Origin of the sequence: Methanobrevibacter arboriphilus JCM 13429 = DSM 1125 (assembly GCF_002072215.1) — an archaeon.
In the GTDB taxonomy this organism is placed as follows: domain Archaea; phylum Methanobacteriota; class Methanobacteria; order Methanobacteriales; family Methanobacteriaceae; genus Methanobinarius; species Methanobinarius arboriphilicus.
Map to the genome: position 1 here is coordinate 1 of NZ_JXMW01000003.1, position 57,671 is coordinate 57,671.

Annotated in this window: 43 protein-coding genes and 1 pseudogene (1 of these 44 running past the window's edge); 24 read left to right on the plus strand and 20 right to left on the minus strand. The window is 24.4% G+C overall.

Going from position 1 to position 57,671, the window contains the following annotated elements:
• The first annotated feature begins 790 nt into the window (after window positions 1-790).
• Window positions 791-1,942, plus strand: coding sequence for an orc1/cdc6 family replication initiation protein (locus MBBAR_RS01850; RefSeq protein ID WP_080459584.1), 1,152 nt, complete (start codon window positions 791-793; stop codon window positions 1,940-1,942).
• 239 nt (window positions 1,943-2,181) lie between these two features.
• A complete protein-coding gene (locus MBBAR_RS01855) occupies window positions 2,182-3,477 on the plus strand; it encodes a cobalt-precorrin 5A hydrolase (protein ID WP_080459585.1) in 1,296 nt (431 codons plus the stop codon).
• A 30-nt stretch (window positions 3,478-3,507) separates the two neighbouring features.
• Here MBBAR_RS01855 and MBBAR_RS01860 read toward each other — a convergent pair whose 3' ends face one another.
• The 7 genes from MBBAR_RS01860 to MBBAR_RS01890 form a co-directional block, all read right to left on the minus strand.
• Window positions 3,508-4,563, minus strand: a complete 1,056-nt coding sequence (locus MBBAR_RS01860) for a hypothetical protein (RefSeq protein ID WP_080459586.1) — start codon at window positions 4,561-4,563, stop codon at window positions 3,508-3,510.
• Between the two features lie 242 nt (window positions 4,564-4,805).
• The gene (locus MBBAR_RS01865; RefSeq protein WP_080459587.1) at window positions 4,806-5,336 is read right to left on the minus strand and encodes a hypothetical protein; all 531 of its coding nucleotides are present in this window, start codon (window positions 5,334-5,336) and stop codon (window positions 4,806-4,808) included.
• Window positions 5,282-5,689, minus strand: coding sequence for a hypothetical protein (locus MBBAR_RS01870; RefSeq protein WP_158082501.1), 408 nt, complete (start codon window positions 5,687-5,689; stop codon window positions 5,282-5,284). The genes MBBAR_RS01865 and MBBAR_RS01870 overlap by 55 nt, the downstream gene beginning before the upstream one ends.
• A gap of 363 nt (window positions 5,690-6,052) precedes the next feature.
• On the minus strand, window positions 6,053-7,237 hold the full coding sequence (locus MBBAR_RS10670) for a magnesium transporter (RefSeq protein WP_346218168.1): 1,185 nt from the start codon (window positions 7,235-7,237) through the stop codon (window positions 6,053-6,055).
• 433 nt (window positions 7,238-7,670) lie between these two features.
• Window positions 7,671-8,285 carry a potassium channel family protein gene (locus MBBAR_RS01880; RefSeq protein WP_080459590.1) on the minus strand — a complete coding sequence of 205 codons (615 nt, stop codon included), beginning with the start codon at window positions 8,283-8,285 and terminating at the stop codon, window positions 7,671-7,673.
• A gap of 13 nt (window positions 8,286-8,298) precedes the next feature.
• Entirely contained in the window at window positions 8,299-9,405 is a 1,107-nt protein-coding gene (cobJ, locus tag MBBAR_RS01885) for a precorrin-3B C(17)-methyltransferase (protein WP_080459591.1), read from the minus strand.
• 87 nt (window positions 9,406-9,492) lie between these two features.
• Window positions 9,493-10,047, minus strand: coding sequence for a hypothetical protein (locus tag MBBAR_RS01890; protein ID WP_080459592.1), 555 nt, complete (start codon window positions 10,045-10,047; stop codon window positions 9,493-9,495).
• An 884-nt stretch (window positions 10,048-10,931) separates the two neighbouring features.
• Here MBBAR_RS01890 and MBBAR_RS01895 point away from each other — a divergent pair.
• Together MBBAR_RS01895 and MBBAR_RS01900 are read left to right on the plus strand one after the other, a co-directional pair.
• Window positions 10,932-12,749: a DNA-directed DNA polymerase II small subunit gene (locus tag MBBAR_RS01895; RefSeq protein ID WP_080459593.1), complete on the plus strand. Its 1,818-nt coding sequence runs from the start codon at window positions 10,932-10,934 to the stop codon at window positions 12,747-12,749.
• Window positions 12,750-12,818: 69 nt separating this feature from the next.
• Entirely contained in the window at window positions 12,819-13,412 is a 594-nt protein-coding gene (locus MBBAR_RS01900) for a class II aldolase/adducin family protein (RefSeq protein ID WP_080459594.1), read from the plus strand.
• 245 nt (window positions 13,413-13,657) lie between these two features.
• Here the strand turns inward: MBBAR_RS01900 and MBBAR_RS01905 are convergent, their stop codons facing one another.
• A complete protein-coding gene (locus tag MBBAR_RS01905; RefSeq protein ID WP_042702709.1) occupies window positions 13,658-13,915 on the minus strand; it encodes a UPF0147 family protein in 258 nt (85 codons plus the stop codon).
• Between the two features lie 848 nt (window positions 13,916-14,763).
• Between MBBAR_RS01905 and MBBAR_RS01910 the strand changes: the two genes are divergently transcribed.
• The 7 genes from MBBAR_RS01910 (at window position 14,764) to rfbB (ending at window position 21,330) form a co-directional block, all read left to right on the plus strand.
• The gene (locus MBBAR_RS01910) at window positions 14,764-15,162 is read left to right on the plus strand and encodes a Zn-ribbon domain-containing OB-fold protein (protein ID WP_042702713.1); all 399 of its coding nucleotides are present in this window, start codon (window positions 14,764-14,766) and stop codon (window positions 15,160-15,162) included.
• The gene (gene cfbA, locus MBBAR_RS01915; RefSeq protein WP_080459595.1) at window positions 15,134-16,147 is read left to right on the plus strand and encodes a sirohydrochlorin nickelochelatase; all 1,014 of its coding nucleotides are present in this window, start codon (window positions 15,134-15,136) and stop codon (window positions 16,145-16,147) included. The genes MBBAR_RS01910 and cfbA (MBBAR_RS01915) overlap by 29 nt, the downstream gene beginning before the upstream one ends.
• A 289-nt stretch (window positions 16,148-16,436) precedes the next feature.
• Complete coding sequence (cfbA, locus tag MBBAR_RS01920) at window positions 16,437-16,943, plus strand: sirohydrochlorin nickelochelatase (RefSeq protein ID WP_080459596.1); 507 nt, start codon at window positions 16,437-16,439, stop codon at window positions 16,941-16,943.
• A 256-nt stretch (window positions 16,944-17,199) separates the two neighbouring features.
• Window positions 17,200-18,297, plus strand: coding sequence for a thiamine-phosphate kinase (thiL, locus tag MBBAR_RS01925; RefSeq protein WP_080459597.1), 1,098 nt, complete (start codon window positions 17,200-17,202; stop codon window positions 18,295-18,297).
• Between the two features lie 144 nt (window positions 18,298-18,441).
• Window positions 18,442-19,449: an AmmeMemoRadiSam system radical SAM enzyme gene (gene amrS, locus MBBAR_RS01930; RefSeq protein WP_080459598.1), complete on the plus strand. Its 1,008-nt coding sequence runs from the start codon at window positions 18,442-18,444 to the stop codon at window positions 19,447-19,449.
• Window positions 19,450-19,714: 265 nt separating this feature from the next.
• Window positions 19,715-20,269, plus strand: coding sequence for a dTDP-4-dehydrorhamnose 3,5-epimerase (rfbC, locus tag MBBAR_RS01935; protein WP_080459599.1), 555 nt, complete (start codon window positions 19,715-19,717; stop codon window positions 20,267-20,269).
• A gap of 35 nt (window positions 20,270-20,304) precedes the next feature.
• Entirely contained in the window at window positions 20,305-21,330 is a 1,026-nt protein-coding gene (rfbB, locus tag MBBAR_RS01940; protein ID WP_080459600.1) for a dTDP-glucose 4,6-dehydratase, read from the plus strand.
• A 65-nt stretch (window positions 21,331-21,395) separates the two neighbouring features.
• On the opposite strand, the gene MBBAR_RS01945 is transcribed toward rfbB, so the two are convergent.
• Window positions 21,396-22,679, minus strand: coding sequence for a UbiD family decarboxylase (locus MBBAR_RS01945; protein WP_080459601.1), 1,284 nt, complete (start codon window positions 22,677-22,679; stop codon window positions 21,396-21,398).
• A gap of 168 nt (window positions 22,680-22,847) precedes the next feature.
• Window positions 22,848-23,906: a 5-(carboxyamino)imidazole ribonucleotide mutase gene (gene purE / locus MBBAR_RS01950; protein ID WP_080459602.1), complete on the minus strand. Its 1,059-nt coding sequence runs from the start codon at window positions 23,904-23,906 to the stop codon at window positions 22,848-22,850.
• A gap of 739 nt (window positions 23,907-24,645) precedes the next feature.
• On the opposite strand from purE, the gene MBBAR_RS01955 reads away from it, so the two are divergent.
• Window positions 24,646-26,307, plus strand: coding sequence for a glycosyltransferase (locus MBBAR_RS01955; RefSeq protein ID WP_080459603.1), 1,662 nt, complete (start codon window positions 24,646-24,648; stop codon window positions 26,305-26,307).
• A gap of 246 nt (window positions 26,308-26,553) precedes the next feature.
• Here MBBAR_RS01955 and mmp11 read toward each other — a convergent pair whose 3' ends face one another.
• The 6 genes from mmp11 to hacA all read right to left on the minus strand — a co-directional run bounded on the left by mmp11 (window position 26,554) and on the right by hacA (window position 32,849).
• Window positions 26,554-27,492 carry a methanogenesis marker protein 11 gene (gene mmp11, locus MBBAR_RS01960; RefSeq protein ID WP_080459604.1) on the minus strand — a complete coding sequence of 313 codons (939 nt, stop codon included), beginning with the start codon at window positions 27,490-27,492 and terminating at the stop codon, window positions 26,554-26,556.
• Between the two features lie 121 nt (window positions 27,493-27,613).
• Window positions 27,614-28,030 (minus strand): 6,7-dimethyl-8-ribityllumazine synthase, encoded by a 417-nt coding sequence (gene ribH / locus MBBAR_RS01965; protein ID WP_080459605.1) that lies wholly within the window; start codon window positions 28,028-28,030, stop codon window positions 27,614-27,616.
• A gap of 576 nt (window positions 28,031-28,606) precedes the next feature.
• Window positions 28,607-29,809, minus strand: a complete 1,203-nt coding sequence (locus tag MBBAR_RS01970) for an aminotransferase class V-fold PLP-dependent enzyme (RefSeq protein WP_249025008.1) — start codon at window positions 29,807-29,809, stop codon at window positions 28,607-28,609.
• A 134-nt stretch (window positions 29,810-29,943) separates the two neighbouring features.
• On the minus strand, window positions 29,944-30,954 hold the full coding sequence (locus MBBAR_RS01975; protein WP_080459606.1) for an isocitrate/isopropylmalate family dehydrogenase: 1,011 nt from the start codon (window positions 30,952-30,954) through the stop codon (window positions 29,944-29,946).
• Between the two features lie 143 nt (window positions 30,955-31,097).
• Window positions 31,098-31,577 carry a 3-isopropylmalate dehydratase small subunit gene (locus tag MBBAR_RS01980; protein ID WP_080459607.1) on the minus strand — a complete coding sequence of 160 codons (480 nt, stop codon included), beginning with the start codon at window positions 31,575-31,577 and terminating at the stop codon, window positions 31,098-31,100.
• 24 nt (window positions 31,578-31,601) lie between these two features.
• The gene (hacA, locus tag MBBAR_RS01985) at window positions 31,602-32,849 is read right to left on the minus strand and encodes a homoaconitase large subunit (RefSeq protein ID WP_080459608.1); all 1,248 of its coding nucleotides are present in this window, start codon (window positions 32,847-32,849) and stop codon (window positions 31,602-31,604) included.
• 298 nt (window positions 32,850-33,147) lie between these two features.
• Here hacA and MBBAR_RS01990 point away from each other — a divergent pair, with 298 nt between their 5' ends.
• The 4 genes from MBBAR_RS01990 (at window position 33,148) to MBBAR_RS02005 (ending at window position 38,553) form a co-directional block, all read left to right on the plus strand.
• Window positions 33,148-34,389 (plus strand): hypothetical protein, encoded by a 1,242-nt coding sequence (locus MBBAR_RS01990; protein ID WP_080459609.1) that lies wholly within the window; start codon window positions 33,148-33,150, stop codon window positions 34,387-34,389.
• Between the two features lie 291 nt (window positions 34,390-34,680).
• On the plus strand, window positions 34,681-35,820 hold the full coding sequence (locus tag MBBAR_RS01995) for a polysaccharide pyruvyl transferase family protein (RefSeq protein WP_346218169.1): 1,140 nt from the start codon (window positions 34,681-34,683) through the stop codon (window positions 35,818-35,820).
• Window positions 35,821-35,840: 20 nt separating this feature from the next.
• Window positions 35,841-37,115, plus strand: a complete 1,275-nt coding sequence (locus MBBAR_RS02000) for a glycosyltransferase family 2 protein (protein WP_080459611.1) — start codon at window positions 35,841-35,843, stop codon at window positions 37,113-37,115.
• Between the two features lie 385 nt (window positions 37,116-37,500).
• Window positions 37,501-38,553: a transposase gene (locus MBBAR_RS02005; protein ID WP_080459612.1), complete on the plus strand. Its 1,053-nt coding sequence runs from the start codon at window positions 37,501-37,503 to the stop codon at window positions 38,551-38,553.
• A 120-nt stretch (window positions 38,554-38,673) separates the two neighbouring features.
• Here MBBAR_RS02005 and MBBAR_RS02010 read toward each other — a convergent pair whose 3' ends face one another.
• Window positions 38,674-40,428 (minus strand): hypothetical protein, encoded by a 1,755-nt coding sequence (locus MBBAR_RS02010; protein WP_080459613.1) that lies wholly within the window; start codon window positions 40,426-40,428, stop codon window positions 38,674-38,676.
• Window positions 40,429-40,950: 522 nt separating this feature from the next.
• Between MBBAR_RS02010 and MBBAR_RS09995 the strand changes: the two are divergent.
• Together MBBAR_RS09995 and MBBAR_RS02020 are read left to right on the plus strand one after the other, a co-directional pair.
• A pseudogene (locus MBBAR_RS09995) lies at window positions 40,951-41,732 on the plus strand (transposase).
• A 474-nt stretch (window positions 41,733-42,206) separates the two neighbouring features.
• The gene (locus tag MBBAR_RS02020) at window positions 42,207-45,302 is read left to right on the plus strand and encodes a glycosyltransferase family protein (RefSeq protein WP_080459615.1); all 3,096 of its coding nucleotides are present in this window, start codon (window positions 42,207-42,209) and stop codon (window positions 45,300-45,302) included.
• A gap of 79 nt (window positions 45,303-45,381) precedes the next feature.
• Here the strand turns inward: MBBAR_RS02020 and MBBAR_RS02025 are convergent, their stop codons facing one another.
• A complete protein-coding gene (locus tag MBBAR_RS02025) occupies window positions 45,382-46,650 on the minus strand; it encodes a nucleotide sugar dehydrogenase (RefSeq protein ID WP_080459616.1) in 1,269 nt (422 codons plus the stop codon).
• Between the two features lie 587 nt (window positions 46,651-47,237).
• Here MBBAR_RS02025 and MBBAR_RS02030 point away from each other — a divergent pair.
• The 3 genes from MBBAR_RS02030 (at window position 47,238) to rfbA (ending at window position 50,407) form a co-directional block, all read left to right on the plus strand.
• Window positions 47,238-48,557, plus strand: a complete 1,320-nt coding sequence (locus MBBAR_RS02030) for a UDP-glucose dehydrogenase family protein (protein ID WP_080459617.1) — start codon at window positions 47,238-47,240, stop codon at window positions 48,555-48,557.
• A gap of 80 nt (window positions 48,558-48,637) precedes the next feature.
• Entirely contained in the window at window positions 48,638-49,501 is an 864-nt protein-coding gene (rfbD, locus tag MBBAR_RS02035) for a dTDP-4-dehydrorhamnose reductase (RefSeq protein WP_080459618.1), read from the plus strand.
• Window positions 49,502-49,537: 36 nt separating this feature from the next.
• On the plus strand, window positions 49,538-50,407 hold the full coding sequence (rfbA, locus tag MBBAR_RS02040) for a glucose-1-phosphate thymidylyltransferase RfbA (RefSeq protein ID WP_080459619.1): 870 nt from the start codon (window positions 49,538-49,540) through the stop codon (window positions 50,405-50,407).
• Window positions 50,408-50,486: 79 nt separating this feature from the next.
• Here the strand turns inward: rfbA and MBBAR_RS02045 are convergent, their stop codons facing one another.
• Window positions 50,487-51,875 (minus strand): polysaccharide pyruvyl transferase family protein, encoded by a 1,389-nt coding sequence (locus MBBAR_RS02045; protein WP_080459620.1) that lies wholly within the window; start codon window positions 51,873-51,875, stop codon window positions 50,487-50,489.
• A 550-nt stretch (window positions 51,876-52,425) separates the two neighbouring features.
• Here MBBAR_RS02045 and MBBAR_RS02050 point away from each other — a divergent pair.
• The 3 genes from MBBAR_RS02050 (at window position 52,426) to MBBAR_RS02060 (ending at window position 57,078) form a co-directional block, all read left to right on the plus strand.
• Window positions 52,426-53,508: an acyltransferase family protein gene (locus MBBAR_RS02050; protein WP_143746098.1), complete on the plus strand. Its 1,083-nt coding sequence runs from the start codon at window positions 52,426-52,428 to the stop codon at window positions 53,506-53,508.
• Between the two features lie 443 nt (window positions 53,509-53,951).
• Complete coding sequence (locus MBBAR_RS02055) at window positions 53,952-55,061, plus strand: acyltransferase family protein (RefSeq protein ID WP_080459622.1); 1,110 nt, start codon at window positions 53,952-53,954, stop codon at window positions 55,059-55,061.
• Between the two features lie 229 nt (window positions 55,062-55,290).
• Window positions 55,291-57,078, plus strand: coding sequence for a CDP-glycerol glycerophosphotransferase family protein (locus MBBAR_RS02060; RefSeq protein ID WP_080459623.1), 1,788 nt, complete (start codon window positions 55,291-55,293; stop codon window positions 57,076-57,078).
• A gap of 83 nt (window positions 57,079-57,161) precedes the next feature.
• Here the strand turns inward: MBBAR_RS02060 and MBBAR_RS02065 are convergent, their stop codons facing one another.
• Window positions 57,162-57,671, minus strand: partial view of a polysaccharide pyruvyl transferase family protein gene (locus tag MBBAR_RS02065; protein ID WP_143746099.1) — the 3' end only. Its footprint extends 840 nt past the window's final position; 510 of the gene's 1,350 nt are visible here — the last part of the coding sequence; its start codon lies beyond the right edge, outside the window; its stop codon occupies window positions 57,162-57,164.

Below are 57,671 nucleotides of genomic sequence, written 5' to 3' on the forward strand. Positions count from 1 at the left end.
TATAAATATTTTTCAGAATTATAAAAAGTATTATTAATAAAAAATATTAATAAAAAATCTTAAAACCTATCTAAAATTAACTCTTTTAGATAAAATTAATATTTATTATTTTAAGGTGTATTTTTAGATTCATAAATAGCTATTAGATAAAAAATTATAATTTTAAACATATCTTTGCCTATTAAATTATAATATAAAAACTAAATAAAAATAATAAAATAATAAAAAATAATGTCTAGATTTAAACTTATTATATTTTTTTATCTATAATCTATTGATTTGAAGTTATACTTTTATTAAAATATGCATATTAAAATAATTTAAAATAAAATTTAGAATAATAAATTAATACATAAATTAAATATTTTCGTATATTTATTTTGTATATTTATTATTTTTATTTATTATTTTATAATGTTTTAAATATTGATATTCTTGATATTATATGCTATTTAGATAATATATTGATATTTAATTATTGATATTTAGTCAAAAGATAGCAATATTATTTTATTGATAGTACTTATAATTTGAGTTAATTATATAATAAATAGAGCATTATAAAATATGATATTGATATTTTAATTATTTATAGATCTTAAATTATATTCAATTGAATCAAAAGTCATATGTATTTTATTACTATACTAATATTAATAAATTTGAATTTAGTATTATGAAATATAATAACTTTTTGTAAAGTTAACACTAGTTGTAATTTTACTATATATTTACTATATATTATACATAAATTAAACATTAAGATCATAATTCAAACACTGGTGATGCAATGACTAATATTTTCGATAATTTGGCTGATAAAGGTTCCGTTTTTAAAGATAAACAATATTTAGACCATAGATTTTTACCTGATAATTTACCTCATAGAAAAGACCAAATTACGGGCATAGCTAAATACTGGATAGAAGCTTTAAACAATGTAACACCTTCTGATGTAACTATTTATGGAAAAACTGGGACTGGAAAAACTGCGGCAGCTAAATTCGCAATGAAACAATTAGAAGAAGCAGCTTCTAATAAAGAATTAAGAATTAGAACTGAATATATTAGATGCACAGATTATACAACAGAATATCAGGTTATAGCTAAACTTTGTCAACAAATGGGAAGAGATGTTCCTTATAGAGGATGGACTAAGGCAGAAGTTGTAAATACTTTTAGAGATATTCTTAAATCTAATTTATATGGAAATAAGATGATTTTGATTGTTGTTTTAGATGAAATAGATATTCTTCTTAAAAATGACGGAGATGGTATTCTTTATACACTAACAAGAACTGATAATGTGTCAATATTATCTATAAGTAATTATGTTGACTTTAAAAAATTTATTAAAAGCAGAGTTATGAGTAGTTTTAGAGATAGAGAAATTGTCTTTCCTCCATATGGAGCTCAACAATTAGTTGATATTTTAGAAGAAAGATCAAGACTATCTTTTAATCTAGAAACATTAACTAATGACGTTATTCCTCTTTGTGCAGCTATGGCTGCTAAAGAAGAAGGAGATGCAAGATATGCATTAGATCTTTTAAGAACAGCTGGTGAAATAGCGGATGAAAAAGAATCTAAACTTGTCCATGGTGAATATGTTAGAGAAGCAAAAGATAAGATTGAACATAATAAAATAACAGATCTTATTACCACACTACCTGCTCAACAGCAAAGAGTGTTAGAAGCAATTTTGAATTTAACTCAAGAAAAAGAAGAAATTACCTCTGGTAAACTTTATGATACATATAAAGAAGTTTCTAAAGGAGATACAGTTTCATATAGAAGAATTTTTGACTTTATCAATGAACTTGAAATGCTTGGAATTATTTCTACAAACACAATTTCAAGAGGACGTGGTAGAGGAAGGACTAATATAATTTCTTTGCAATGTGATAATGAAATATTAGAAGACGCACTATATTCTATTTGATAGTTTTTATTTAATACTTTTTATTTAAAATAATTTTTATTTAAAATAGTTTTTATATAAAATACTTTTTATTTAAAAAATACTATTATTAGGTTAATATTTAGATTATTATTCAAATTATAATTTAGAATATATTATTATTTCAATTATTATTCCAAAATTTATCATTTAACTTTTATTATTATTCCATTTATTATCAATTTTTATTTAAATAGAATTCTTTCCATGAAGGATTATATATGAATATTGCAATATTATCAGTTTCAAAAAAAGGAAAAATCCTTTCATCAAAGCTTAAATTGTTATTATCTCAAGATCCAACTATAATCAATGTTGATACATATCATAAAAATATTAAAAACAATATTGACAATATTTTTATCGCTAACGAGGATAACTTAAAATATGATGCTATTATTGGAATAATGGCTACAGGAATCCTTATAAGATCTATAGCTAAAAAAATTAAAAATAAAGCTATAGATCCTGCTATTTTAGCTATGGATGATAATGGAAAGTTTACTATTAGTTTACTTTCTGGTCATCTCGGCAGGGCAAATGAATTAACTTTAAAAATATCTAAATTAATTAATTCAGAACCAGTAATAACCACTGCCACAGATACTAATAATAAAATTGGCATTGATTCTCTTTCAAACAAATATTATTGGGAAATTATCAATAAAAATGAAATTTTAGAATTCAACAAAGCAATTTTAGATGAAAAAAATATTAGAATTTTTTTAAATAATAATAAAAATTCTAATGTAAGATATATCAATGATTTAGAGGATTTTTTAACTAATAAAAATAAAAATACACTTGAAATCATTGACCTAAAAGATAAGGAAATGTCAATAAAAAATATTGATAATATATTTATTTCATCTACAATTAGTAATTCAGTATATAATTCCAATAATAAATTTAGCCATGATGAATCTAGCTATAATCTCTCTAAAAATAATAAATTTGAATTAAATAATCTTATTAATGAAAAAAACAGTTTTAAAGATCTTGATTTTAATAATTCTTATTTTAAAGAAAATAATTTTAAACATAGTGATTTTAAACATACTGATTTTAAAGATAATTATTTTGATATTTTTGCTAATTTTAATAATAACTATATATTTTTTAAACAAAAAAAGTTGGTTGTTGGAATTGGGTCAAGAGCAAATATAAAGAAAGAAAACGTTTTAAATGCTATTAAAATAGCTATGCATAATTTAAAAATTCCAATTGGACGAATTGATGCAATTGCCACAGCTGAAATTAAAGCTAATGAGGAAGGAATTTTAAAAACAGCTAAACATCTTAAAATACCTTTGAAAATTGTATCTTTAAACGAAATAAGAAAGTTAAATAATAAAACTATATCTGATTCAGATTTTGTAAAAGACAAATTTAATATTCCAGGAGTTGCTGAACCATCAGCTCTTATAATAGCAAATAAAAATGAAAACAATTCAAAACTTATTCATAAAAAAATAGCTATTGATGGTGTTACAGTTGCAGTTGCAGTTTCTAATTAATTTAATACTTTAAATATTTATTTTTATATCCTAATTTTCATCATAATAACTTCTCATAATGAAATAACACTCCTGTTTTTTAAAATAATCAATGTTAAAACTGCTGATGTCTAAATCTTTTGGAACCCCTATTAATACATACTCATATTTATCTATATTATTTTTATTAATTTTTGAATGTAAATAGAATACCATTGAATTTTCATTTTCAAAAAACTGAATTAAATGATCATTTAAATTAATTTTATTACTATTAATTATTTTTTCATCGTTGGAATGATTTTTTATAGTGTCTAAAATCCAATAATTTTCTTTGTTCACACTATTTTCATTAAAAATAATATAATAGTTTTTTTCCTCAAAATCGTTTTTATTGAGCTTGAATCCTTTACAAATCCATTCATACTTTTCATCATCAACATGCTCATTTTTTTCAATATTTCGATGATTACATAAATCTAGGGTATTATATAAATTATTATTAATTTTAAAATTATTTTCAGAATTAGTTTCAGAACTAACTTTAGAATTAATCTTATCAATGTTTGAAACACTTATAATTGATAAATCACTATAAAAATCGCATCTAACAGTTCTATTTACAGCAATAATGTTTGATGAACTAGTTTCGTAATTATTAAAATCATCACTTATAATAATAGGGTCGATATTAGAGTTAATAGGATAAACACTAATAGAACTTTTCATTTTGTTTTTAAATAGTTTTTTTGTAATTAAATTTCCATATTCTCCATTTTTTAATATTTGAAGCTTTTTAAATGAAACTGTATTCAAGTAAAATTCTTCATCATTAACTTCACTACTATTTTCAATACTAAGCCCTGGATTAACAATATTAAAATTATATAAGTTTTCCCAGTGTTTTGGTGTTCCAGGATTATTTATTAAAATATCTACTATTTCATTTGTTATTCTTTCAATTTCTTCTACTTCTAGGGAATTCATTGTTTTTTCACTTGAAATGTCAATAATATTTACAATAGCCCCAAAAACTAAAATTAATATAAATAATATTATTAACATGTTTGTTGAGAATGTTAGTCCTCTTGAATCTTTTAAAAACATTTTATCATCATTAAAATTAACTACTTATTAACAATTTATTAGTTTATTTATTAGTTTATTTATTAATTATCCTTTGAAATTCATTTAAAACGATTTTTAAGTAATTTTTAATATTTATTAACAATTTATTAACAGATTTAATCAACCTAATCAATTTAACCAATTTTAACCAATTTTAACTAATTTTAACTAATTTTAATTAAAATTTAACTATTTTTAAATAGTTTTATCTAATCAAATGTTCATAAAATCCCATATTTAGCTCCATGAGAATCATCTATAACTAATATTTCGGATATATCATCTTTTTTAAAGAATTCAACAATGTTTCCAGGATAATGATCATTGAAAAGCACGTGGTCTGATCCAGAAATGGATTTTTCAGTTATATTTCCACTAATATTTTTTTTAGGTTGAGGAACAATAAAAACTTCCAACCCATAATGATAACAGCTTCCTTTACCTTCTAAACGGCATAAATAACAGCTACCATCTGCACTTTCATGAAAGTAACCATTATCAATGCAATTTTTCATGCAATATCCTTCACCATGGACTTTATAAGGATCATATATACACTTTCTTATTATCAAAGAACCAGTAGCATTTTCATAAATTTTTGGATTTAAAAGTCCATTTTTGACCATATAATATGATAATGCATCGTTATAATTTATTTTTGTGCCATTTTCAATTAGTGTGGGGTGATCTCTGCACATTAAAAAAGGTAAAGGATCTTTAAACCCTTTAATTGAAATAATACTTTCAACCACATTACTATATGATTTTTTCCTTTTTTTGCATTGACGAGAGTTTTCACATTAATATGAAATGGATCTTTTCCATTGTAAACAGATAAAACATCATTTTCAATAGTTATGCCATTTTTTAATTGGTAATATTCTTCTTGTTTTTCTAACTTCTTTTGTATTTCATCCTTAATTATTTCTCTACTATCATAAATTGGATTATGGTTTTTAATAACATCATCAGCTAATTTACTAATCACATCTTTACTAAGAACTGGAATATTCTTATTATGATTTTCAATTATATAATTAAAAGAATTTGAATCTTCAGAAGCACTAATTATTTCTTGATAAGACATTGAAAAGTTTAAAATCAATATAATGCTTATTATAAAACAAAAAATAAATAATAATGATAAACCTGTAAAAATACTACCTTTCTTTTCCTTAAATAGATTATTTTTACCTATTCTTTTTAAATCAAAACTTTTAAAATCAAAACTTTTAAAATTAATATTCTTTATAAAATTAATTTTTTTATAATATAAACTTATAATTTCTGATAATTTCATGAAAAATTATTTATAAATCTCTATATAAGTATATTACTTAATTTTAAACTTAATAATGCTTCTAAAAGTGATTATTGTATTAATTTTCAAAAATTTACTTTAAAACATAAAATAAACTAAAAAATAAAAAGTTTTCAAAGATTTAATAAAAAAAAGAAGAAAGTTTATTTATAAATTTAAAAGGCTTAAAATCATTATAGAAATTGAAATCAATGTTAAAGATGATAAAGAATCAGTAACACTTGTAGAAATTGGAATTACAATATTATCTGGATCTAAACCATTTTTATATGATAATGAAGATATTAAAAATACTATTAAAAGCATAACACTTATTAAAAGTATACCTGCAATCGTACTTATTCCTATAATAGGTATGAAACCTAATCCTGGTATATTAAGGAGTTTTGAAGATATTTCTGCTAAAAATCCAATAATTGGATATATAAGTATAGCTAAAAATATTATTATTGAGAAATTTCTAATCGTTGTCTTTTCTGGTTTTAATACTGGGCTTATTAAACCTGCATGGAGTGCAGATGAAAGTCTTGCTCCAAGAATACTAACAAGGTTTCCACTTTCACCAGAAAAAAGTGGTACTAAAGTTAAAAGACTCGGATTTTTAAGAAGAGTATTAATAGAGTTATTTAAAAATCCACCTGCTGTAACTCCTAAAAAAGAACAAACAAGTAGCACTGGAGTAGATTGTTTTAAAATTTTTTTCATTTCTCCACCTGCTTTTATTCCATAAATAAAACTTAAAATAGCGATTAGTATTATAAAAACAAATACAATATATTTTAAAATTACACTTGATAAAAAAGAAACTAAAATTATAGCTAAAATTATAGCTGGTAATGTGAATAAATCTCCAAAAGCAGCTATAACTGGAGTTGATATATTATCTGGATCCCATCCATTTTCAAAACTTTTAAGTGATATTAACATAGTTAGTGGTAGCATTATTACACTTGAAATAACTCCTGCAAATAGTGAAATTAATGTAAAGTCAACTAAACTTATGCTTTCAAATCCAAATATTATACATATTCCTTTAGCTAAAAAAGCTAAAAAAATAGAAAGTATCATGGTTAAAATAAGTGAAGATAATATATTCTCTGATAAAATCTTAGAACGCTTAAATTCAGGGGACAATAAACCTATGTGGAGATTTGTAGCTAATCGTGAACCAAGAGCCCCAAATATGTTTCCTCTCATCCCAATAGCTCCTGGAATGATAACTAGAAGTCCTGGAAACGCTGCTAAAAAGCTTGTCATATTTCCAAGAATAATGCCTGCAAATAAATCTCCAATAGCACATATTAAAAGAGCAATAAATGCCTCTCTTAACACATTATTTGTTTCTTTAAAAAAATACTTAAATCTGTGACCTATTAGATAAGGAATAGAAAATATATAATTTATTTTTCTATAGATAAATATAAAAGAGTTGACTATGAATGATATTATTATTGAAAATATTTGGCGAATCATCTTCAATAGAAGTTTTATTTTCTTCATAAATATCACCTACAAACATAATTTCAACTCTTCTGGTTAATAGTTTTATTTTATTTTTAAAAGCTTATTTAATATTATATTACTTTAAATATTTATTATTATAATAATAGACTTATTATTACTCTAAAATATTTATTATTCTAATATATTTATTATTATTCTTAAATATTTATTTTTAATAAATTTAAACCTATATTTCAAGTGTAATAAATTATTTAAATATTTTATTTAATCAGCTATTTTTAATCTTTCAGTATTTTTAATCTCAAGATTGCGATTGTCCTTCTTCATCAACTATATCAGATATTTCATCAAAGTCAATTTCACTATTAGCTAATTTTTTAAGGAGTTCTGAACCCACCTCAGTTCCTTTAGCAATTAAAGCATCACCTTCTCTTATAACAGTGTGTTTATCAGGCCCATATATCCATGTTTCATCTCTCCTAATTGCTATAACAATCATTCCTGTCCTATTAGCTAAAACTAATTCGCCAAGTGATTTATCAGATAATTCAGATTCCTTTTCAACAGTAACACTTATAATAAGTTCTTCTGCTTCTTCCATAACCATTTTAAATACTGGGTGTGGTTTTATCCCTTTAATAACAATATCTGCCAAATCTTTAGCTGCATTTGCAATACTTTCAGCTGCTTCAGCTATTTCGAGTAATGCAGTTAATTTTTCAGCATCTTCCACAGAACGTGCAGCTACAAGAGATTGTTTTTTTATTTCATAATTTAAGCTATTAACTTTATTTTCAAGCTTTAAAACTTCTTTTGCAGCGTCTTTACTATTAAAAAGTACAGCTGAATAAGCTAAATCTACCATTAGCTCGGATAAGTTTTTCATTTCTATTAGAATATCTTTTATGCTAGCCATGTTTCCATCCTTATCAATTATTTTTATTCTCTAAAATACATTGTCTTCTTAATTTTAATAAATCTTTCTTTTTTAATTTTAGATCATTAACATCTTCTAATATATTGTTTAATCCTTTTCTAATGCATTCAACTGTATTTCTCTGATGGATCCATTCACAGTCTTCACAACTCCAAACACCTTTATTTTTTATCCATTTTCCACCAGTTGATCCATCTCCGCATGGATAAAATGGACAATAACAAAAATCACAGTATTGGGGCCCATTTTCACATTCATGGCAAGGATAGTACTCGCAGCTAGTATTAGGCCCTATTGGAGAAGTTCCTTCTAAGTATTCTTTATAAAAATTTTCTGAAAGTGGATGAATTTCAGATTTAATAATATAACCTCTAGGTGTAATCATGAAACCATCTTGACGATAGGTTAAAGAGTTTCCAACAATTAATATTGTGGACATATTAATATCATCTTCATTTAATTCTTCAAGAGTAATTATATTTGTTTTTATAGGACCTTCATTGTTATAACCACTTTCACTACTATCAACAATTCCAATTAATGTTTTAGAATCTTTTGTTTCATTTAGTATTTTTTTAAACATTCTAAAAGGCTTTTTCCTAGTTTTACTAATTGGATTGTATATGGCCATAATTAAGTTAGCTTTTGATGCAAATTCTATTTTTTTTTCTATTTCTGATAATGGTGTTAATATATCACTTAAGCTTATAACAGCAAAATCATGGAGTGGTGCTCCAAGAAGAGAAGCTGCAAAATTAACAGCACTGACACCTGGAAAAATTTTAATATCTCTCTGTGGATTAAAATCATTATATTTACTGATAAGCTGAAACATTAAGTTTGCCATTCCATAAACACCAGGATCTCCAGAACTAATTAAAGCAACATTTTTTCCCTCTAAACTTTTATTTATAGCAAGTTCTCCTCTAGAAATTTCATCTCCCATTCCTTTTTTGATGATTTCTTTATCTTTAATTAAATCATGTATTGAGTCAACATATTTTTTATAACCAATTATAACATCAGATTCCTTTAAAGCATTAAGAGCAGATTCTGTAATATTGTTTCTACTAGGTCCAATCCCAATTATATTGATCATCATTTCCACCATTAGATATTAGTATAATATTTTAATTACTATTTTAATTAATATTTAACTATTTTTTATATCTATCTTTAGCTGATATTAACCAATAGTAATTCTATCAGAACCATTATTTCCAGAGTAGCTATTAGAACTGGTTTGATTGAAGAATTTCAATATAGAAATTATTTTAATTGTACTTAAATCAACCGTGATACCACTATCACTACTGTTCGCTTCAGCAGTAGCTTTTATAATATAATCAGGGGTTCCAGACAATACAATTCTCCCGGATGTAGTATTTGGTGAAGAATAAGCTAATGCAGTAATATTGACCGAAATTTTACCGTCACTGGAACCAGAATAGGTAGTAAAATTCATACTATCTAGATCCACACCATCAACCTTTGCAAGAGACGTTAAGTTTTCACTCACATCTACTTTGTTTGTAACATTTACTTTTTGAGGATCCTTAATCAAAACACTATTAATATTTTCAGAGCTAAATAATTCTGCAATAGTATTTATTTGTAGGTCAATAAGTCCTTTAACATCTGGCGGTTCTGAAGTCACGATTGTATATGAGCTAAGAAGACCTGCTTCAAAAAATCCTATAAAAAGTAATAAGATGAGGATTATCTTAAGTGCTTTTGGCATATTATCACCTAATATTTTAATTAATATAATATTTAATCAATATAACATTTAATTGTTATTAACTATTTAATATTCATTGTATATTGTTATAAGTCATTAATTATCTTATAAATTATTAATTGCCTATAAAAATGTTTAATAAGCTAAATTAACTATGTTGTATAATAATTTATATTGTTTGTAAATTAATTATGATAATTTAAAATTATAATAAGTATTAGTTACATTTAAAGTAACATTTTGAGTAATTAATTATACTTCAAGAAACTATTTGTTTGAGAAACTATATTTTAAAAGTAAATATATTAAATATTTTCTGTAATTTATCTTTATTCAATAAGTTTTAAAACATCAACTAAAATTTTACAAAAACATAAAACTTGTAAGAAATATAAAATCTATAAGAATATAAAATAAATAATTCTTAAAATTCAAAATAATTTTTAAAATTCATTTTAATATATTCTATTTATTAATAATATATATTAAATTAAGTTTGTTTATTTAGTTTAATAAAATTAACTATTTTTATATTTTTATTAAACATTGATTTATAATTATTTTTAGTATTATTGTAAAATATTTATTGTAAAATGCTAAACAATAATCATGGAAATTTAAAAATATATAAATTAATTTTAAATTATAACTAAAATATATATAAATAGATCATTATACAAATATAGATTATATAAATAGAAACTATATAAAGAGATTTTATAACTATAAGATTTTATAACTAAAGATTTTATAGCTAAAATATAATAACTAAAAATAAAATTTAATAGCAAGAAAAAATAAAGTAAAATAAGCTATAATTATATTATAAAATATTTTATAATATAAAATATTTTGTGGATTTTACATAAAAACAATAGATATAAATGACAACAGAAGTTCTTTTTAAATTTGCTAAAAAAAATATTAACTTATCTCCTGAAGCTTATTATTTAATAAATAATTTGGATGATCCTTTAGATTTTTCTTCATCTTTAATTGTTAAATTAAAGAGCCAGGAATTTTCCAAAGAAGATTTAGTTTCCTTAAAAGCGGATATTGTTGAGGACTTTATTAAAACCTTAGGTTTGCCTATTCCAAATCAAAATAAGGATTCAAACAATCCTATTCCTAATTCTCAGAAAACTCTAAATAATAATGAAAACTCTAAATCTAATACCAATAAACTCAATACTAAGCTTAATACTAATAAGTCCAACGTTAATAATCTTAATACCAATAAATTCAACACTAAAAAATTTAAAACGGACAAACCCGATTCTAAGAACTTTAATCTAAAATCTAGATCAATTAGTCCAGAATCACAGGTACAAGATTTTAAAGCCGATTTTGACCAAATTGGTAGTGTTGAAGCTAATTCTAATAATCTTAAAGCTAATTCTAATGATGTTAATTTTAATCCTAAAGATAATGTTGAAAAAAATAGATTTTCACCTTCTGAATGTAAAAGAAATCTTAATCCTTGTAATATAGACTATAATTATAAGGTAATTCAAGATACTAGTAAGAAATCTTATACTAGTGGTGAAATTGGAAATTTAATTACTTATTTTAAGAATAGATACTCTAAATTATCAAAAATTTTATCTAAAAGACCTGAACTCAAAGCATATCAGAAAATTTCTGATTTAGAAGAAAAAGCTACAGATTTAAGTTTAATTGTAATGGTTAAAGAGATTAGGTCTACTAAAAATGGACATAAGATAATTGTATTTGATGATGATACCGGTGAAATAAGTGTTCTTTTCCATAAAGACAATCATGAACTTTTTAGAGAATCAGAAAAACTTGTTAAAGATGAAGTTGTTGGTATTCTTGCTGAAAAAAAGGGAGATTTAGCTATTGCAAATAAAATTATCCAACCCGGCGTACCAAGAATTGCGAAAAAATCAATGAATTTTTCCGCAGTTTTTACTTCTGATATACATATTGGTAGTTTAACTTTTCTTGAAGATGCTTTTATAAGATTTACTAAATGGCTAAATGGTGATTATGGAACAGAAGAGCAAAAATCCATTGGTGAAGATGTTAAATATTTGATAGTTGGTGGGGATATTGTAGATGGTATTGGTGTCTACCCTAATCAAGACAAAGAATTATCTATTAAAGATATTTCAGAACAATATGAAGAGGCAGCTAGACTTCTTGGAGATATTAGAAGTGATATAAAGATTATTATATCTCCTGGAAACCACGATGCTTCAAGAGTGGCTGAACCACAACCTGCAATACCTGAAAAATATGCAAAATCTCTTTATGATTTAAATAATGTAGAATTTGTAAGTAATCCAGCGATTGTTAGCCTTGATGGTTGGAATACTCTTATTTATCATGGTCGTGGTTTTGATGATATTGCTATTACTGTTAAAGGATTTTCACATGAAAGAAATGATCTTATAATGGAAGAATTATTAAATAAACGTCACCTAGCACCGATATATGGAGAAAGAACTCCTTTGGCATCAGAACTTGAAGATCACCTTGTAATTGATAATGTTCCTGATATTTTCCATACGGGTCATGTTCATATAAATACGTATAAAAATTATAAAGGAGTTCATATGATTAATTCAGGAACTTTTCAGACTCAAACTGAGTTTCAAAAAGTTCACAACATTCTTCCAACTTGTGCTGAGGTTCCAATTCTTCATAGAGGCGTTTATAAAAAGTTGAATTTTATTTAGAATAAGTATTTTAAATGATTATTTAGCTATATATTTTAAAATAATCTTTCAGTTCTATTTGGTGATGAAATGAGTGATAAAGATGATAATATTAAAAGTGTTGTTGATGTTTCGAAATATCTTTTTGGGCGTAAATTAGTTTCTGGAAAAGCTGGAAATGTCAGCGCTAGATTTAATGATAATGGAATGGATGTTATAGCTATTACTCCTACTATGAAGTCATTAGGTAAAGTAAAAGAAGAAGAAATAATATTAATTGATATTGATGGGAACAATTTAACTAAAGGAACTCCTTCTTCTGAAATATACTTACATCTAGCTATATATAAAGAAAAAGATGACATTGGTGCAATTGTTCATACTCATTCTCCTTTTGCAACAGGTTTTGCATTTTCTAACAAACGGATAAAAAGGTTAGAGGGTTTTGGTGAAATAATTTCCCCATACTTGGCAGAAATTGAATATGAAAGACCTGGAAGTGATGAATTAGCTGTTAAATCTGCTGAAGCACTTAAAAATGAAGACGTACTGATTTTAAAAAATCATGGAGTTATATCAACAGGAAAAAATATTGAAGAAGCCTGTTCATTAGCGGAATTTGTTGAAGATATAGCTAAAACTCAATTCATTTCACATACTTTGAATCTATCAGATTCATTTTAATATGATTGAGTTTCACAAATAATTAAGAGCTATATAATTAATATTCATATAATTGAGATTATAGATAAATTGAATAAATAAAAAACATTAAAATGATTAAAAATAGATAATAAAAAGCAAAAAAAAAATGGTTGAAAAATTATATTAAGCATTTATAGCAAATAAATATTTATAGCTAATAAATAATCAAATAGTTATTAAATACCTAATAAAAAAAAATATGATATATGATAGGGGATATATGTTTAATTTGTTTTAATTGACTCTAATTTACTTAAAACTTCCCAAATAAGGGTTCTAGCATGAATAGGTATATTTGGGTCGTTACTAATTTCATCTAATATTAAGATAACTGCACTTGCTCTTACAGTTTCATCTTCTTCTTTATTGTTAAGTAGTGTATTAGACTCATCAGCAGCTCTTCTAATGTTACGAGGTACACTCGGATTTTCCATAATATGTTTTAAAATCTCAGAAACTTCGTTAAAAATATCGTTACTCATAAATAATCCTCCAAAATTAAAATAAATAATAAATAAAGATTTAACATTTTTATAATCAATACAAAAAACTACTATTCATGGATTTAATTAAATATAATCTATATATATAAATTATAAGCTCCATAAATAGATTTGGATAAATTAAATAATAATTAGTATGTTAATTGTAAATTAAGATAAATATATTAAAAATTTTATTTTATAAAATTACTATACATTTATTATATAGTACTAAGTTATTTAAAAAGTTTTGTATTTTTTATTATTTTTTCATTTATTAATTAATTTTATTAATATATTTTTTAAAACTTATAGCAACAAAAAGATTTATTTACTAGGAAAATAAATTAAATAATATAAAATTGATGAGAAGTATTACTACCATTAAATAAATTTTTATATGATTATTACAAATAGATTATTAGTATAAATTAAGTCTTTAATAATATTTCTTTTGATAAAAATTATTATTAAAGAATATAAATAACTATTTAGAATTACTATTCACTTAAAGCTATTTAAATTATATTAAAAGACTTTTAAAGATTATAAAAGCTATAATCATATAAAGTTATAAAATAAACTAGTGAATCTGATTTATTTAATAAATTAATATTAAAACCCATAATGCTTTTTAGTGTAAATTATTCATGATTTATTAATACATTATATTATTCATAATTTATTGATATATTATATTATTAATGATTTTAGTAATACATTACATATTTTTATTAATAGGTTATATAATTTTATTAATAAATTACATATTAATTATTACATTATTAAATTAATACAATTAATACATTATTAAATATAATTATAAATTTAGAGTTAGGAGGATTTAAATGTCTGATATTGTAAGAACTTGGCGTCATATTCAACAAAGGTACAATCTCATTGGATCAAAATGTACTAACTGTGATGGGGTTTACTTCCCTCCACGAGTCATATGTCCAAAATGTAGGAGAAAAGGTAAGATTGAAAATATTCAATTTAGTGGAAAAGGTAAAATACATAGTTTTTCCATTGTTGAAACTCCAACTGATGATTTTAAAACTATTGCTCCATACGCAGTAGCTATAATTGATTTAGAAGAAGGCGCAAGACTCACATCTCAGCTTGTAGATTGTGATCTTAATGAAATAGAGATTGGGGATCCTGTTGAAATGGTATTTCGAAAGATTAGGGAAGATGGAGAAGACGGAGTAATCTCTTATGGATTCAAATTTAAACCAATCAAATAATTCTGAAGGATGTACGAATTATAAAAATTTGAATATTTCAGAGAATTCACTTTCAACTGATTTTGGTGTATTGCTTATTAGTCATGGAAGCAGTTTACCTTATGCAGAAGAAACTTTTAAAGATATACTTGAAAAATATCTATCTTTAACTGGTCATAATACTGAAGTTGGATATATGAAGGTTGCTAAACCATCTATTTCTGAAGCTATTGATAATTTATTGGATAGGAATAATAACATAAAAAGAATCATTGCTATGCCAGTATTTTTAGCTCCAGGTATTCACACTAATATAGATATACCAATAATTTTAGGGCTTGAACCTAAAGAAACTGATCCAAGATGTCCTGATGGAAATTATCCTGAAGATCATTACTTGATGGAGTCAAAACCTATCAACTTCAATGGTGAAATTGATTTAATTGGTTGTATAGGTCCTGATCCACAGATAATTAGTATTATAAATAAAAAGATTGAATCAGCTATTTCTAAATCTAACAGTGATATAAATTCAGATAAGACAGGTGTTTTACTTGTAAGCCATGGAAGTAGGTTAAATTATAATCGTGAATTTATTACAGATATATATAATCAATATAAATCTCAGACTGACTATTCTGTTTCTCAAGGTTTCATGGAACTTTGTGAACCTACTATTGCACAATCTATTAATAGCATGCTTGAAAGTAAAGATTTAGATAGAATAATTGTTGTTCCTGTATTTTTAGCTCCAGGTGTTCACACCAAAAGAGATATACCTACTATTCTAGGTATTTTGGAGGATGAAGATATAAACAATACTCATTTTTCCAATGATCATTCTCACTCTCATGTCCATTCTCATGATTATAGCCATGATCACTCTCATGATCATGCTCATGGAGGCCTTGTTGAGTTTGATGGAGAGATATTATATACAGAACCACTAGGTTCTGATGATATTATAATTAAAATTCTTAAAAATAGAATTGAAAGCAATATATAATTTTTTGAAGCTTAATTTGGTTTATTTTTTATTATTTTTTATTACTTTTTATTACTTTTTATCTCGCATTACTTTTTTATTTATTATATTAGAATTTTTATTAATAATTTTATTAATGATATTACTTTTATTAATAATTTTTCAATAATATAATTTTTCAAGAATATTTTAATATTTTAAAGAAAAATTGATAAAATTTATAATATACTTTTGTTAATATTAAAATTAGATTTCTTGAATAAATTGATTTATTAATAAATTATTATAATACGAGGAATAGGAAGATAATATGTCAGAAGGAAAATCAAATTTTAACTCTAATAATACTGGAATTTTACTTATGAGTCATGGAAGTAGGTTACCCTTATCTAGTGAAACTATAAATAAGTTAGCTGAAATGTATAGGCAAGAAACTAATTTTAAAGTTGGTGTAGGATATATGGAAATTCATGAACCCAATATTCCTGATGCATTAGATATTTTAGTTAAAGATACTGAAATTGATACTGTAATAGCCGTTCCAGTATTTTTAGCTCATGGAATGCACACTACGAGAGATATTCCTAAAATATTGCGTCTAAATGAAGAAAATAATGGGGAAGACTCTCACAATCACAATCATCATAGCCATAATCATGAAAATAATGAGGAAAGCTCTCATAGTCATCATCACCATCATGAATTAGAAAAAATAAATTTTGATGGAAAAATTATTTATACTGAACCATTAGGAGCAGACCCATTAGTTCTTGAGATAATAAAAAATAGAGTTAATAATGCTTTAAACCAACAATAATTTATTTATTAATCTTTTTTTGATTTTTATAATATTTTTTATAATATTTTTTATAATATTTTTTTATAATATTTTTTATAATATTTTTTTATAATATTTTTTATAATATTTTTTATAATATTTTTTTATAATATTTTTTATAATATTTTTTATAATATTTTTTATAATATTTTTTTTATAATATTTTTCAAGTATAATTTTATTTCAACTTATAACTAAAAAAATTTTATTATATTTAATAAACATATATATTAGTATGAGTAAAAAAAATCTTCGAGTTTCAGATCTTGGAGAAAAAAAGCTAATTGAAAGAATAATTGAAACGTCTAAAGATTTTGAGTTTAATAATGATAAAAATTTAAATTCTTATATTGGTGATGATGCTGCATTAATCGATTTTAACAATAATTTAACAAATGAAAAAAATTATTTAGTAGCTACAACTGATTTATTGATTCAAAAACATCATTTCCCATTACAAATGTCTTTTTTTCAGATGGGTTGGAAAGCTGTTACAGTAAATGTTAGTGATATTGCAGCTATGGGAGCTAAACCTGTTGGAATATTGATTAGTTTAGCTATTCCTCCAAATTTAGCTCTTGAATCTTTTGATGAAATAATTTGTGGAATTTTAAAAGCATGCAATTATTATAAAATCCCTTTAATAGGTGGGGATACAAATGAAGATGATGAAATAATAATTTCAGGGACTGCTTTAGGGAAAATTGAGCAATCACTAGCTAAAAAAAAGTTTGGATTTAAATTTGGAGATAAAATAGCTATTACTGGACAATTAGGTCTTGCTGCACTTGGATTTGAATTATTAAAAGAAGAGAATAAAAAAATAATTGAAAAATCCATTGAAAATAAAAAAATTAGCCGTGAGATAGTTAATTTATCAATTGGGGCTGCTTTAAATCCTAAAGCTAGGTTAAATGAAGGTATTATTTTAAGTAAAATAGCTTCATCTGCTACTGATATCACTGATGGGTTAGCAAGTGAACTCTATGAATTATTTAATGCTAATAAAAATTTTAATAAAAATAGTAATCTTGGAATAAGAATCTATGAAGATAAGATAGCTAATGAACCACTATTTAAAGAAATATATAATTTGTCGAAAATATTAAATAAAGATATTTTTGATCTTATTTTTCATATAGGGGAAGATTTTGAACTTTTATTTACTTTCAGTAATGATAATGAAAATAGTATTATTGATGAGCTATCAAAAAAGTTGAATTTTATTATTATTGGGGAAATTAATAATTATAATAGGGTTGAAATTGAATATTCTGATGGAAAAGTTCAAAAATTATCTTCAAAGGGTTATGAACATTTATCTAATGATTAATAACCTTTAAGTGCTTCTAATTAATAGTATTGTTTTCATTTGATGATAGTTTATGATAAGTTTAATGATAAGTTTAATGATAATTTAATGATTTTTTATTTGATGGTTAATGATTAAGGAGTAATTTGAAAAGGAGTAATTTGAATGATTGTTGAATCAATTTTGTATGATAAGCTAGATAATGGGAATGTTCAATGTAATGTTTGTAACCATAGATGTAAAATTGCTGAAGACAAACTTGGATTTTGTTTAACACGTAAAAATTTAAATGAAAAGTTATATAGTTGTAACTATGCTTCTATATCCTCTCAAGCTATTGATCCTATTGAAAAAAAACCACTTTATCATTTTTTACCAGGGTCATTGGCATATTCTCTTGGTGGTTTTGGGTGTAACATGAGATGTTTGAACTGTCAGAACTATATCATATCCCAAAATAGTAATGAGTATAATGAAGCTATTAAAATTCTTCCAGAAACAGCTGTTAAAAATGCCATTAATGCAAATTGTATGTCGCTTGCTTGGACCTATAATGAACCTACTATGTACTTAGAATATACTCTAGAAACTGCTTTACTATCTCATGAAAATGGTCTTAAAAATATATATGTTAGTAATGGTTATATGAGTGAAGAAGCTCTTAATCTCTTGCTTCCTAGAATTGATGCATTTAACATAGATTTAAAATCTATGAGTAATGAATTTTATATTAATAATTGTCAAGCTAAACTTGATCCTATTTTAGATAATATAAAATCAATATATAATCATAAAAAGCATTTAGAAATCACTAATCTCTTAATAACTGGTTATAATGATTTTCATGATTTAATAAAAAGTTTGACTGATTTTATTGTAACCGAACTTGGAAAAGATGTGCCACTTCATTTTTCTAGATTTTTCCCTTATTATAAAATGAGGGATGTTCCTCCTACTGAAATTAGTAAATTAGAAATTGCTAAAGAAATAGCTATTGAATCAGGCTTAGAATATGTTTATTTAGGTAATGTTCAAACTGATCAAAATAGTTATTGTCCTGATTGCGGTGAGCTACTTATTGAAAGAAATGGATATAATACTATCAATAAGAGTAAAATTAAAAATAATAAATGTATTAATTGTGGTAGAAAACTAAATTTTATCTATAACTAATCAAATATTATCCTATTGAGTTTAATAATCTTAAAGTATACTTTAAATTGTACTTTTTGCTTTTTGAAAAGTATTGTCATGTTTGAAAATCTTAATTATTCAAAATTTTCATCTAATACAATATTGTCTTTTATAAAATTTGCTGTTCATAACCATAATCGTAATAATAATATATTTATAAATATAGATTATTATATAATTATAAATTTATAATAATATCTTAATGTTAAATCTAGCTATATAATAGAACTAAAGAGGAATAATATTGAATAAATTTAAATTTACTAGAACTTCTATTGAAGGAGTCTTTATAATAGAACCAACAGTTTTCACTGATGATAGAGGGTATTTTATGGAATCATACCATAAAAAAGAATTTGAAGAAAATGGATTAAATATTGATTTTGTTCAAGATAATCAATCTAAATCTACAAAAGGTGTCTTACGTGGACTTCATTTTCAGTATAATCAACCACAAGGGAAATTAGTAAGAGTAATCAAAGGTGAAGTTTTTGATGTAGCTGTTGATTTAAGAAAAGATTCTCCAACTTATAGTAAGTATGAAAGTGTAATTCTTTCAGAAGATAATAAAAAACAGTTTTATATTCCACCAGGATTTGCTCATGGCTTTTTAGTTTTAAGTGATGAGGCAGAATTTACTTATAAATGTACTGATTTTTATAATGGGTCTGATGAAGGAGGTATCATCTGGAATGATCCAGATATAAACATAGAATGGCCTTTAAATGAAGAAGAGCTAATTTTATCTGAAAAAGATCAAAAATGGAAATCTTTAAAAGATACTTCAACTAGTTTTTAAAGATTAAAAGATTATAAATGTGAGGAAAGGTTAAAATGAAAATATTGGTTACTGGGGGAGCAGGTTTTATTGGAAGTAATTTTATACATTATATTTTAGATAAATACTCTGATTATAATGTTATAAATTTAGATTCACTTACTTATTGTGGAAATCTAGGAAATTTGGTGGAAGCTGAAGAGAATCCTAATTATAAATTTATTAAAGGGGATATTTTAGATACTAAACTTGTGAATAGCATTGTAAATAAAAATAATATTGATTATATAATTAATTTTGCTGCTGAATCTCATGTTGATCGTAGTATTCATAATCCTAAGATTTTTTTAGAATCAAACATTATTGGAACTCAAAATCTGCTTGAAGTAGCTAAAAAATATCATGAAAGAGGTCAGATTAAAAAATATATTCAAATATCTACTGATGAGGTATATGGAACTCTTGGAAAAACAGGTTATTTTACAGAAAAAACTCCTCTTTCTCCAAACAGTCCTTATTCAGCTAGTAAAGCTGGAGCAGATATGATTGTTAGAGCATATCATGAAACTTTCAACCTTCCTATTAATATAACAAGGTGTTCAAATAATTACGGACCATACCAATTTCCAGAAAAATTGATTCCATTAATGATTAATAATGCACTAGATAATAAGAAATTACCTGTTTATGGTGATGGAAGAAATATTCGGGACTGGTTACATGTTTATGATCATTGTACAGCTATTGATCTTGTATTGCATGATGGAAAAATAGGGGATGTTTATAATATAGGTGGAAACAATGAAAAAGAAAATATTGAAATCGTTAAAATTATTCTTAAATATCTGAATAGGTCTAATGATTTGATTGAATTTGTTGAAGATAGATTAGGGCATGATAAAAGATATGCAATTGATTCAACAAAAATAAAAAGTGAATTAGGTTGGAAACCTAAATATACTTTTGAAAAAGGAATAAATGAAACAATAGATTGGTATTTAAATAATAAAAAATGGCTCAAAGAAGTTATTTCTGGGGATTATATTAGTTATTATGAAAAAATGCATAAATCTTCTGATTAAATAATTAACATTATAAATAAAAGATATTCTTTTCTTTTTTCATGTTTATTCCATATACCTGATTTCTATTCACTAAAGCTCACTCTTTCAAATTCTTCTTCTTTTCCAAGTAATTTAGTAGCATCAACACCAATTTTTGTAGTTGTTCCATCAGGTAATGCTACAGGATCAAGTGATGAACCTCTTGCTTTAGGAATGATTATTATGTCATCATCACCTTTAACTCTTGTAGCTATAGCATATTCAAGATCTTGAGGATCGAAAATATCAACATCTTCATCAACCACTACTGCATGTTTTAATGATGGATGAGCTGCAAGTGCAGCTAGTATAACATTTTTACCATCACCTTGTGTTTGTTTTTTTATAGCTATTGCTGCATGTAACCAACAACAACCTCCTTCTGTTAATAAAACATTTTGGACTGTTGGAACAGTATTCTTCACAGCTTGGAATATTCTAGGCTCTTGAGGAAGTCCTTGTAGTAATTTATGCTCAAATCCAGCTGGAAGAATAGCATGATACATTGCATTATTTTTTATATGCATATGATCTAACTTAATAACTGGTTCATCTCTAACTACATCATATGTATCGGTTAAATCAACAAAAGGCCCTTCTTTAGCTCTTTTTCCAGCTAATATTTTTCCTTCAAATATTATATCTGCTTGAGGAACTTTTAAACCACTATTTTCCAAATCTAACAATTCAAGATTTCCATCATTAAATACATTTGCAACTTCCATTTCATCACAATCAATTGGGACAGATGTTGTTGTTGAAAGAAGTGTTGATGGATTCATTCCAATAGCTATAGCTATTTTTAAATCTTTATTTAGTTTTTCTGATCTTTGGAAATATGTGTAAAGGTTTCTTGGAACGATTCTTATAGCTAATTTATCTTTTCCAATAACTAACATTCTATGTATAGAAGCATTTTGTATTCCTGTTTCTGGATCTTTTGCAAAAACTACTCCTGCAGTTATATAAGCTCCTCCATCTCTTTTGTAATGAGTTAATATTGGAATTTTACCTAAATCTGCTTTTTTGGTACTATATTCTGAATTATTAATTTTTTTATATTTAGTTGTTTTTTGAGGATTTTCAGTAGCTTTAATAATTCTTTTGGTTATCTCATCAACAGTACAACCTAATGACTTAGCTATTTTTTCTCTAGTATTACAAATTCCTGAGATTATTGGAATATCATAACCTTTAACATTTTTTAATATAACTGTTTTTTTAGGATGTTCTCTAAGTATTCTTGCTGCTTCAAACTCTGTAGAAACTTCTTCTTCTATAGTCAAAATTCCATATTCATCCTTTATTATATTTAAAAAATTTTCCATAATTAATTCCTCTAAAATTTTAATAATCTATTATAGTAATAATTCATTAATTAATATAGTTTCTATTGGCAATAATCTATTAATTAATAATAATCAATTAATTAACAATAATATATTAATTAGTAATAATATATTATAGTAGTAATAATTCATTTATCATTGATTTTTTTATATATCCGCTGTTTTGTATTTCATTAATTTTAGCTTTTCTTCAATGTTCTTATCAGAAATACCTAATATTTCTCCAGCTAAAACTCCTGCATTTCTTCCATTTTCAATACCTACTGTTCCAACAGGAACTCCTGGTGGCATATTTACCATTGATAATAATGAATCAAGTCCATTTATCTCTACAGAACGTGGAACTCCTATAACTGGCTTTTCACTTAATGCAACTATTGATCCAGTAACATGAGCAGACAATCCAGTAACAGCTATAAATAATTTAACATCTTTCATATTTTCCATATATTTATTAAATTTATCAGGATATCTTATAGGGGATATTACACTAATATCATAGCTAATTCCTAATCTATCTAATGTTAAAGCAACATTTTTAGCTTCTTCAATATCGGAATAACTTCCAGGAACAACTGAAACTAAAGGAGTATTTTTTTCTGATTCAACACTTTCCGACTCTTTGAATATTTTATCTGTGTGGGGTTCTTCTTTGTTTAATTTTTCCTCACTTATTTCATCATAGTTATCTAAAAAGTTTTTTTGTAATAATTTACCATCTAATTGAGAGATTAGTTTTTCTTCATCGATTTTAACTTTTTCTTGATAGGATTTTCTAAGTTTTGATACTCTTTTTTTAACTTCAGGATCATTAACTCCTATGATTTGTCCAGCAAGAATCGCTCCATTGTCTCCTCTATCAATTCCAACAGTTGCTACTGGAGCAGGGAAAGGCATTTGGGATGAAGCAAACAATGCATCTAAACCACCTAACTTAACATCAACAGGAACACCAATCACTGGTTTGTGAGTATAAGCTGCTATAGAACCTGGTAAATGGGCCGCTAATCCAGCAATCCCCATGAAAACTTCTATTCCATTTGTTGTAGCTTCAACTACTAATTTTTTTACTTTTTCATGGGTTCTATGTGCAGATGCAACTTTTAAACTGTATGGAATTTGAAGTGTTTCAAATATATCAATAGATTTTTGAGCTATTTTTAAGTCTGATGCACTTCCTAAGATTATCATTACTTTAGGGTTCATTAATTCACCTTTTTTAATAATAAATATTATTTTTATAGGATTTATTTATTATTTAATATATTTTTATAATAATTCATGTTATTAATGATTAATTTTATTTTAGATACTAGATTTTTAATAGATTTTTGAAACTTTTAATGTACTCAGATATATTTATATGTTCTTAGATTAATATTTTTATAATTAAAATTTATATATTAGATAATATTATATCAAAATATTATAATTTTCTTATAATAATCATATTATAATCGTATTTAATAATCATATTATATAATCATATTAGAATAAAATTATATTAGAATAATCATATTAGACTAATATTATATTATAGAATAATATTATTTAATATACTAATATTATTAGACTATATATTAGAATTATAGTGTATTAGGATATAATTTATATTATTGAATATAGTTTTTACTCAGTATTTCTGTACATAATTATTTAGACCTAGTATTTTTGTATTTAAAGCTCCAAATTTTTGTTTATTGTTCTAAATTATTTTTTATTTACTATTCTCAATTAATTTAATATTTAAAAATTTTTATAAATTAATAATAACAATATAAATACATAAATAATTATTTTAATTAGAATAACCATAAACTAATTTGATAGTTTTAATCTGATAGCTTTCATCAAATTCTTAATAAATTGGTTTGATAAATTAAATCTTTGATATTTAAATATTATTTTTTATAAAATTTGTTAAAAAACTTATTAAAGGTGCAAAATGGAAAATAAACACTCGTCATCTGTTTCAATTATTATTCCTGCTTATAATGAAGAAGCAACTGTAGCTCATGTTGTAAATGTTGCTATGGAATTACCTTATGTAACTGAAGTTATTGTTATTGATGATGGGTCTTATGATAAAACAGCTGAGGAAGCTAAACTTGTAGGGGCAGATGTTATATCTCATACTAGTAATCAAGGAAAAGGTTCAGCTATTAAAACAGGTTTTAAACATTCTAAAGGAGATATTGTTGCATTTATAGATGCTGATATTTATAATTTAACCTCTGATAAAATTGAAATGATCATATCTCCTATTTTAGAAGGAAAAACAGATATCACAAAAACTAAGTTTATGAGAGAAAGTGGAAGAGTAACTGAACTTACAGCTAAGCCTCTTCTTAGATTTTTCTTTCCAGAAGTTAATTTTGAACAACCTTTAAGTGGTCAATTTGCTGGAAAACGTTCAGTTCTTGAGAAAATTAAATTTGAAAAAGATTATGGTGTAGATGTTGGTATTGTACTTGATGCTGATGCTCATGGAATGAGAATCAAAGAAGTGGACATTGGGGAAATTAAACATGACATGTCTCCTCTTGAAAGTCTAAATGAAATGGCTAATGAGGTTACAAGGACAATTGTTGATAGGGCTATGGAATATGGCCGTGTAACAATGATGGATTCAATGGGTAATTACATCAGAATGACTACACTGGGATTGTCACTAATTATTTTAGGTCTTTTTACAATATTTTTTGTTCAAGGAGTTCCTTTAGAATTAGGGGTAATTATATCTTTAGCTGGTATTCTTTTAACAATTTATTATGTTATTAAACTTATTATAAAAACCACGATAATGTTTAGGAAGAGACCTAAGGGTAATTTTTTCAGATCATTTATTAAGATGCATTTTCCTGTTGTCATCTCTGCCCTTGTATTATTAGTAATGATATCAACATTTTTAAGTGCAGCTACATATTCAGATGGGAGATTATCTATTGAACCTACTTCAAAAAATCTTGTAATATTTCCAGGATCTCCAGATCAAACTATATATGTTAGAGGTCCTTATAATGTTGATAGTGCACTAGAAAATCAATCCACTATTATAAGAATGCCTCAAGATGCTTTAAATACATTGGAACTTAGTTATGGTGATAAACTCCGTATTGGAGATGAATACTACACAATTAATAAGGCTAGGAATGAAGAACCGAATATTTTAAGAATTCCTTATGATGTTAGGATGTTTCTTGATCTTCAAGTTGGCGATGTAATATCAGATGGAAAAATAAAGGGAGTTTTTGAAGGAATTCAGGTAGAACATAGTTTTAATATTAATGATTCTAACATATCTGGTTCTGAATATTCTATAATAAACTCTAGAAATATGAATGGAACTACAATGGATGTATATGTTGATCATAATAGAGTTGGATCTATTTCTGGATCTTTTAAACCTAATGAAACTTATGATATATATGTTAATGGATTAATAGCTAAATCTATATATATAAATGATGATATAAAAAGAGGAAATAGCTATTTCATTTATTCTGGAGATCATATTATTGAACTAAAAGTTTCAAATAATATTTCAACATCAAAAAGATTTCTTCCAAATAAATTTGGACCTTTTTTAGTTTTCAACTTTGAATAAATTTAATTTTAAATAATATTCAATTTTAAATAATATTTAGCTTGAAGTAGCTTTAATTTTGAATAGTATTGTTTTATTATTTTTAAAATGAGTTTTAATACCTTTAATAATAAAATTTTATTTTGTTAAAAATTTAATATTCATTAATAATTCTCATTAATATTTTTATTAATAATTTTGGTAATAATTAATAATATTAGTAATAATTATATAGTAGTATTACTAATAATAACATTAGTAATATTCCTAGTAATATACTTTAACAGCTTCATCTGGATCGTTATAAAGTCCAAGTGCGGCCAATGCACCTATTTTTCCATGATTTCCAGTGACAGCTATTAATCGAATATTTAAATCTTTAGCCACCTTTTCAGCTTCTTTCACTGATACCATACCTGTTTTAGCCTTCATTGAATATTCAAAAAGTTCTTGGGGAATGGTAAGTCCGTTTAATATAGCAATAGCTGTTTTATCAGACAATGTATCTCTTTTTAATAGCTCTATAGTTCTTTTAATAAGTTTTCCTTTTTCTTCTGGAAAAACAGCAAATGTCAATGCTATTGAAACACAATTTTGAGTTTTATGAGGATTATGAGGATATAATTGAACTATAATATGATCTAAATATTCAAAACCTTCTTTTTTTAGTTCTATTCCTACATTATGGGCCATAGTCCAAGTAGCTCCTTCATCTTTAGTATCAGTATCATCAATCCCAATAACTACTTTTTCCATTTTTGGAGTTATTACTCCTGCTTTTCCAAGTTTAGATCCTCCACCTTTTTCATAAATCTCAACTTGTTTTATTCCATCACCCATTCCACGACACATTCCTGCTCCAACACCAGCCCCTGCTAAACCACTATGAACAACTTTAACCGTATTATTTTCATCATCAATAGCTACTTCTTCAATTCCAGCAGCATTGACACTAGCTTTAAGATTGAGTGGTTCCTTACCAACTTTTGTTAAGAATACTTGTTTGTTACCATCTCTATAAGCATTTAAAATTAGCTTACTAGTATTTTTGTACTGATTAACAAGCCAATGTGAACCTGATATACATGGATGATACTCAACAATTTCAACAAGATCATTATCAGCCATGGTTATTACTTTTTCATAAGGAGCTATCCAAGGATCATTAAATTTCTTTTTTAAATCAGTAGGCTTCAAAATTTCCATAAAAACCAGTCTATTTTTAATTGAGTTATAATAATGTAAAAATAAAAATTAATTAATAAAAATAATAAATTTTAATAATAAATTTTAATAAGAAGTTTTTAATAAAAACTAGTTTTTAAAATTAGATTTCTTTCAAGCGGTCGCACATTTTAACTGCTGCTTCCACAGCTCTTTTACCATAATCAACACGTTTATGTGCATCTAATCTTGTCATTCCAGGTCCACTTATTCCAAGTGAAACAGGTTTTTCAAATTCTAGTGAAAGATCAGCTATTTTTCTTGAAGCATGTTGTGCAACTATTTGGTCATGATCAGTTGAGCCTTCAATAACAGCACCAAGAGTAATTACAGTATCAATATCCTCTTTTTCTAATAATTTTTTAATAGCTAGTGGCATATCGAATACTCCAGGAACTGGAACAACTTGTACAATTTCACAATTTCTAATTTTTGCTTCTTCTTTAGCTAATTCTAACATCATGTGAGTTAAATCATAATTAAATTCAGCTACAACTGCCCCTATTCTATACTTTACCATAAAAATACCTCTAAACTTTTTTCATTGATTATAATTTAATCTTATATTCATTCAATTTAAATAAATAATACTAATTTTTAAATTAATCCTAATGTGATACATATTAGCTGTTTATATTATTGTACCATAAGTAAGAAACCAGCAGCTGCACTCATAACCATAATTAAGATAATTATTATAGCTGCTATTTTTATTATATCCATTGTTTGCCTCCAAATCAATATTTATTCAGTTAGAATAACATTTATTAAAAATATTATAAAAATCTTCTATTAAAGATATTATAAAAAATTTCTGTTAAGAATATTATAAAAATCTTCTATTAAAGATATTATAAAAAATTTCTATTAAGAATATTATAAAAATCTTCTATTAAAGATATTATAAAAAATTTCTATTAAAAATATTATAAAAATCTTCTATTAAAGATATTATAAAAAATTTCTATTAAAAATATTATAAAAGATATTATAAAAGATTTTATAAATATTTATTTTATAAATATTTTATAGTATATTTTATTGTTATTAAAACTTGTATTTTAATTTATAGGTTAATCATCTTATCTTAATCATATTAAAAAAATTTAGATAGTTCATTTACACAATCAACTAACTTTTGTATATCATTTAAATTATTGTAACAATGTATTGAAGCTCTTACAGTTCCTTCATTAGCATTGATCAGATTTAATGATGGTATAGCACAATGAAAACCACTTCTAACACAAATATTCTCTGTTTCATCAAGTATTTTGCTAACATCATATGGATTAACACCTTTTATATTAAATGAAACAATATTAAATATGTTTTCAAGATCTCCATATAAAATAACATTATCAATTTCAGATAAGAGAGTATAAAGCTCTCGTGTTAAATATTGAGTATGTTTTTTAATTTTTGAAATGCCAATATTGTTAATGTATTCTATAGCTCTTCCAAGGCCGATAATCCCACTAATATTCTGAGTTCCTCCTTCAAATCTATAAGGAACTTCTTCTAATTTAAAATCTTTGTTTTTAAGACTTGTGATTGTCCCTCCACCAAGATTTGTTGGGGATAACTTTTCTAATAATTCTTTTTTTCCATACAAAAATCCAGTTCCACTAGGTCCAAGTAGACCTTTATGTCCAGGAGCAGCTATGAAATCAGCATTAACTTTTTTAATATCAATTTCTCCATGCCCAATTGATTGAGCAACATCTAATAAAATATAAACATCTTCATGCTCATGAACTATTTTTGAAATTTCTTCTATGTCTTGACAAGATCCAATAGAATTAGAAACATGAGTAATAGCTACTATTTTAGTATTATCATCAATCAACTCATCAATTCTTAATGGATCAATTATTCCGTTTGAATCAGCTTCAGCTATTTTCACATCAATTGAAAGATCATTAGTTTTTTCAATATTTAACCAAGGAATATAATTGGAATGATGTTCAATGTTTGAAATAACTATATTATTATTTTTTTCAAAAGAAAAACCATTAGCTAGAGTATTAATAGCACTGGTTGTATTTTGAGTGAAAATAATCTCATCATTTGAAGCATTGATTAGGTTAGCTATTTTTTCTCTAGTATTTTCTACTTTCTGCCCAGTTTTAATAGCTGTTTTATATGCTCCTCGACCAATATTTGCATTATAATTATAGTAATAATCATCAATAGCTTCAACAACAGGTTTTGGGGTGAGGCTGGTACTTGCAGAGTCAAGATAAGTAATATTTTTTAAAATAGGAAAATCATTTCTAATTTTTTCTATTGAAGTCAAAAAATTCCTCCTATTTTAATATTTAAATATTATATTTTTCAGCTATGATTCTTTTATCTAAATTTTACTTTCTAAAGTTATGTTTTTTAGAATCTTATTAGAATTTTATTTTTTAAATCCTATTGTCCTATTTTTTAAAATTCTATTTTCTCTTTTATAGCTTCAGACATTTCTATTGTAGTAGATTTTCCGCTCAAATCTCCAGTAACAGTTTTACTTTCTGATAAAACTTTTAAAATAGCCTTATCAATAGCATTAGCTGCTTCTTTTTCACCTAAATATTCAAGCATCATAATAGCTGATAATATCATAGCCGTTGGATTGGCTAAATCTTTTCCTGCAATATCTGGTGCAGAACCATGAACTGGTTCAAATAAAGCTCTCTCTTCACCAATATTGGCAGAAGGGATAAGTCCAAGCCCACCAACAAGCCCTGCACCTTCATCAGATAATATATCCCCAAATAAATTAGTTGTAACAATAACATCGAAGCTTTTTGGACGAGTTAAAAGATACATAGCTGTTGCATCAACATAAAAATCTTCAGATTCAATACCTTCACTTTTGTATTTTTCAGCTACTTCATAAAATACTTCTTTAAATAAACCATCAGTCTTTTTTAAGACATTTGCTTTATGAATACCTGTAACTTTTTTTCGGTTATTTTCTTTTGCATATTTAAATGCGTATTCACATATACGCTCTGATGCATCTCTTGTTATAACTCTTTTAGCTGTTGCTCCAGTAATATTTCCTGATTCATCTTTGATATAATCTTCATCTCCAATATACATACCTTCAGTATTTTCTCTAACAATCATAAAGTCAAGATCATCAAACAATGATTTAGTTCCAGGATATGATTTTACAGGTCTTAAATTTGCAAATAAGTCCATTTCTTGGCGAAGTCTAACTATTACATCTGCAGCTGTTTCACCAGCAGCACCAAATAAACATGCATCAGCTTTTTTTACAATTTCTATTGTTTCATCAGGAAGAGCTACACCAGTTTTCTCCTTACATTCATCACCAGCATCTGCAAATATAAACTCAAAATCAATATTTAAAGCTTCTAAAATATTTAAAGTAGCTTCCATTACTTCTTTTCCAATCCCATCTCCAGGGATTACAGCTATTTTATACATATTATCACGGTTTATTAAGAATATTATCCTTTTAAATATTAGCTTTTATATCTTAATCATTATATTTTAATTATTATATTTTAAATATTAACTTTTATATCTTAATCATTATATTTTAAATATCAGTTTTTATATTTTAAATATTAATTCTTTTCTTTAAGATATGGTATTAAACCACCTTTTTCAAGGATTTCAAGCATAAATGGAGGTAATTTTTTAAATTTATATTCTTCTCCATTTTCAGAGATAATAACTCCTTTTTCCATATCTACTTCTATTTCTTCTCCTTCTTTTAGAACTTTACTTATACCTGGAGCTTCAAGAAGAGGAATTCCAACATTTGTAGCATTTCTATAAAATATTCTTGCAAAAGATTCAGCTATTACAGCTCCAATTCCAACTCCTTGAAGAGCAAGTGGGGCATGTTCACGTGAAGAACCACAACCAAAGTTTTTTCCAGCTACAATAAAATCTCCCTTATTAATTTTACCACAAAAATCAGAATCTAAACCTTCCATACAATGTTTAGCTAATTTATTAGGGTCAGTTACTACTAAATATCTTCCAGGAATGATGATGTCTGTATCAATGTCATCTCCAAATTTCCAAACTTTTCCTTTCATTATTACACTTCCTTGTTAGCTTAATTATTTTGGAGCTACTATTTTTCCTTCAATAGCTGAAGAAGCAGCTACCGCAGCTGAAGATAAATAAACTTCACCTTCTGGACTACCTTGTCTTCCTTTAAAGTTTCTATTAGAAGTTGAAAGACTAACTTCTCCTGGTCCAATAAGACCAACATGGCCTCCAAGACAAGGACCACAACAAGGATTACAAACTAATGCTCCAGAATCAACAAAAATATTTATTAATCCTTCATTAAGAGCTTTAGTATAAACTTCTTTTGAAGCAGGAATAACAAGCATTCTAACACCATTAGCTATTTTATTTCCTTTTAATATCTTAGCAGCTTGTCTAAGATCACTTATTCTTCCATTAGTACATGAACCTAAGAAAACCTGATCAATCTCTTTGTCAACTTCACTAACTGGTTTAACATTATCAACATTATGGGGACAAGCTATTTGAGGTTCAAGATTAGTTACATCAATATCAATAATTTCAAGAGATGGGGCATCTAAATCAGTTTTAAAAACTTCAAATGGTTTATTAGACCTAGCTTTAACATAATTTAAAGTTTTATCATCTGGTTCTACAAGACCAGTTTTACCACCCATTTCAATAGCCATATTACAAAGAACCATTCTATCAGAAACACTCATGTTAGATACAGTTTCTCCTGTAAATTCACATGCCTTATATGTTGCACCATCAGCTCCAACTTTACCTATAATGTTTAAAACTACATCCTTTGCATAAACATTTTCATTTAAATCACCTTCAATATTAAATCTAATAGTTTCTGGAACCTTAAACCATAATTGACCAGTTGAAAACACCATGGCCATATCAGTAGATCCAATTCCAGTTGCAAAAGCACCTAATGCACCATGAGTACAAGTATGAGAATCGGTTCCAACGATTACTTCTCCTGGAACAACATGGCCTAATTCTGGTAATATTTGATGGCAAACTCCTTCATTAACATCATAGAAATTTTCTATTCCTTGCTCTTTCACAAATTCTCTCATAATAATATGATTATTAGCTGCATCTAATGAATCAGCAGGCACTTGATGATCAAAAGGGATAACAATTTTGCTTGGATCCCAAACTTTTTCAGTTCCTATTTTTCTAAATGATTCAACTGAAAGAGGTCCAGTTAAATCATGGGTCATAGCTACATCAATATTAGCCATAACTATCTCACCAGCTTCAGATGAAGATTTATTCGACGCTTTAGCTAATATTTTCTCAGACATTGTCATTGACATATTTGTAATTCTCCAAATATATTAAAATAATTCATAAATTAAGATGATTCATAAAATAATATTTAATATAATCTTAAAAGATAGTATTAAATTAATAATATAAATTAATAACTTTAAATACAATAATAATATAATACTTAATTAATGATATCTTTTCATTATAAAAATTATTTAATAATATTATATTGATAAAGTAATATAATTTTATTTAATCTTAGTGTATTTATATTAGTACATAACATTTATATAAACAATTGTGATAATTTATAACTTTTCTTTTAATTTTTTGAGGATTTAAATGATATTAAAAAATAGGATTCATAATGATTTTAATTTTTATAAAAATAATTTTATTAGTATTAATTCTCTTGAAATTTCAAATAATACTATAAAATTTAGTTTGAAAACAAGTGAAAATTTAAATGATTTTTTTATGCAGAAAACCTCATTTATAGAATATTTAAACATTGATAGAAACTTAAACAAGGTTCCAGAGGGCATATTAATAATACCTATATTATGCAATGTTTTACCAGTATCTTGGATGTTTGATTCAACAATTGTCATAAATGAATTAGATAAGACTTTTTATGAAAGTATCAGTAGAATTAAAAATAAATATTCAAATTTATATCCTAAATGTGATTTTAAAGGGAAGCTATTAGTTAAAAATATTATTGACTATGAAATTGAGCATAATGAAAAATATTTATCATTTTTTAGTTTAGGGGTTGATTCTACAAGTACAATAATAAATAACATTGATAAAAATCCTATATTAGTTAATATTAGAGGATCTGATATTCCACTGGAAGAAGAAATTGGATTGAACTATATTAGTAAAAAACTAACAGATTTTTCAGAAGAATTCGGATTAAAAAAAGTATTTATTAAATCAGATTTTAGAAGATTACTTAATACACAAAATCTTTCAAATAAATTTCAAGAACAGCTTGATGATAATTGGTGGCATGGACTACAGCATGGAATGAGCATTATTAGCCATGCTATTCCTTATGCATATTTATATCAAATTAGCAATGTTTTAATTGCAAGCACCTATTCTAAAAAAGAATCTGAAATTTATGGAGTAAATGAAATCCCATGTGCATCTTGTCCAAGCACTGATAATGAATTTAAATTTGCAAAGAAGGGAAATGTTTATCATGAGGGTATAGAAAATTCTAGACAAGATAAAATTAGAACTATAATCAATTTTTTGGATGATAATGATAAAAATGATTATTTACATGTTTGTTGGAAAAACACAAGTGGAAAAAACTGTAACTTATGTGAAAAATGTTCTAGAACAATAATGGGCATATTAGCCGAAAAAAAAGATCCAAATGATTATGGGTTTAAAGTTAATGATAAAACGTTTGAAAACATAAAGGAGAATATTAATGAATTTTCTAAAAATAAAATAACGAATGTTTTATGGGTAAGTATTCAGGAAAAATTTTTAGAAGATAGAGAATATTGGGATAATAATAAAAATATAAAATGGTTTTTAGAAATAAATTTGAAATTAGGGAGTTAATAGTTTTATTATAGGTATTTTTCATGATATTATTTTTCATGATATATTTATTAAAAATTATTCTTATAATAATCTGCCTTAAAATCAAATTTTAAAAAATTATATAAGCAATAATGTAATAAATCATGATATATATTATTCAATTTGGGGGAAAATCAAAATGTTGTTATAATTAATGCTAATAGAATGGATGTAACTAATGAATTAATTTCATGATTTAAATATAAAAATAGAAATTATTGATTTATATATTCATTTGATTAGACTAACATAATAAAGGAGATTTTTAAAATTAAGTTTGGACTACTTAAATATGATTATACAAGAAATTTAGGAGATCAAATTCAGAGTATTGCAGCTAATAAGTTTCTTCCTAAGGTTGATTGTTTTATTGATCGTGCTGAATTAAATAATTTTTATTCAGATGAAATAGTTAAAACAATCTTGAATGGATGGTATTTTCATTATGAAGGAACATGGCCTCCATCTGATTCTATAGACCCTTTAATAGCTTCAATTCATATTAATTTAAACGATGAGAAAGTTATAAACTCTTTTATTTCAGATGAAAGTCTTGAATATATGAAAAGACATGGTCCAGTTGGTGCAAGGGACATGTCTACATTAAACTTTTTAAAAGATAATAACATTCCTTCTTATTTTTCAGGATGTTTAACATTAACACTTGATAAAAATCCAAATATTAAAAAACAAGAATATATAGTCACTGTTGATGTGCCAAAAGAAGTTATAAATTTTTTAAAAACTAAAACAAATAAAAAAATATATAATGTTACTCAAATGGCACCTTTAAATATGAATAAACCCAATGAAACACGTATATCATTATATAATTCAAAAGAAAAATTTATTTTAGCAAATGGGCTATTAGATTTATATCAAGGGGCTAGCTGCGTTATTACAAACAGGCTTCATGTAGCATTGCCTTGTTTAGCTTTTGATACTCCAGTTTTATTAATAAATAATTATACATATGATGTAGATAGGTTTATTGGATTAAATAATCTATTGAGAAATACATCTTTAGATGAATATATATCAAGTTATGAAATTTTTGATATAAATAATCCTCCTGAAAATAAAAAAGATTATTTAAAATTAAGAAATAATTTAATGGATCAATGTAAGAAGTTTACTGGTTATATTAATAATGAAAGAAAATTATTTATTAATTATGATAATTTTTATATTTCATTGATATCAAAAACTTCTCAAAATATTGATAATTGTTTTAGAAAAAATAATTTATCATATAAAAAACAGATTAATGATATTAAATCAAAAAATAAAAAAATTTATAGGCAAAATCAAATAATTTTAAAACAAAAAAAGAAAATCCAAAATATGGAGTTATCTAATAGCTGGAAATTAACTAAACCATTGAGATTTTTAAAAAATATTCTCAAATAAAATAAAAGCTTTGTGAGAAAATGTGTACTAAAATATCTGTAATAATACCCGTTTATAATGTTGAAAAATACCTTGAACAATGTTTGGATAGTGTTATAAACCAATCTTTGGAAGATATTGAAGTTATTTGTATTAATGATGGCTCAACAGATAATTCTTTAGAAATATTAGATGAATATGCCAAAAAAGATAATAGGATAAAAATAATAAACAAAAAAAATGAAGGTTTAGGAGTAGCTAGGAATATAGGGATGGATTACGCTAAAGGAAAATATATTATTTTTTTAGATTCTGATGATTGGTTGAAGAATAATGCATTTAAAAATTTATATAATACTATTATTTTGGATAATATTGATATTTTAATTTTTAAAATTTTGCCTTATGATGAAAATTCTGATAAATTTTTTAAAAGAGATGATTATGAACTTTTAGGTTTGGAAAACTTATTTAAAGAAGATTTTGTAACATATAAAGATATAAAAGAGGATATTTTTAATATTTCAGTTGTTGCATATAATAAAATTTATAAAAAATCTTTTTTAGATAAATATAATCTAAAATTCCCAGAAGGACTTATATTTGAAGATAATCCTTTCTTTTTTGATGCAATTATAAATGCTAAAAAAATTAAATTCAATAATGAATACTATTTATATCGAAGATTTAGGGAGAATTCTATAATTACTTCTAAAGATAAAAGATATCTTGATGTAATGCCCATTATTAATCTTATTTTAGATGTTTTTAAAAGAAATAATTTATATTGGGAGTTTAAAAAATCATTGCTCAATCATATAATGAAAATGGTTTTTTTTCTAGGATATACTAACATTCAAGATAAATATAAAGAGGAATTTTTTGAAAATATGAAAAATTATTTTTTTAACACCAAACAAGAGAATTTCCCTGATAAAGAGTTTAAATCAAATTTAAATGACTATATGTTGTCTATTTATTTAAATATTTTTAATGCATCATCTTCAAAAGAATTTGATCTTTTGAATAATATTCATGATTTGAAAAATGAAATGGAGAATTTAAAAGAAAATAACAAAAAATTGTCAGAATATCTTACTAAATTGCAAAACTGGAATAATAATCTTAAAGATAAACATGTTAATATAAATAGAAAGTATGAAAATTTGAATTCTAAGTATGTTACTTTAAATTCAAAACATAAAAAATTAAGTATTAAAAATACAAAATGTCAAAATGAGCTTATTACTATTTATTCATCTAATAGTTGGAAAATGACAAAGTACTTTAGAAAATTTGGAAGATTTTTTAAATAATAATTTTCATTAAAATTTTTACTAATTGTTCTTTTTTCATTCGTGATAAATATAATGGTTTAAAGAACTGATATTATAATACTTAACATTAAAATATTTATTTGAATAATATTTATTCTAAAAAGTTCCATTGGCCTATTTTTACATGAATACAAATTTTTATAATTGATATAGAATTTCCTTTTTCTTTTAGTATAAATATAAACAAGGTGTCTGAAAATAATGAAAAATTTGAGGATTCTCCGTCCTTGATTTGCATGAAATAAAGATTATTTATTTCGTGTTATTAAAAGTACAATTTAATATTTGGTAATTTTTAAATTTGGGTCTTTTAAATCGAAAGATTTAAATATTATGGGATTTATATATTTTATTGGTAATTAAAATGAAAATCCCAATGAATCCTGATAAAAAAGACCCAGTATGGAATATGTTTTCCAAAATACTTAAACTTATCGATAGTAGAACTTTTCAAGAGGAACTTGCTCGTGATAACTTTACAAGCACTAATAAGCATCAACTAATGCTTAAATTAGTGTTATTATCCATATTTTTCCAATTAGATTTATCTTATGTTTATGATCAAGTGGAAAGTCGTGAAAAGCTTAGGAAATTTTTAAATATTAATGACTTATTAAGTCTAAAACAAATTAGAGAGATTTATCATAGAAATGACGAAAGTAAATACCTTGAACTATGTTTAAAAACTTTAAATAAGATGCAATTCAATAAAATAAGATATATTAAAACTATAATATTGGATTCAACTTCAATTACTCTTGATTTGAAATTCAATGGAAAGTATCTATCAAAACAATCTTTGCTAACAAAAGCCTATAAAAGAGCATTTTCAACCAATAATGGACATTATGCAGGGTTTAAAATGACACTAGCTATCGATGAAAGAACATGTAAACCATTAGCAATATTAATACACCCCGGTTCACCACATGATACCAAAATATTTGATGAAATATTACATGAACTTAAAAGACGAAGAATATTAAAAAAATGGCAATTAATATTATGTGATAGAGGATTTCAAAGCTTAGAAAACTATTTAATTGGAATAAATAATTACCAAGTTCTCCCTTTAATCTTCCCTAAGAAGAAACCTTCATTAATAACCTTAATAGAAAGAATACAAAACCCTTTAGACTATTTCACCGAAGAAAAATATAAAACTCAAACATATGCAAATTTAAAAGAAAAATTATTCAATTTACTCACTCATTGGGAAGATTACAGGAGAAGAAGATGGAAAATAGAGGAATTTTTCAAATTCCTAAAAATTGAATTAAAATTAAAGAAAATACACGCATATACCAAGAAATCTACCTATAAACACGTTTATCTAAATGTACTTTTAATCGGCATGATGATAAGTACGGGTTATAGAGAAATTAAAGAGGTAAGAAACCTTGTAAATTTCACATAAATCAGACCCCTTGAATATAAAATATTATAATACAACGATTATAAAATTTTAAAAAGGTATTAATTCATTATAAAAACTTTATTAATATATAATATTTAAAATATTTGGAATAAGACGATATTATTTATCTTTATTTTTTTCTATTTCTTTAAATGAACGCATCTCTGCTACCGATGCATAATCCATGAGAATCACCATTTTTCTTTTTAATTTTATGTGAAGATCATTTTTTTCAAATTTTACCATTTTTTTAGTTTTTATAAAACTTATAAATGATTTTTCTTTTTTTAATTTTTTTATAGCAATTTTTAAATTAATCTTATTTTTTCTATAGTCTAAAATGATTTTATTAATTTTTCTGTCTAAAAAGAAGTCTAATTTATTAATTCCAATCAGTTTTAATATAATTTTACTTTTGATACCTAAATTTTTGTTGAAATTCTCAGTTAATATTTCATTGAGTTGTCTTTTTACATAGTTATAATCCCATAAAAAAGGTATTTTTTCATGAAACTTTGATTCATTTATTGTTGAAAATGGCTCAATGTTTGTTTGAGGTAATTTATCACCTACAAAAGGTATTTCTAATAATTTTGGATTTGACCTTTTTAATATTTCATAAACAAGTTCTTTAAAATCTAAATCTCCTAATTCTTTATATAATAATGCAAAGAATACTTCGATTTCTGTCCCAAATAATGGAAAATAAAAATTATGTGATTTATTAATAGCTCTTGCCAACCATATATTGTGACGATTTATAAGATTTATATTCTTTTTTTTATATGCACTCAAACCAGCGTGATATAATCTCGAATTTTTAATTTCACGGTTAATTTTTGCGAAATTATTAGAATTAAAATCTCCATGATTCACATAGAAGCTTTCCATATATTCTATAATGCTTTGAGGATGTATTCCCTTTCCAGATGGGGGAACATTATTACTGTATTCTATATTCAATTTTTTAGCTAATTTTTTAGCTATAATAACGTCGGGATGGTCTTCAGCACCGTTAGTGTATGGTTTTAAAGAGATTTCATATTTTTCACATATAGGAGATAATATTGAAATTGCTAATCTAGAGTCAAAACCTCCTGTTAAGCCTATACTTAATTCTTCTATGTTTGGTTTTAAGTAGGATAAATATTGTTCAGTAAATTCATTAATATTTTTATAATATTCATCATATAATGTTTTTTTATCCATCTGATATTTTTTTTTAAATGATTTAGGAATTTTAATGGATTTTCTATTTATACTTATGGTTCCATTTTTAAAAATCTTTTCATCATGAGGTAGTACTCTTTTGATTTCTTTGAATATTGTGTGTCTTGGAAATTTTCTAATTCCCGATTCTCTATGAGTTGAATCTTCAATAAATTTCATATCAAAATGTTCTATGAATTTTTTTCCCTGAAATTTTTTAACCCCATCTACAATTAACTTTATTTCAGTCGATAAAACACTAAAATCAGAGTCTTCATAATAGAATAATTGTTTCAAACTAAAAATAGGTGTTTTAATAAATCCTTCACCATTGGAATTTATAGAAACCAATTGATAATCTCCTAATAATTCAGAATCTTCTTTTAATTCTTTAAAAAATGTTTGTATGTCATGGTTTCTTATTTTTCTAGATTTTGTCAGAATACCATTTACTAACAATAATTTATTTTCATCATAGTAATAAGAATAATTTTTTTTTTCTTCATCTATCTCTTTATATAAGTATATAAAAATAATAAAATTTCCAACTTCTACTTTTAGATATTCTTTTGAAATTAAATAAGGAGCAAAGTTAGAATTCAAAGCTTTTTCATTAATATTCTCTTCTCTAAACCCTTCTTTCTTTGAAATTATTAAAAATTGCATCTCATCCACCATGATGTTTTATAATTATCTTTTTAATAATGTTTTTATATTTTAATCATTTATAATTATAACTTTTTTCTATTTATTTAAAAAACTTACTCTTAATTACTGAAATATAATCCATAAATATTATATAATTTGTTTAATTTTATAATTATTAATATTTTTAAGTTTTATTAGTTTTTGGGTTTGTTTTATAATTTTATACTATCTTACTTTAAAAATAAAATCTAATTTATAGCCAAAAATTTTTTAGGAACGATTTACATTTAATATTTACTTTTTTATTAAATTTTCCATTATAATTGAATTTAATTTTTTATAAAATATTTTGAATAAGTATATTTAGCCCTCTATTTTTTGATTTGTTAGGGAGTATATTTTGCTTATTTTTCTATTTTAACATGGGTTTATTTTTGGCATGGTAAAAATACATTTTTGTATTTAGTAAAAATAGTTTCATAGTTTTTTAATAGATATATTTAAATAAAATACTTTACATATTATTATTTGGCGATAATAATGGACTATCATCTAAATTACGAAAAAGAAGAGGATAATTATATTTTGTTAGGAAAGATATTTAAAATTATCGATTCTAGAAAAGCTAAAAGATCATTGGATTTTATGGTGTAAAAATATCAATATATTCATATTATGTCTTAAAATCATGTTTAAGATCATTTTTTTAGATTAGAGATTGATTTTGTTGTAGATTTAAAAAATCTTGGATTTAAATCCACAGTTATCATAGAATACACTTCTGCAATTCCTATTGTAACATTAATCCACTCAGGATCCCCTAATGATTCTAAACTTTTTGATGAAATTTTAAAAGAACTAAAAATAAGACGAATAATGAGAAACAACAAGATATTAATCTTCGATAAAGGATATTATGGCTATAAATATTATATTATCGGTATTTGTAAGTATAAAATCATCCCATTCATATTTCCAAAAAATAATTTCAATATTAATAAACTAAAAGGCCTATTGCCCTATCTTTTAGAAATATTTAATCCTAAAAAACCTATAGAAAAGTTAAAAACAATTTTCAGATAATTAAAAAGACAATTAATAAATTAATAGAGGATTAGGGAAGTCACAAACTTATAATAGGTAGATAGAAGATTTTTTCAAATTATGCAAATCAGGTCTAAACTTAAAAAAATACACAAATATACACCAAAGTCAGCTAAAAAACAACAATATGGAATGTATTTTTAGCAGAAATGATAATAACACTAGGATGCAACGAAAAAACAGAATTACAAAGGCTTTCAGAATCACGAAAAAAATAGGGCCCTAAAGTATATTATATAATCACTTAAATCTTTAAAGAATTATAAAATAAATTATAATTAAAAAATATTTCACATATTTTTCAATTAGTTATGTAGTTAAATTTAATAATAAGTTAATATTATAAATCATTTTGTAGAATATAAATGAACAATCTATGGTACAAACATGGTTAAACTTTTTAATAAGTTATTAGAGAAAAATAATAGTTATAATTTTTACAAAAATCAAAACTAGAAAATCAAATAAAAATTAATAAACAGCTGATAAAGAATTAAAATTAACAAATATATTATTGAAACAAAATAAAAACATTAATAAAAATATTAATAAAAATATTAGTGATGATTTTATAATAATGGATGATTATGATAGCTGTGGGAAAGATTGTTAAAAAGCTAACCCAAAAATAAATTTGAAAAATTGATTATAAAAAAGTTTTTTGGATATTTTAATTTAATAAATGTGATTTCATGAAAAATAAAAAAATTTACAGAATTATTTCTAAATTTTCAATATTTTGTTTGTTATTAAATTTAAAGAATATAGGCTTTAAAAATTTTCTAATTATTCTAAAAGGTTATAATATAACAAAAAATAGTAAATTTTTTAATAATAATTATTATATTAGGCATAATAAGGATATAAACTTCTTCAAATTCGATCCTTTTGTTCATTATTTATGTTATGGAGCTAAAGAAGGGAGAAATCCAAGTCATAATTTTAATACTAACTTTTATTTGTCTAAATATGATGATGTTAAAAATTCTAATATAAATCCGCTAATCCATTATTGTATATTTGGAATTCATGAAAAAAGACATATTAACTACAACTATGAAACAAAAAATAAAAATAAAATAATTAAAGAAAATTATGTTTCGCTTTCTTGTCCTGTTTTTGAATCTATGCCATTAGTATCTATCATAATCCTTAATAGAAATGGGGTTGATAATTTAAAAAGATTATTTGATAATTTTAAGGAAAACATTGTATACTCTAATTATGAAGTTATTGTAGTTGATAATGATTCTAATGATGCATCCATTCAATTTTTGAAAGAAATATCAAAAGAATTACCTTTAAAAATAATCAGAAATACTGAAAATAAAAATTTTTCAGAAGCAAATAATCAGGGATTTAGAGAATCTAATGGTGAATATATTCTTTTGCTTAATAATGATATAGAAACTACCTATGGATGGCTCAATGAAATGATGGGCATAATTATAAATGATAATAATATTGGGTCAGTTGGTGCGAAATTAGTTTATCCTATGTATTATGATTCTAGTAATAAAAAAAAATCATTTAAAGTTCAACATGCAGGTATAGCTTTTCGAACTGATGGTGATAATTTTAGAGCATATAACATTGGAAATGGAATGGATCCATTTGATAAAAGTATAAAAACGGATACTGTTGCAGGAGTTACTGCGGCAGCTATTTTAATTAAAAAATCTGTTTATGAGGAAGTTGGAGGATTAGATGAAACATATGTTTATGGTTATGAAGATGTTGATTTAGCTCTTAAACTTCTTAAAAGAGGATATAAAAATATTTTATGTTCAACTGCATTATTATTTCATCATGAATCCTCTACTCAAAGAAAGGATTCAATTAAAAAAGTCATTAAAAGGAGAAAAGAGAATTTTCTCTATTTAAATAAAATATGGAAATCTTATTTATTTGAAAAAATTCTTGAAGAAAAATTAAAATGTGAAAAATTATTAACAAGTGATTCACTTAATATAGGGATAATTGTAACTGAAATGGGCCCTAATTCAACTGCTGGAGATGTTTTTACAGCTTTAGAAATTTCTAAAGAATTAATTAACTTAGAATATGAAGTTAAATTTATAACAATAGATGAAAAGCTTAATGATCCTGATTTTGATATAATAATAAATCTTTTACATAACTATGATATTTCTAATTTGAATCTAAAAGAAAATATAATAAAAATAGCATGGATGAGAAATTGGTTTGAGGAGTGGGTTAATAAATTAGAAATATATGATTATGATATTTATATTGCTTCAAGTAAAAAATCTTGTAATTATGTAAGTAAAATTTTAAATAAAAAAGTTTTTTTATTGCCTATTGCTACTAATCCTAATAGATTCAATAATATACCCCCTTCTAATGAATATTTATGTGATTATTGTTTTACAGGGAGCTATTGGAATGTTCAAAGAGAAATAATTGATTTTTTGGATCCTGATGATTTGAATTATAAATTTTCTATTTTTGGTAAAAATTGGGATAAAATAGATAAATTTGAGAAATATAATAAAGGATTCTTTGAATACTTTAATATTCCTACTATTTATGCTTCTACGAGTATTGTTATAGATGATGCCAATCATGTAACGAAAAAATATGGTTCAGTTAATAGCAGAGTTTTTGATGCAATTGCTGCGAAAAAATTAGTTATAACAAATGGTGAAATCGGCTCAAATGAACTTTTCCATGGTTTACTACCTTCTTTTAACTCAAAAGAGGAGCTAAATAAGTTGCTTCGTTTTTATTTAGAAAATGATGAAATAAGAAACTCTAAAATAAATGAATTACATAAAATAGTTCTAAAAAATCACACATATAAAAAGAGAGCGTTAGAACTAAAAAATATATTTGAGCATGCTATTAAGGAAAAATTAAAATTTTTTAAAAATCCTTCTATTTCTATCATGGTACCAGCACCTAACAAAAAATCAGCAAAACATTGGGGAGACTATCATTTTGCATTAGCTCTTAAAAAACAAATTAGGATGAAAAACTTTTCTACAAGAATATTTTTCAGGAAAGAATGGAATAAAGAAAATTATTCTGATGTTGTTATAGTTCTAAGAGGCTTACATAAATATGAAACTAAACCAAACCAATTTAATATAATGTGGAACATTTCTCATCCTGAATTGGTCAGTATTGGGGAATATAATAGCTATGACTATATATTTATTTCTTCTATTTTTATGGCTGAAGAATTAAGTAAGAAATTAAAAGTTCCAATAAAGCCATTATTACAATGTACCGATGAAAAGCTATTTTTCCCTGAGAAATCAGCTAATCATGCTCATGAATTGCTTTTTGTTGGAAATAGTAGGGGGGTTTTTAGAAAGATAATAAAAGATCTTTTACCTACTAAAAGAGAGCTGGGCTTATATGGTCAACATTGGGAAAAATTTATTACTAAAAAGTATATATCTGATACTTATATACCTAACCATGAATTAAACAAGCTTTATTCCTCTTGTAAAATTTTGTTAAATGATCATTGGCAAGACATGGCTAAGAATGGTTTTGTTTCCAATAGAATTTTCGATGGACTTGCTTCAGGAGCTTTCATAATTTCTGACGAATTTAAAGATTCTAAAAAATTATTTGGGGATTTCTTAGTAACTTATTCAGATAAAAAACAATTGAAAAAGTTAATTGATTATTATATTGAAAATGAAGATGAGAGGATAGAAAAAGCTAGAATAGGTCGAAAAATTGTACTAAATAATCATACATTTGAAAAAAGAGCAGAAGAAATCTTAGAATTAATAAAGAATTTTAAAAAATAATTTAATTAAAATATTTTTTATAAAATAGGGGGTGTTGTTTAACTAAAGATTTGAAAAATTATACAAATAATATAAGATTTCATAAAATATCTAAATTCCCATAATTTATAACTATTAAATCCTTTGATTCATTATTTTTAACAATATTTTTAGTATCAAAAATAATAGGATTTCTCATTTTTTCCTTCATCAAATCATAATCTAGATTCTTAAATTCATCATGGTCAGATAATACAATACAGAGACTAGCATCTTTAATACATTCTTCAAAACTACAATAATTTTCATCTTCTACATGAGGATCATGGATAGCTATTTCAAAACCTTCCTTTTTTAATAGCTCTATACATATCAAGCTAGGACTTTCTCTTGTATCTACAGTATTTCCTTTATATGCAACTCCTAAAATCCCTATCTTTGGGGCTTCAATAGTTTTAATTCCATCAATATTTTCTAAAATCTCTTTTGTTTTATCAACCACGAATTTAGGCATACTATTATTAGTATCTCTAGCTAATTTAATCATTTTAGCTTCATCAGGAGCTAATGAATAAATAAAATAAGGATCTATAGCTAAGCAATGACCTCCAACTCCTGGCCCTGGACTGTGTATATTAACTCTCGGGTGTTTATTAGCTAATTCAATAACATCAAGAGAATTTACTCCTATTTTTGAACATATTTTTGTTAATTCATTTGCTAAAGCTATATTAACATCTCTAAATGTATTTTCCATACATTTTGACATTTCAGCTGTTTTAGCTTCTGTTTTCATTATTTTTCCCTTTACAAAAGTTTCATAAACTTCAGCTGCTTTATTCGAACATCGAGGTGTTATTCCTCCAACTATTCTATCATTATTTATGAGTTCTTCTATTATTTTTCCAGGAAGAACTCTTTCAGGGCAGTGTGCAAGATATAAGTCTTTCCCTATTTCAAATCCTGCTTTTTCAAAAATAGGTTTTATAATTTTGTTGGTTGACATTGGAGCTATTGTTGATTCTATAATTACAATATTTTCTTTTTCCAAGCAAGGAATTATGGATTCACATGCAGATATAACATAACTTAAATCACAAGAGAGATCTTCTATATTGTTTGGTGTTGGAACTGTGATTATAAATACATCACTTTTATGTGGATTTAATGATGCAGAATATCTTTTATTATTTATGGCTAGTTCTAATTTTTCTTTAAGTCCAGGCTCTTCTATGTGAAGCTCACAACTATTCAAACTATTAATAATATTAGGGTTTATATCTACTCCTACTACTTCACAACCATTATCTGCAAATAAAACTGCTGTTGGAAGACCAATATACCCTTGACCAATTATACAAACTTTCATTATAATCACTAGCTATTCAAATTTATAGATTTAGATTTATGGAAATAATTCTGATTTATGGAAATAATTTTTAGATAATTTTTAGATTTCAAATAATTATTTTATATAATTATTTTATATAATTATTATTAGATAATTATTAAAAATAATTATATTTAAAAATTTTATTTTAATTATATATCATTATGTAATTATTAATTTAACTAATATTAAATATTATAGAATATTATATAGTATTAGAATATTTATATATCAGTAAAAATAATATTATGTTTAGCGTATTTATTAAAAATTATTAAAAATAATACTAATTTAACTTTTATTATATATAAAATTCTCATATTAAATTTTAATTTATACAATAAAATTTATACAATAAAATATTACAGCAAAATATTATACAGTAAAATTATCTTCTATTATATTTATATTGTATAATATATTGTATATTTAAATATTTTATATTATATTGATTGTAGTATATTAAACATTTTTATATTATATTGGGCTCTATTGATTCTTTATTTTTTAAGAACAATCTATAAAAAATTAGTATTTTTAATATTAAAATTCATCAGTGATTAAACATGAATATAACAGTTATTGGAACAGGATATGTGGGATTAGTAACAGGAACTTGCTTTTCAGAAATGGGAAACAATGTTTATTGCATAGACATTGATGAGGAAAAAATTAAATCCCTTAAAAATGGGATAATGCCTATTTATGAACAGCATTTAGAAAGTATGGTTATTAAAAATCATAATAAAGGAAACCTTATCTTTACAACAGAACTTAAAAAAGGTTTATCTAAGTCGGATATTTGCTTTATAGCGGTAGGAACTCCAATGGCATCAGATGGTTGTGCTGATTTAAGTGTTGTTTTTCAAGTAGCTAAAAATATTGGGGAATTAATGTCTCATGATCTTATAATTGTCACAAAATCTACTGTACCAGTTGGAACAGGAGATAAAATTGATAAAATTATACAGAAAGAACTTGATAAAAGAGGAGTTAATTATAATTTTCAAATGGTTTCAAATCCCGAGTTTTTAAAGGAAGGGACTGCTGTTGAAGATTCTATGAGGCCAGATAGGGTTATTATTGGATCTGAAGATGAAAAAACTATCAACATGATGAAAGAGTTATATGCTCCTTATGTTAAAAACCATGATAGATTTATTATAATGGATATTAGAAGTGCAGAAATGTCTAAATATGCTTCTAATGCAATGTTGGCTACTAGAATATCTTTTATGAATGAAATAGCTAATATTTGTGAAAAAGTTGGAGCTGATGTAAACAAAGTCCGTTTAGGGGTTGGAAGCGATAAAAGGATTGGTTATAGTTTTTTATATGCTGGTTGTGGTTATGGTGGAAGTTGTTTTCCAAAAGATGTTAGTGCACTTATAAAAACTGGTGAAATAGCTGGCTATTCTCCTAAAATTTTAAATGAAGTAGAAAGTGTTAACAATAATCAGAAGGTGGTACTTGTTAATAAAATTAGAGAAAAGTTTGGAGAGAATCTTTCAAATCTTAGTTTTAGTATTTGGGGATTATCATTTAAACCAGGAACGGATGATATGAGAGAAGCTCCGTCTGTTGTGATAATTAATGAATTAATTAAATCTGGTGCAAATATCAAAGCTTATGATCCTAAAGCCCGTGAAGTAGCTGAGAATATTTTTAAAAATAATGAAAATATTGAATTTTGTAATAGTAAATATGATGTATTAAATGATAGTAATGGTCTTATTATTGTAACTGAATGGAATGAGTTTAAAAGTCCTGATTTTAATGAAATTCATGACAGATTAAAACATAAAATTATATTTGATGGTAGAAATCAATTTGACAAGGAATTGTTAGACACTTTAGGATTTGAATATTATCAAATTGGCTGTTAAATTTTATTTAAACTTATCAATGTTTTAAATTAAAATATAAGGATTAAAATATAAAGATTAAATAATATTAAGATGATATCATGAAAATATTAATAACTGGTTATAAGGGAATGTTAGGTTCAGATTTAGTAGAAACCTTAAAAAATGAAAATAAACACGAATTGATACTTACAGACATTGATGATTTAGATATAGCTAACTTTAATCAAGTAGATGAATTTTTAAAAAAAGAAGAACCAGAACTAATAATCAATGTAGCTGCATATACTGATGTTGATGGCTGTGAAACTAATCGAGATTTAGCTTTCAATGTTAATTCAATTGGCCCTAAGAATTTAGCTATAGTATCAAATGAAATTAATGCTAAATTGTTACATATTAGTACTGATTATGTTTTTTCTGGTGATAGTTTGAAACCTTATCATGAAGATGATAAAACTGGCCCTAATAGTTATTATGGCGAAACTAAACTCCAAGCAGAGTTATTTATTAAAGAAAACACAGATAATTATTTTATAATTAGAACTGCATGGTTATATGGTTTTAATGGAAAGAATTTTGTTAAAACCATGCTTCAATTAGCAAAAACAAATGATAAAATCAGTGTTGTTAATGATCAGCATGGTTCTCCTACTTTTACAAAAGATTTAGCTATAGCTATATCTGAACTTATTAAAACTGATAAATATGGAATTTATCATGTTACAAATAGTGATAACTGTACTTGGTATGAATTTGCAAAGCAGATATTTGAATTAGCAAATATAAATATTAATGTAGTCCCTGTAACTACTGAAGAATATCCTACACCTGCTAAAAGACCTGAGTATTCAGTTCTTTCAAATGAAAAATGGGAAAATGCTGGCTTTAAATCATTAAGATCTTATAAGGATGCTCTTAAAAATTATATGGAGCTTGAATTAGGAGTTAACTATAGGAATTAAACTTAATGATTAAATTGAGATTATGGAGATTTAAAAATGAAAGGAATTGTTTTAGCGGGAGGATCTGGAACTCGTTTATATCCAATTACAAAGGCAGTTTCCAAACAATTACTCCCATTATATGATAAACCAATGATTTATTATCCAATATCAGTTTTAATGCTTGCAGGAATTAAAGAAATACTTATCATTTCAACCCCTCATGACCTTCCTCAATATGAAAAATTACTTGGTGATGGAATTGATTTTGGAGTATCTTTTAGTTATGCAGTTCAAGATAATCCAAATGGATTAGCTGAAGCTTTTATTGTAGGTGAAGATTTCATTGGTAATGATAATGTAGCTCTTGTTTTAGGAGATAATGTTTTTTATGGACATAGATTAACTGAAATATTAGAGCATGCTTCTAAACTTGACGAAGGGGCTATAGTATTTGGATATTATACTAATAATCCAGAAGATTTTGGAGTTGTAGAATTTGATGATGAAGGAAATGTTTTATCAATTGAAGAAAAACCAAAAAATCCGAAATCAAATTATATTATTCCTGGTCTTTATTTTTATGATAATAATGTTATTGAAATAGCTAAAAATGTTAAACCATCTAATAGGGGTGAATTAGAAATAACTTCTATTAATGAGGAATATTTAAAACAGAATAAGCTTAAAGTTGAACTTTTAGGTAGGGGAATGGCATGGCTGGATACTGGTACTCATATTGGACTTTTAGAAGCAGCTAACTTTATAGAAACGGTTCAAAAAAGGCAAGGGTTATATATTGCTTGTTTAGAGGAGATTGCTTATTATAAAGGATACATTGATAAAGAAAAACTTGTTGAAATAGCTAAATCTTTGGAAAAAACTGATTATGGTAAATATTTATTGAAATTATCTTTAAATAGATGATTTTTATATTATTTTTTAATAATTATTAGATTAATAATTTAATAGCAATTCATTATTTTATTTCTTTAAATTTTATTATCTATTTTTTTAAATATTTTTTATTAATATATTTTTTTAATATATTATATGTTTCATTTAATTTGGAATATAATGTAGGTTGTGATTTAATATAATTCAATTTTTCATGATAGATAACTCTTTTTCTTTCTTTATTCCATTTTTTGTATTCGTGTTGATAATTTTTCAAACGTTTGTTAACTTGATTTTTATTTAAATTAGATATAGAAATTATAGGCTCTAATTTTGAGGTATTTCTGATTTTTTCATCTAAAGGGGCATTTTTGAGTGAAAAATTATTTTTATATATTGTTGTAATGCCATTTTTTTCCCAAAACTTTAGATAATTTTTAAAACGTTTTTCATGCTCTTTTTCTGGAGAATTAAAGTCAACACTATTTATTAATTCAAGTATAGAATCAAATTTTTTAATTTCTTTTGAATTGATTCTAGCTAAATTATGATAATCTGCAACTTCTTTCATGCGGCCGTCTTTTACAATAGTAATACTTGGGGTGCCTGCAAGCGTAGCTGCTATATTTCCGTGTAGCCTAGTTCCAAAGCTAAAATCAACTTTTTTTAGGAAATTTATCCATCCTTTAGCATTGATTGGAAAATAAACGTTGTTATTTTTATACATTCTTGATTTTAAACTTGTTGGATAAAATTTATTTTTTTTCTTTAATTCGGGACTACCTAAATATGATAAATGAAATTCTGAAAGCCATTGAGGTAAAAAATAATATTTATAAAATTCTTCTGAACTTTTTGAAATGAATTTAATTATAGATCTTGAGGATTTAAGTGAAGAATTTATAGATACTGTAGACTTATAGGTAATTCCTTTTGTATTTATTTTCATGTGTTTACCAAATGTAAACATTGAAGGGCACCCAGTTATCATAAAATCAGTATTTTCTTCAAACCCAAGGTTTGTTAGATAATCTGCGGTTATTTCGCCTCGAACTCCAACTATAGTTCCAGTTCCATTAACTGCATTAATAAAATCACATACTTCGTTATCAAATGAAAAATTTTTATTATCTAATTTTTTAATACTAGTTTTCACACCAATTCCTGCAACAATAAATGGTATTTCTAATTTTTCTATTAATTTTGTATATAATTTCAAATTTTTAATAAAATTAGGCCGAAAAGCATCAGCAAAAGGACAAACATATGCAATATAGTTATCATTAATTTTTTCAGCATCATTTAATTTAATTTTTCCATTTTCAACACCATAATAATCAGGAATTACCTCAAGATTTTCGGATGTTAATGTACGGAATACTCCATACTGATATATTAAATTGCCCACATTATTCCCAATTGAATTTCTAGCAATCATTTTTTCTGGACTGAAACTGTCAAAAGGTGAAATTCCTGCACGAATTAGCACTTTGTTCATATCATCAATCTCTTATTTCTTAAATAATCTATTTCATTCTTAATTAAAAGATTATTTTTATTTATTATTATTATTTTTTATCTTAAAATAGCAAATTTTTCAAATCTATCCAATTTTAAGTATCTTTATTATATTTAAGTTTCAAATTTTTATTTTCTTTAGAATATTTTCATAAGGTTTAAATATTTGTTAATACAAATCTAAAAAATACGAAATTCAATTTTAATTATAAATTAAATCGTTTAATGAAAGTTATATACTAATTTATAGCAATTGTATTTAGTTTAATTAGATCTATAACTTATTATTTAATTTATATTTTATCACTGGATTATATGGATTATAATTAATTAATATTATATTATAATTTTATATTATTTAATATAAATTTCATTATATAATTTTTTAGTGTATAATTTTTTATACTCTTATGTAATTGTATTATAATATTAATTTTTTTTATTTTTCAGCAAATTTTTTATCATTTATAAAAGGGGCGGATTGTATTTTTGATAAATTAAATTATTTTAAATCATTTATTTTTTTAAATATGAATATTTTTTCTTCAAAAACTGAAGATTTAAGTAGTAAAAATACCAGAATTTTTAAATATGATAACTTAAGAGGATTAGGTATATTATTAGTTGTTTTTTTTCATTTACTCAATTCTTTTTTTAATTTTCCTATTTATAAATCTATAGGACAATTAATTGTAATTATTGCAATGCCGATTATATTTTTTGTAAGTGGCTATTTTTCTAAAGTAGATGAAAATACTCAAATAAAGGCTTTTAGTGGAATTTTAATTCCTTATTTTTTATTTTGTACACTATGGATTATTTTCACATTCATTGTTTTTGGTTGGGATTTACCTAAAACTCCTTATTTATTACCCTCAGCTGGTCTTTGGTATTTACTTACATTATTTTTAATGAGATCATTTTTACCTGTTTTTGTTAGAATTAAGCATATTTTTTGGATTATGATAGCAGGTTCTTTATTAATTGGTTTAATATCATATAGTTCAAATTTTCTATCTATTTTTAAAACTGTTTATTATCTTCCTCTTTTTATGCTTGGATACTATTTTAAAAATTCAGAGTACTATTTGAGTGAATTAGATAGTAGAATTAGTAGTGTATTTTTAAAGGTAAGAAATTTTATTGTAAGTAATAAAATAATTACTTTTGTGTTTTTAATATTATTTTTAATAGCTTTATCATTTATTTTCGCTGATTTTCCAAAAAACTTCTTTTCTTTTGATATAAGTTATGATGATTTAGGAATCGGTGATAAACTAGGAATGTTTTTAAGATTGATAACAATTGCTGCTAGTATAATAGTTGCTATACTACTTAATTATTTAATGCCAAATAAAGAAATGTTTCTTACAAAAATAGGAATGAACTCATTAGCTGTCTATGTTTTACATTTTTATTTTACAAGATCACTTAAAACTTTTTTCCTTGGTTCATCTTTAGGAGATATAGTATCAAATAACCCATATTTAGCTATCATATATGTAATAATTGCTACTTTAGTAATCACATTCATTCTATCAAGGGATTTTGTAACAAAATCCATTAATAAAGTTATTAATTTATTTGTAAAATTACTTGTGAAAACTTCATAATATATAAATAAAAACTTTAATTTTAGCTTAATTGATGTTTAGTCTAAATTTAAATTTATTTTATTTAAATTTTTATTTTAATTTTTATTTTAATATCTTAGTTTAATTTTAATTTTTATTTATTATATTTCTGATTTTTTGATATTTATTATATTTTTAATATTTATTATTTTTAATAATCGAATATTATTTATTATAGTGGATATTTATTATTTTATAAAATATATTTATTATTACTTTTAAAATAATTTTTCAAAGTTTTTATATATTAGAAGTTTTATTAAATATGATAAGTGAATATTTTTAAATTTTTTTATATAATATCTTGAAAATTCATAATGGAATATATAAAATATGTAATTTAAAATAATTTTTCTAACAATTAATAATTCATTATATATAATTTTACTTTGTTATTCAATACATTACAATGGGATGAAGCTATGACAAAAAACATTAATACAGAAAACTTTCATAATTCTATAACTAGGCCTAATACAAAATTCAAAAAATCTCAAAGACTATTTAAATATGATAATTTAAGAGGATTCGCAATAATATTAGTTGTTTTTTTCCATGTACTAGATTCTTTTTTTCAATTTCCTTTTTACAGGCCTTTAGGTCAAATAACTTTAGTTATTGCAATGCCTCTTCTATTTTTCATAAGTGGTTATTTTTCTAAAGTAGATGAAAATACACAAATTAAAGCATTTAAAGGTCTTTTTATTCCATTTATTTTATTTTGCACACTTTGGATTGCTTTTTCTTTTTTTGTATTTGGCTCAAACTTACCTAAAACTCCTTACTTGGTCCCAGCTGCAGGACTTTGGTATTTAATAACTTTATTTTTTATGAGGTCTTTTTTACCAGTATTTACAAAAATAAAACATGTTTTTTGGATTATGGTTGCTCTTGCATTGTTAATTGGATTAATAAGTCTTAAATCTAATTTTTTAGGAATTCTTAAAGGACTTTATTATTTACCTATTTTTATGTTGGGATATTATTTTAGGAATTCTGATGATTATTTAAATTCAATTAATGTAAAACTTAAAAATATTTTATTAAAATTAAGAGATTTCATTATAAATAATAAATTATTGATTATTATATTTTTAGGATTGTTTTTATTAGCATTATCTTTTATATTCTCAGATTTTCCTAAAAACTTCTTTTCTTTTGAAAAAGGATATGTTCAATTAGATTTAGGCAAAAAAATTGGAATGTTAATGAGAACTTTAACTCTTTTTTCTAGTATCATAACTGTTATTTTATTAACCTATTTAATGCCAAATAAAAAAACTTTTTTAACAAAAATAGGGGTAAATTCTTTAGCCATTTATATTCTACATTTCTATTTTACAAGGTCGTTAAAGAATTTTTTCCTAGATTCTAGTTTAGGACAATTATTATTTACTAATCCTTATTTGGCATTTTTATATGTGACAATAGTAACTGCTTTTATAGTGTTTATATTATCTAGAGACATTGTAACAATATACATGAAAAAATTTATAGATTTCTTTGTCAATTTAGTAGTAAAGCCTAACTGAAAGGCTCGCAATAAATTTATATATTAACTTATAAATAATTATATTAATTATAATTTAATCAATATAACTAATTATAATTATATTTAATCATATTTATCATAAATAAGTATATAATTATAGTTTAAAATATTATATTTAATCATATTATATTTGATTATATTATAATAATCATATTTGTTAGTTTAGTTAGTGCTAAGTTGCAACTTTATTTTTTTATTAAGTTGGTTTTATGAAAAACAAATTAAATTTAAAAGAGTTTTCAGTTAAAAATGGATTACTTACAATTAATGTTGATAGTAATATTGATTATGATCCTGATGTTTTTGAACCTAAGTTAAAAATTTATTTTAATAATGGTAAACAGAATTTACTACTTCCTATATTACAACGTAAAAGGGCATATTTTTCTTTCAAAAATGAAGACTATGTAACATTTAATCATAAATTGATAATAAAAGAACTTTTCCCTGATAATAAGTGGGATACTATTAGAATATCATTATTTTTAATTTATGGTAATAAGAAAGTTGAAGAAATTCACATAGATCCTAATAATATTGGTTTAGTTAATTTAGATCATAATTATGATTTAAAATTTAGTGAGGACTCTACTTTTTATCTAAAAAGAGTTAAAAATTCACATAATAGAAATATGAAACATTCTACAAAAATGTTTTTTTCATATGTTATAAGAATTATATCTCTCGTGATTGCAATAATACTAATTCCTTTTTTTATTTTGGATGCTATATTTATAATGGCTAAAATACCTAATTTAAATTCTTCAGGAGGTTTATTATATTTAGAAGATCCAAATCCATTAAAAAGGGGTTTAAGACACATTTTATGGAGAATGTCACATTTTTCAAATATAGGAATTGAAAATAGCTTTATTATTTTTAAAAATAAAATGATTAATATAGGTTATCATCTTGTAAGAAAAGTTTCAAAAGAAAATAATAGGATAATGTTTGTTTCAGAAAGAGACATAAAACTTACTGGAAATCTTAAATTTATTCATGAAGAACTTCAAAAATATGATAACATTTCTATGGAGATTTCTACTTGTAATCAAAGTTTTCCAACAGCTTCTTTTAAACATAGAATAAAGACATATATTCAAATGGCTCAAGCAGATGTTATTTTGTTGGATGCTTATTTTAAAAAAATGAACTATTTTAATATCACTGACCAATATTTAATTCAAGTTTGGCATGCCTGTGGAGCATTTAAAACCTTTGGATTTTCACGCTTAGGAAAACCAGGAGCTCCAAAATTAAATGATACTGCTAATAGAAAATATGATAATGCTATTGTTTCAAGTTCTAGCATCATAGATTGTTATGCTGAAGCATTTGGTATTTCTAATGAAAAAGTTTTACCTTTAGGGGTTCCAAGAACAGACGTATTTTTTGATGATGATTATGCAAAATCAGCTAAAGAAAAATTTTATAATAGATACCCTCATTTAGAGAATAAGAAGATAATTCTTTTTGCTCCAACTTATAGAGGAGGAAACAGAAAAAATGGTTATTATCCTATAAATGCTTTTAACCCTGTTGAATTGTACAATGAACTAGGGGATGGATATGCAATATTAATGAAACATCATTTTTTTGTAAAGGATCATTTTAAAATTCCTAATGAATATAAAGATAATATAATCGATATAGATATTACAGAAGACATTAATGATTTGTTATTTATAACTGATATTTTGATCAGTGATTACTCTTCGGTAGTATTTGAGGCAGCATTATTAGACATTCCAATGCTATTTTATGCATTTGATTTAGAAAATTATATTTCTGAGCGTAGTTTTTATTATGAATATAAAACTTTTGTTCCAGGCAAAATTATATATTCTCAAGAAGGAATTGTAAATTCAATTAAAAATAATGATTTTGAAAATTATAAAATAAATAGCTTTAAATCTAAATTTTTTGATTATCTTGATGGTAAATCAACTGAAAGAATTGTTAATCTGATTTTTGAGAAATTAAATCAAAATAAATAGATAAAATAATTTTCATGATTTTTAGTTTAAGTAATAATGATTTTTTTATTTTTTTATTTTTCATTTTTTTATTTTTAAATTTTTTATTTTTTTTCTAATCTTTTTAAAAAACCCTTTTTTTGAACATTATGACTTTTTTTATTTTTTATATAAAATGGTGGTTTGTAAGTATATACTTCTTTTTGGGCAGAATATTTGATTCTTGATAATAATTCTTTTTGGTTAATACCATATTTTTCTGAGTATATTTGTTCAACAATTCCTCCCATTTCATTTTGTTTTTCTTTTTTTGCAATTTCAGGATTTGGATATTCTTTAGTAACATCTATCCTATTGTCTTTAAAAAATTTAATTAGTTTATTATAGTTAGTTTTAGAAGTTTGATTGAATTCGTTCCAATTAGAGTTTTCTACAATATTTTCAACTGATGTTTTATTATTTATATGATTAATGGATATTGAAGGAATTTTGTGGTAGTCAGCTATTTCTTGGGTTCTTGAGTCATGTATAATTAATGTTGCAGGTATTCGCGCGTTCAATGCAGCTATTGTTCCATGTAATCTTGTTCCAACTGCATACTCATAATTTTTTAA

Excerpts from the sequence above, each read along its gene's own strand:
- MBBAR_RS01855 (WP_080459585.1), top strand. The coding sequence starts at position 2,182 with ATGAATATTGCAATATTATCAGTTTCAAAAAAAGGAAAAATCCTTTCA.
- purE (WP_080459602.1), bottom strand. The coding sequence starts at position 23,906 with ATGAACCCTAAAGTAATGATAATCTTAGGAAGTGCATCAGACTTAAAA.
- rfbB (WP_080459600.1), top strand. The coding sequence starts at position 20,305 with ATGAAAATATTGGTTACTGGGGGAGCAGGTTTTATTGGAAGTAATTTT.
- MBBAR_RS01850 (WP_080459584.1), top strand. The coding sequence starts at position 791 with ATGACTAATATTTTCGATAATTTGGCTGATAAAGGTTCCGTTTTTAAA.
- hacA (WP_080459608.1), bottom strand. The coding sequence starts at position 32,849 with ATGTCAATGACAATGTCTGAGAAAATATTAGCTAAAGCGTCGAATAAA.
- MBBAR_RS02000 (WP_080459611.1), top strand. The coding sequence starts at position 35,841 with ATGTGTACTAAAATATCTGTAATAATACCCGTTTATAATGTTGAAAAA.
- amrS (WP_080459598.1), top strand. The coding sequence starts at position 18,442 with ATGATTGTTGAATCAATTTTGTATGATAAGCTAGATAATGGGAATGTT.
- MBBAR_RS01900 (WP_080459594.1), top strand. The coding sequence starts at position 12,819 with ATGAGTGATAAAGATGATAATATTAAAAGTGTTGTTGATGTTTCGAAA.
- MBBAR_RS01910 (WP_042702713.1), top strand. The coding sequence starts at position 14,764 with ATGTCTGATATTGTAAGAACTTGGCGTCATATTCAACAAAGGTACAAT.
- MBBAR_RS01880 (WP_080459590.1), bottom strand. The coding sequence starts at position 8,285 with ATGGCTAGCATAAAAGATATTCTAATAGAAATGAAAAACTTATCCGAG.
- MBBAR_RS02025 (WP_080459616.1), bottom strand. The coding sequence starts at position 46,650 with ATGAAAGTTTGTATAATTGGTCAAGGGTATATTGGTCTTCCAACAGCA.
- cfbA (WP_080459595.1), top strand. The coding sequence starts at position 15,134 with ATGGATTCAAATTTAAACCAATCAAATAATTCTGAAGGATGTACGAAT.
- MBBAR_RS01895 (WP_080459593.1), top strand. The coding sequence starts at position 10,932 with ATGACAACAGAAGTTCTTTTTAAATTTGCTAAAAAAAATATTAACTTA.
- MBBAR_RS01955 (WP_080459603.1), top strand. The coding sequence starts at position 24,646 with ATGGAAAATAAACACTCGTCATCTGTTTCAATTATTATTCCTGCTTAT.
- MBBAR_RS02005 (WP_080459612.1), top strand. The coding sequence starts at position 37,501 with ATGAAAATCCCAATGAATCCTGATAAAAAAGACCCAGTATGGAATATG.
- rfbD (WP_080459618.1), top strand. The coding sequence starts at position 48,638 with ATGAAAATATTAATAACTGGTTATAAGGGAATGTTAGGTTCAGATTTA.
- cfbA (WP_080459596.1), top strand. The coding sequence starts at position 16,437 with ATGTCAGAAGGAAAATCAAATTTTAACTCTAATAATACTGGAATTTTA.
- ribH (WP_080459605.1), bottom strand. The coding sequence starts at position 28,030 with ATGGTAAAGTATAGAATAGGGGCAGTTGTAGCTGAATTTAATTATGAT.
- MBBAR_RS02060 (WP_080459623.1), top strand. The coding sequence starts at position 55,291 with ATGAAAAACAAATTAAATTTAAAAGAGTTTTCAGTTAAAAATGGATTA.
- MBBAR_RS02030 (WP_080459617.1), top strand. The coding sequence starts at position 47,238 with ATGAATATAACAGTTATTGGAACAGGATATGTGGGATTAGTAACAGGA.
- mmp11 (WP_080459604.1), bottom strand. The coding sequence starts at position 27,492 with ATGGAAATTTTGAAGCCTACTGATTTAAAAAAGAAATTTAATGATCCT.
- thiL (WP_080459597.1), top strand. The coding sequence starts at position 17,200 with ATGAGTAAAAAAAATCTTCGAGTTTCAGATCTTGGAGAAAAAAAGCTA.
- MBBAR_RS02045 (WP_080459620.1), bottom strand. The coding sequence starts at position 51,875 with ATGAACAAAGTGCTAATTCGTGCAGGAATTTCACCTTTTGACAGTTTC.
- MBBAR_RS02010 (WP_080459613.1), bottom strand. The coding sequence starts at position 40,428 with ATGCAATTTTTAATAATTTCAAAGAAAGAAGGGTTTAGAGAAGAGAAT.
- cobJ (WP_080459591.1), bottom strand. The coding sequence starts at position 9,405 with ATGATCAATATAATTGGGATTGGACCTAGTAGAAACAATATTACAGAA.
- MBBAR_RS01975 (WP_080459606.1), bottom strand. The coding sequence starts at position 30,954 with ATGTATAAAATAGCTGTAATCCCTGGAGATGGGATTGGAAAAGAAGTA.
- MBBAR_RS01905 (WP_042702709.1), bottom strand. The coding sequence starts at position 13,915 with ATGAGTAACGATATTTTTAACGAAGTTTCTGAGATTTTAAAACATATT.
- MBBAR_RS02050 (WP_143746098.1), top strand. The coding sequence starts at position 52,426 with ATGAATATTTTTTCTTCAAAAACTGAAGATTTAAGTAGTAAAAATACC.
- MBBAR_RS01945 (WP_080459601.1), bottom strand. The coding sequence starts at position 22,679 with ATGGAAAATTTTTTAAATATAATAAAGGATGAATATGGAATTTTGACT.
- MBBAR_RS01980 (WP_080459607.1), bottom strand. The coding sequence starts at position 31,577 with ATGAAAGGAAAAGTTTGGAAATTTGGAGATGACATTGATACAGACATC.
- MBBAR_RS02020 (WP_080459615.1), top strand. The coding sequence starts at position 42,207 with ATGAAAAATAAAAAAATTTACAGAATTATTTCTAAATTTTCAATATTT.
- MBBAR_RS02055 (WP_080459622.1), top strand. The coding sequence starts at position 53,952 with ATGACAAAAAACATTAATACAGAAAACTTTCATAATTCTATAACTAGG.
- MBBAR_RS01990 (WP_080459609.1), top strand. The coding sequence starts at position 33,148 with ATGATATTAAAAAATAGGATTCATAATGATTTTAATTTTTATAAAAAT.
- MBBAR_RS01890 (WP_080459592.1), bottom strand. The coding sequence starts at position 10,047 with ATGCCAAAAGCACTTAAGATAATCCTCATCTTATTACTTTTTATAGGA.
- rfbA (WP_080459619.1), top strand. The coding sequence starts at position 49,538 with ATGAAAGGAATTGTTTTAGCGGGAGGATCTGGAACTCGTTTATATCCA.
- MBBAR_RS01860 (WP_080459586.1), bottom strand. The coding sequence starts at position 4,563 with ATGTTTTTAAAAGATTCAAGAGGACTAACATTCTCAACAAACATGTTA.